This is a genomic window from Pseudomonas neuropathica (genome assembly GCF_015461835.1).
GTDB lineage: Bacteria > Pseudomonadota > Gammaproteobacteria > Pseudomonadales > Pseudomonadaceae > Aquipseudomonas > Aquipseudomonas neuropathica.
On the sequence record NZ_JACOPX010000004.1, the window covers coordinates 1 to 56,743 of the forward strand.

General features: G+C 59.2%; 55 protein-coding genes and 1 tRNA gene (1 of these 56 cut by a window edge). 22 read left to right on the forward strand and 34 right to left on the reverse strand.

Features of this window, described 5'->3' with window-relative positions; all coding sequences use genetic code 11:
- Positions 1-147: 147 nt before the first annotated feature.
- The 3 genes from H8F23_RS05765 to H8F23_RS05775 are packed head-to-tail and all read right to left on the reverse strand — an operon-like array spanning position 148 to position 1,992.
- Complete coding sequence (locus H8F23_RS05765) at positions 148-690, reverse strand: DUF2937 family protein (protein ID WP_007911321.1); 543 nt, start codon at positions 688-690, stop codon at positions 148-150.
- A gap of 12 nt (positions 691-702) precedes the next feature.
- Positions 703-1,479 (reverse strand): class II glutamine amidotransferase, encoded by a 777-nt coding sequence (locus tag H8F23_RS05770; RefSeq protein ID WP_008085906.1) that lies wholly within the window; start codon positions 1,477-1,479, stop codon positions 703-705.
- A 15-nt stretch (positions 1,480-1,494) separates the two neighbouring features.
- On the reverse strand, positions 1,495-1,992 hold the full coding sequence (locus H8F23_RS05775) for a hypothetical protein (protein ID WP_034153176.1): 498 nt from the start codon (positions 1,990-1,992) through the stop codon (positions 1,495-1,497).
- A gap of 226 nt (positions 1,993-2,218) precedes the next feature.
- On the opposite strand from H8F23_RS05775, the gene H8F23_RS05780 reads away from it, so the two are divergent.
- Positions 2,219-4,273: a S9 family peptidase gene (locus H8F23_RS05780; RefSeq protein WP_194933706.1), complete on the forward strand. Its 2,055-nt coding sequence runs from the start codon at positions 2,219-2,221 to the stop codon at positions 4,271-4,273.
- A 201-nt stretch (positions 4,274-4,474) separates the two neighbouring features.
- Positions 4,475-4,948, forward strand: a complete 474-nt coding sequence (locus H8F23_RS05785; RefSeq protein WP_034153174.1) for a cyclic nucleotide-binding domain-containing protein — start codon at positions 4,475-4,477, stop codon at positions 4,946-4,948.
- Here the strand turns inward: H8F23_RS05785 and H8F23_RS05790 are convergent.
- Complete coding sequence (locus tag H8F23_RS05790; RefSeq protein WP_099758270.1) at positions 4,945-5,229, reverse strand: hypothetical protein; 285 nt, start codon at positions 5,227-5,229, stop codon at positions 4,945-4,947. The two genes, H8F23_RS05785 and H8F23_RS05790, sit on opposite strands and share 4 nt — an antisense overlap.
- Before the next feature lie 79 nt (positions 5,230-5,308).
- On the opposite strand from H8F23_RS05790, the gene H8F23_RS05795 reads away from it, so the two are divergent.
- From H8F23_RS05795 to H8F23_RS05810, 4 genes are all read left to right on the forward strand, one after another.
- Positions 5,309-5,995 (forward strand): spermidine synthase, encoded by a 687-nt coding sequence (locus H8F23_RS05795; RefSeq protein WP_194933707.1) that lies wholly within the window; start codon positions 5,309-5,311, stop codon positions 5,993-5,995.
- Between the two features lie 48 nt (positions 5,996-6,043).
- On the forward strand, positions 6,044-6,415 hold the full coding sequence (locus tag H8F23_RS05800) for a YajD family HNH nuclease (protein WP_194933708.1): 372 nt from the start codon (positions 6,044-6,046) through the stop codon (positions 6,413-6,415).
- A gap of 132 nt (positions 6,416-6,547) precedes the next feature.
- Positions 6,548-7,018 carry an RNA methyltransferase gene (locus H8F23_RS05805; protein WP_007911337.1) on the forward strand — a complete coding sequence of 157 codons (471 nt, stop codon included), beginning with the start codon at positions 6,548-6,550 and terminating at the stop codon, positions 7,016-7,018.
- Between the two features lie 81 nt (positions 7,019-7,099).
- Entirely contained in the window at positions 7,100-7,477 is a 378-nt protein-coding gene (locus H8F23_RS05810; RefSeq protein ID WP_194933709.1) for a YgaP family membrane protein, read from the forward strand.
- Positions 7,478-7,572: 95 nt separating this feature from the next.
- On the opposite strand, the gene H8F23_RS05815 is transcribed toward H8F23_RS05810, so the two are convergent.
- Complete coding sequence (locus tag H8F23_RS05815) at positions 7,573-8,802, reverse strand: hypothetical protein (protein ID WP_194933710.1); 1,230 nt, start codon at positions 8,800-8,802, stop codon at positions 7,573-7,575.
- 35 nt (positions 8,803-8,837) lie between these two features.
- Positions 8,838-9,287, reverse strand: coding sequence for a YcgN family cysteine cluster protein (locus H8F23_RS05820; protein WP_093438229.1), 450 nt, complete (start codon positions 9,285-9,287; stop codon positions 8,838-8,840).
- Positions 9,288-9,566: 279 nt separating this feature from the next.
- On the opposite strand from H8F23_RS05820, the gene H8F23_RS05825 reads away from it, so the two are divergent.
- Positions 9,567-10,160: a nitroreductase family protein gene (locus H8F23_RS05825; protein WP_194933711.1), complete on the forward strand. Its 594-nt coding sequence runs from the start codon at positions 9,567-9,569 to the stop codon at positions 10,158-10,160.
- A 132-nt stretch (positions 10,161-10,292) separates the two neighbouring features.
- Here H8F23_RS05825 and H8F23_RS05830 read toward each other — a convergent pair whose 3' ends face one another.
- The 4 genes from H8F23_RS05830 to H8F23_RS05845 all read right to left on the reverse strand — a co-directional run bounded on the left by H8F23_RS05830 (position 10,293) and on the right by H8F23_RS05845 (position 14,566).
- A complete protein-coding gene (locus H8F23_RS05830; protein ID WP_194933712.1) occupies positions 10,293-11,225 on the reverse strand; it encodes a D-2-hydroxyacid dehydrogenase in 933 nt (310 codons plus the stop codon).
- Positions 11,226-11,329: 104 nt separating this feature from the next.
- Positions 11,330-11,623 carry a YcgL domain-containing protein gene (locus H8F23_RS05835; RefSeq protein WP_194933713.1) on the reverse strand — a complete coding sequence of 98 codons (294 nt, stop codon included), beginning with the start codon at positions 11,621-11,623 and terminating at the stop codon, positions 11,330-11,332.
- Positions 11,620-12,753: a ribonuclease D gene (gene rnd / locus H8F23_RS05840; protein WP_093438244.1), complete on the reverse strand. Its 1,134-nt coding sequence runs from the start codon at positions 12,751-12,753 to the stop codon at positions 11,620-11,622. The genes H8F23_RS05835 and rnd overlap by 4 nt, the downstream gene beginning before the upstream one ends.
- 163 nt (positions 12,754-12,916) lie before the next feature.
- On the reverse strand, positions 12,917-14,566 hold the full coding sequence (locus H8F23_RS05845; RefSeq protein ID WP_194933714.1) for a phosphoethanolamine transferase: 1,650 nt from the start codon (positions 14,564-14,566) through the stop codon (positions 12,917-12,919).
- A gap of 406 nt (positions 14,567-14,972) precedes the next feature.
- Between H8F23_RS05845 and H8F23_RS05850 the strand changes: the two genes are divergently transcribed.
- Positions 14,973-16,157 (forward strand): cyanate transporter, encoded by a 1,185-nt coding sequence (locus H8F23_RS05850; protein WP_194933715.1) that lies wholly within the window; start codon positions 14,973-14,975, stop codon positions 16,155-16,157.
- Between the two features lie 185 nt (positions 16,158-16,342).
- On the forward strand, positions 16,343-17,269 hold the full coding sequence (locus H8F23_RS05855) for a LysR family transcriptional regulator (RefSeq protein ID WP_194933716.1): 927 nt from the start codon (positions 16,343-16,345) through the stop codon (positions 17,267-17,269).
- A gap of 12 nt (positions 17,270-17,281) precedes the next feature.
- Here the strand turns inward: H8F23_RS05855 and H8F23_RS05860 are convergent, their stop codons facing one another.
- From H8F23_RS05860 to H8F23_RS05885, 6 genes are all read right to left on the reverse strand, one after another.
- Positions 17,282-17,647 carry a 5-carboxymethyl-2-hydroxymuconate Delta-isomerase gene (locus H8F23_RS05860; RefSeq protein ID WP_194933717.1) on the reverse strand — a complete coding sequence of 122 codons (366 nt, stop codon included), beginning with the start codon at positions 17,645-17,647 and terminating at the stop codon, positions 17,282-17,284.
- A gap of 180 nt (positions 17,648-17,827) precedes the next feature.
- Complete coding sequence (locus H8F23_RS05865) at positions 17,828-18,748, reverse strand: LysR substrate-binding domain-containing protein (protein WP_194933718.1); 921 nt, start codon at positions 18,746-18,748, stop codon at positions 17,828-17,830.
- A gap of 74 nt (positions 18,749-18,822) precedes the next feature.
- Positions 18,823-20,919, reverse strand: coding sequence for a DUF6311 domain-containing protein (locus tag H8F23_RS05870; protein WP_194933719.1), 2,097 nt, complete (start codon positions 20,917-20,919; stop codon positions 18,823-18,825).
- Entirely contained in the window at positions 20,916-21,302 is a 387-nt protein-coding gene (locus H8F23_RS05875) for a GtrA family protein (RefSeq protein ID WP_194933720.1), read from the reverse strand. The genes H8F23_RS05870 and H8F23_RS05875 overlap by 4 nt, the downstream gene beginning before the upstream one ends.
- On the reverse strand, positions 21,299-22,009 hold the full coding sequence (locus tag H8F23_RS05880) for a class I SAM-dependent methyltransferase (protein WP_194933721.1): 711 nt from the start codon (positions 22,007-22,009) through the stop codon (positions 21,299-21,301). The genes H8F23_RS05875 and H8F23_RS05880 overlap by 4 nt, the downstream gene beginning before the upstream one ends.
- 3 nt (positions 22,010-22,012) lie before the next feature.
- On the reverse strand, positions 22,013-22,978 hold the full coding sequence (locus H8F23_RS05885; RefSeq protein ID WP_194933722.1) for a glycosyltransferase family 2 protein: 966 nt from the start codon (positions 22,976-22,978) through the stop codon (positions 22,013-22,015).
- Positions 22,979-23,254: 276 nt separating this feature from the next.
- Between H8F23_RS05885 and H8F23_RS05890 the strand changes: the two genes are divergently transcribed.
- The gene (locus tag H8F23_RS05890) at positions 23,255-23,446 is read left to right on the forward strand and encodes a YegP family protein (protein WP_194933723.1); all 192 of its coding nucleotides are present in this window, start codon (positions 23,255-23,257) and stop codon (positions 23,444-23,446) included.
- Positions 23,447-23,563: 117 nt separating this feature from the next.
- Here H8F23_RS05890 and H8F23_RS05895 read toward each other — a convergent pair whose 3' ends face one another.
- The 6 genes from H8F23_RS05895 to dapA all read right to left on the reverse strand — a co-directional run bounded on the left by H8F23_RS05895 (position 23,564) and on the right by dapA (position 31,141).
- Positions 23,564-27,064: a glycosyltransferase gene (locus H8F23_RS05895; protein ID WP_194933724.1), complete on the reverse strand. Its 3,501-nt coding sequence runs from the start codon at positions 27,062-27,064 to the stop codon at positions 23,564-23,566.
- 382 nt (positions 27,065-27,446) lie between these two features.
- Positions 27,447-27,536 (reverse strand) — tRNA-Ser (locus H8F23_RS05900).
- Between the two features lie 83 nt (positions 27,537-27,619).
- Positions 27,620-28,333 (reverse strand): phosphoribosylaminoimidazolesuccinocarboxamide synthase, encoded by a 714-nt coding sequence (gene purC / locus H8F23_RS05905; protein WP_093438296.1) that lies wholly within the window; start codon positions 28,331-28,333, stop codon positions 27,620-27,622.
- 28 nt (positions 28,334-28,361) lie between these two features.
- Positions 28,362-29,123 carry an MBL fold metallo-hydrolase gene (locus H8F23_RS05910; protein ID WP_194933725.1) on the reverse strand — a complete coding sequence of 254 codons (762 nt, stop codon included), beginning with the start codon at positions 29,121-29,123 and terminating at the stop codon, positions 28,362-28,364.
- A gap of 6 nt (positions 29,124-29,129) precedes the next feature.
- A complete protein-coding gene (gene bamC / locus H8F23_RS05915; RefSeq protein WP_093438304.1) occupies positions 29,130-30,245 on the reverse strand; it encodes an outer membrane protein assembly factor BamC in 1,116 nt (371 codons plus the stop codon).
- A 17-nt stretch (positions 30,246-30,262) separates the two neighbouring features.
- Positions 30,263-31,141, reverse strand: a complete 879-nt coding sequence (gene dapA / locus H8F23_RS05920) for a 4-hydroxy-tetrahydrodipicolinate synthase (protein WP_093438308.1) — start codon at positions 31,139-31,141, stop codon at positions 30,263-30,265.
- 330 nt (positions 31,142-31,471) lie between these two features.
- Here dapA and H8F23_RS05925 point away from each other — a divergent pair, with 330 nt between their 5' ends.
- Both H8F23_RS05925 and H8F23_RS05930 read left to right on the forward strand, forming a co-directional pair.
- Positions 31,472-32,032 carry a glycine cleavage system protein R gene (locus H8F23_RS05925; protein WP_034153153.1) on the forward strand — a complete coding sequence of 187 codons (561 nt, stop codon included), beginning with the start codon at positions 31,472-31,474 and terminating at the stop codon, positions 32,030-32,032.
- 10 nt (positions 32,033-32,042) lie between these two features.
- Complete coding sequence (locus tag H8F23_RS05930) at positions 32,043-32,516, forward strand: peroxiredoxin (RefSeq protein ID WP_194933726.1); 474 nt, start codon at positions 32,043-32,045, stop codon at positions 32,514-32,516.
- A 138-nt stretch (positions 32,517-32,654) separates the two neighbouring features.
- Here the strand turns inward: H8F23_RS05930 and H8F23_RS05935 are convergent, their stop codons facing one another.
- Entirely contained in the window at positions 32,655-33,725 is a 1,071-nt protein-coding gene (locus H8F23_RS05935; RefSeq protein WP_186622683.1) for an AI-2E family transporter, read from the reverse strand.
- 31 nt (positions 33,726-33,756) lie between these two features.
- Entirely contained in the window at positions 33,757-33,996 is a 240-nt protein-coding gene (locus H8F23_RS05940; protein WP_007911399.1) for a sulfurtransferase TusA family protein, read from the reverse strand.
- 98 nt (positions 33,997-34,094) lie between these two features.
- Here H8F23_RS05940 and H8F23_RS05945 point away from each other — a divergent pair, with 98 nt between their 5' ends.
- Positions 34,095-35,528 carry a M48 family metalloprotease gene (locus H8F23_RS05945; protein WP_034153149.1) on the forward strand — a complete coding sequence of 478 codons (1,434 nt, stop codon included), beginning with the start codon at positions 34,095-34,097 and terminating at the stop codon, positions 35,526-35,528.
- Between the two features lie 79 nt (positions 35,529-35,607).
- Here the strand turns inward: H8F23_RS05945 and H8F23_RS05950 are convergent, their stop codons facing one another.
- The 4 genes from H8F23_RS05950 to rpoE form a co-directional block, all read right to left on the reverse strand.
- A complete protein-coding gene (locus tag H8F23_RS05950) occupies positions 35,608-37,041 on the reverse strand; it encodes a DegQ family serine endoprotease (protein WP_194933727.1) in 1,434 nt (477 codons plus the stop codon).
- A 210-nt stretch (positions 37,042-37,251) separates the two neighbouring features.
- Positions 37,252-38,217, reverse strand: a complete 966-nt coding sequence (locus tag H8F23_RS05955) for a MucB/RseB C-terminal domain-containing protein (RefSeq protein WP_194933728.1) — start codon at positions 38,215-38,217, stop codon at positions 37,252-37,254.
- An 8-nt stretch (positions 38,218-38,225) separates the two neighbouring features.
- Positions 38,226-38,813, reverse strand: coding sequence for a sigma-E factor negative regulatory protein (locus H8F23_RS05960; RefSeq protein WP_034153146.1), 588 nt, complete (start codon positions 38,811-38,813; stop codon positions 38,226-38,228).
- 30 nt (positions 38,814-38,843) lie between these two features.
- Positions 38,844-39,425 (reverse strand): RNA polymerase sigma factor RpoE, encoded by a 582-nt coding sequence (gene rpoE, locus H8F23_RS05965; RefSeq protein WP_003172477.1) that lies wholly within the window; start codon positions 39,423-39,425, stop codon positions 38,844-38,846.
- A 557-nt stretch (positions 39,426-39,982) separates the two neighbouring features.
- Between rpoE and nadB the strand changes: the two genes are divergently transcribed.
- Positions 39,983-41,599, forward strand: coding sequence for an L-aspartate oxidase (nadB, locus tag H8F23_RS05970; RefSeq protein ID WP_194933729.1), 1,617 nt, complete (start codon positions 39,983-39,985; stop codon positions 41,597-41,599).
- Here nadB and H8F23_RS05975 read toward each other — a convergent pair.
- The gene (locus H8F23_RS05975) at positions 41,568-42,020 is read right to left on the reverse strand and encodes a protein YgfX (RefSeq protein WP_194933730.1); all 453 of its coding nucleotides are present in this window, start codon (positions 42,018-42,020) and stop codon (positions 41,568-41,570) included. The genes nadB and H8F23_RS05975 overlap by 32 nt on opposite strands.
- Positions 42,004-42,258, reverse strand: a complete 255-nt coding sequence (locus tag H8F23_RS05980) for an FAD assembly factor SdhE (protein WP_007911418.1) — start codon at positions 42,256-42,258, stop codon at positions 42,004-42,006. Before H8F23_RS05980 ends, H8F23_RS05975 begins: the two co-directional genes overlap by 17 nt.
- A 150-nt stretch (positions 42,259-42,408) precedes the next feature.
- Here H8F23_RS05980 and ygfZ point away from each other — a divergent pair, with 150 nt between their 5' ends.
- Positions 42,409-43,350 (forward strand): CAF17-like 4Fe-4S cluster assembly/insertion protein YgfZ, encoded by a 942-nt coding sequence (gene ygfZ / locus H8F23_RS05985; RefSeq protein ID WP_194933731.1) that lies wholly within the window; start codon positions 42,409-42,411, stop codon positions 43,348-43,350.
- A gap of 35 nt (positions 43,351-43,385) precedes the next feature.
- A complete protein-coding gene (locus H8F23_RS05990) occupies positions 43,386-44,207 on the forward strand; it encodes an HDOD domain-containing protein (protein WP_194933732.1) in 822 nt (273 codons plus the stop codon).
- Between the two features lie 106 nt (positions 44,208-44,313).
- Here the strand turns inward: H8F23_RS05990 and H8F23_RS05995 are convergent, their stop codons facing one another.
- Together H8F23_RS05995 and H8F23_RS06000 are read right to left on the reverse strand one after the other, a co-directional pair.
- A complete protein-coding gene (locus H8F23_RS05995) occupies positions 44,314-45,699 on the reverse strand; it encodes a sensor histidine kinase (RefSeq protein WP_095119116.1) in 1,386 nt (461 codons plus the stop codon).
- The gene (locus tag H8F23_RS06000; RefSeq protein WP_007911422.1) at positions 45,692-46,363 is read right to left on the reverse strand and encodes a response regulator; all 672 of its coding nucleotides are present in this window, start codon (positions 46,361-46,363) and stop codon (positions 45,692-45,694) included. Before H8F23_RS06000 ends, H8F23_RS05995 begins: the two co-directional genes overlap by 8 nt.
- 236 nt (positions 46,364-46,599) lie before the next feature.
- On the opposite strand from H8F23_RS06000, the gene H8F23_RS06005 reads away from it, so the two are divergent.
- Genes H8F23_RS06005 through H8F23_RS06025 form a run of 5 tightly spaced genes read left to right on the forward strand, consistent with a single transcriptional unit; the run spans position 46,600 to position 51,981 of the window.
- A complete protein-coding gene (locus H8F23_RS06005; protein ID WP_093438390.1) occupies positions 46,600-47,892 on the forward strand; it encodes an OprD family porin in 1,293 nt (430 codons plus the stop codon).
- Between the two features lie 53 nt (positions 47,893-47,945).
- Complete coding sequence (locus tag H8F23_RS06010; RefSeq protein WP_194933733.1) at positions 47,946-48,923, forward strand: Bug family tripartite tricarboxylate transporter substrate binding protein; 978 nt, start codon at positions 47,946-47,948, stop codon at positions 48,921-48,923.
- Positions 48,924-48,979: 56 nt separating this feature from the next.
- Positions 48,980-49,438: a tripartite tricarboxylate transporter TctB family protein gene (locus H8F23_RS06015; protein WP_095119119.1), complete on the forward strand. Its 459-nt coding sequence runs from the start codon at positions 48,980-48,982 to the stop codon at positions 49,436-49,438.
- A gap of 1 nt (position 49,439) precedes the next feature.
- Complete coding sequence (locus tag H8F23_RS06020; RefSeq protein WP_134178113.1) at positions 49,440-50,954, forward strand: tripartite tricarboxylate transporter permease; 1,515 nt, start codon at positions 49,440-49,442, stop codon at positions 50,952-50,954.
- Positions 50,947-51,981 (forward strand): AbrB family transcriptional regulator, encoded by a 1,035-nt coding sequence (locus H8F23_RS06025; RefSeq protein WP_077571521.1) that lies wholly within the window; start codon positions 50,947-50,949, stop codon positions 51,979-51,981. The genes H8F23_RS06020 and H8F23_RS06025 overlap by 8 nt, the downstream gene beginning before the upstream one ends.
- Before the next feature lie 85 nt (positions 51,982-52,066).
- On the opposite strand, the gene ung is transcribed toward H8F23_RS06025, so the two are convergent.
- Entirely contained in the window at positions 52,067-52,759 is a 693-nt protein-coding gene (gene ung / locus H8F23_RS06030; RefSeq protein WP_194933734.1) for a uracil-DNA glycosylase, read from the reverse strand.
- A 132-nt stretch (positions 52,760-52,891) separates the two neighbouring features.
- Here ung and H8F23_RS06035 point away from each other — a divergent pair, with 132 nt between their 5' ends.
- The gene (locus tag H8F23_RS06035; RefSeq protein WP_194933735.1) at positions 52,892-54,004 is read left to right on the forward strand and encodes an enoyl-CoA hydratase/isomerase family protein; all 1,113 of its coding nucleotides are present in this window, start codon (positions 52,892-52,894) and stop codon (positions 54,002-54,004) included.
- Positions 54,005-54,072: 68 nt separating this feature from the next.
- Here the strand turns inward: H8F23_RS06035 and H8F23_RS29030 are convergent, their stop codons facing one another.
- On the reverse strand, positions 54,073-56,743 hold the 3' end of the coding sequence (locus H8F23_RS29030) for a calcium-binding protein (RefSeq protein ID WP_194933736.1). The gene runs 2,873 nt beyond the window's last position; the window shows 2,671 of its 5,544 coding nt (coding positions 2,874-5,544); the start codon falls outside the window, past its right edge; its stop codon occupies positions 54,073-54,075.

The following is a 56,743-nucleotide window of genomic DNA, read 5'->3' on the forward strand; positions in this document are numbered from 1 at the left end:
CGCAAATCGGGTGCTACTGAACATAGGCGAAAATCGAGTCTGAAAAACCTGATTATTGCTCAGGAAGCAGGCACAGCAAGGGGGAGCAAGCTCCCCCTTCAGTTTTTACCGGACACTAGTGACGCTCCGCGTGGGAACGATCATCTGTTACAACCCGCGCACGTCGCGGTCTTCGATCGGCCGGCTCTGGCGCAGACGGCGGCCACCGAGCACGACCCAATCGATCAAGCGGAACAGGCACTCGATGCCGAACGACAGCAACAGCGCGCCGCTCATGCCCCAGATCATTGCTTCCGGGGTCAGCAGGATCTGGTAGCTGTAGCCATTCCAGGTTTCCTTGCGAATGTCCGGGTCGGCGGCCAGCACCACTTGCAGGAAGCGGATGTACCACGGCCCTTGCATCGCCTGGAACTGCTTGTCCAGCGCGATCTGGCGGCTGAGCAAGGTGCTCAGGCTGTCAGCATCGCTGCGAAATACCGGGTCTTCACTGGCGCGATAATGCGCGACCAGCGCCTGCATATCACCCTTGAAGAACTGCTCGGCGGTGCCCTGAAAACCGCGCAAGCCAGTCTGCGCTTCGATCAGATGCGCCTCGACACGTTTCGCGTAATCGTTGATGAAGCCTGGCACCTGGACACCGATCAACAGGCCCGCCGCAAACAACACCAGCCGTACATAACTGAGCAACATGGGGTGCAATCCTTATTCGGTCTTGCCCTGACTGACGCATTCGCCGCGTCGCCACAGGCTCCATTGGCCCGGTTCGTAGCGGGTCCAGGTTTCGTTTTCGGTCAAAGGCTCGGTGGCGATCACGGTAACCACGTCGTTGGGCGTGGTTTCCGCCTGGAAATCGACGATCACGTCGACATCCTTCAAGCGTGCCGGGCCGAACGGGGCGCGGCGAGTGATCTGTGCGAGTTTGGTCGAGCAATAGCAGAACAGCCAGTCGCCATCGCTGAGCAGGCAGTTGAACACGCCTTTGCTGCGGTATTCGGCGCACGCGGCGACCAGATCCGGCAACAGCGCTTCTATATCGACCGGTTCCGGGAATGCTGCACGCACGCGGTTAAGCAAATCGCAGAACGCCGCTTCGCTGTCGGTATCGCCGACCGGGCGGTAGAAGCTTTTGATCGGGGTGAAATCGGCGAGCTGGCCGTTGTGCGCAAAGCACCAATTGCGCCCCCACAGTTCACGGACGAACGGGTGGGTGTTGGACAGGCAGACCTTGCCGACATTGGCCTGGCGGATGTGGCCGATGACCACTTCACTCTTGATCGGATAGCGCTGCACCAGATTGGCGACTTCGGACTCACAACTTGCCGCCGGATCCTGAAACAGACGCAAGCCACGGCCTTCATAAAAGGCGATACCCCAGCCGTCGCGGTGCGGACCGGTGCGACCGCCGCGCTGCATCAGGCCAGTGAAGCTGAACACGATATCGGTCGGCACGTTGGCACTCATGCCCAGTAATTCACACATGTGCGGACTCTCGGGTTACAGGCGCGGCTCGACCCGCATACGCTGCGGATTGTTTGGCAGAGGTGGACGGCCATAGCGGTCATCGCCGGCGCCGCCAAACGGCTGATCGTCGTCGCGGTCATCAGCGCGGGCAGCTGCTTTGGCGGCCTCTGCCTGTTCACGACGCGCACGGGAAGCGCGTTCGATCGGAAAGCGGATCAGCACAAAGATCAGGTAGATGCCGAAAGCGATCATGCTGTACATGAACAGATCGGAGATCGCCCGCCAGGCGTTGTTGCCGACCTTGAAGGCCAGATCCAGCGCAGTAATGGCGATGGACGGTGCAACCTTGGCTTTCACCGGATCAATGATGGTCGGGCTGAACAACAACACGGCCATCAAGACGCGCAGCGGTTCGCGCAACCAGCGCCACATCCAGGTGGTCAGGCGCATCCATACCAACAGGCAGCCCACAGCAGCAAAGGCGTAGAGGCCCCAGGCGATCAGATAGTCGTTCTCGGTCATGGTGTCCATGGCAAGGCAGGCAAAGAGGCGCTTATAGTAACGACTTTTCGCCCGTGCGGCTTGTCCCAATAGACACACGACCTGTAGGAGCGAGCCTGCTCGCGATGACGGACAGCCTGACAACATTGATGTTGAATGTGCCGACCTTATCGCGAGCAGGCTCACTCCTACAGGGTCTGCGACGGTTTCTAGCGCTGCGAAAACCCTTATTCCGTACATTTTCCGAGAGCCTTCCATGCCCCAATCCGCCAACGTCATCAGCGCCCCGATCGCCCACAAGGCCGCCGGTGCCGACCCGTATGCCTGGCTGCAGGAGCGCGACACCGACGCGGTGCTTGATTACCTCAAGGCCGAAAACGCCTGGCAGGAAGCGCAAACCGCCGATCAGGCCGAGCTGCGTGAAAGCCTGTTCGAAGAGATCAAGGGCCGGATTCTGGAAACCGACCTGTCCCTGCCCTCGCCTTGGGGTCCGTACCTGTATTACACGCGCACCACGGCGGGCGACGAATACGCCCGACACTACCGCTGCCCGCGTCCGGCGGACGACAGCCTGAGCCTCGACGAAAGTCGCGAACAACTGCTGCTCGACCCGAATGTCCTGGCCAACGGCGGTTTCTTCTCGCTGGGTGCATTCAGTATCAGCCCGGATCACCAGCGTCTGGCCTACAGCGTCGATGCCTCGGGCGACGAGATCTACACGCTGTTCGTCAAGGAACTGGCCAACGACAAAGTCAGCGAACTGGAATTCGAAGACTGCGACGGCAGCATGACCTGGGCCAATGACAGCCTGACCCTGTTCTTCGGCGTACTCGACGACACGCACCGCCCGCACAAACTCTTCCGCTACCGCCTCGACGGCACCGCTGCCGAAGAAGTTTTCCATGAACCCGACGGGCGCTTCTTCCTGCATTGCTACCGCTCCAGCTCCGAACAGCAGTTGCTCCTGTCGCTGGGCAGCAAGACCACCAGCGAAGTCTGGGCGCTGGACGCCCACCAGCCGCACCTGCCGTTCACCTGCCTGGCGCCGCGGGTCGAGGATCATGAATATGATGTCGATCACGGCCTGTTCAATGGCGTGTGGACATGGTTTATCCGCACCAACCGTGACGGCATCAACTACGCGCTGTATCAGGCGGCGGACACCGGCACCGCGCCGACCGAAGCCGACTGGCAGAACCTGATCCCCCACAGCGATACGGTGATGCTTGATGGCGTCAGCCTCAACACCGAGGCCATGACCCTGAGCCTGCGCGAGGGCGGCCTGCCGATCATAGAAGTTCACCCACACGGTCTGGCGCCGTATCGCGTGCAATTGCCGGACGCGGCCTACAGTCTCTATGTGCAAAACAGCCTGGAGTTCGAGAGCGACCGCATTCGCCTGCGCTACGAGGCGTTGAACCGTCCGGCGCAAGTTCGCCAACTGATCCTCGCCAGCGGCGAACAAGCGGTGTTGAAAGAAACCCCGGTGCTCGGCCCGTTCGACGCCGATGCCTACGTCAGCCAGCGCCTGTGGGCGACTGCGCCGGACGGTACGCAAGTGCCGATCAGTCTGGTGATGAAGCGCGAAATGGTTGGCAAAGCCGTGCCGCTGTACCTGTACGGTTATGGCGCCTACGGTTCGAGCCTTGATCCGTGGTTTTCTCACGCGCGCCTGAGCCTTCTGGATCGTGGCATGGCCTTCGCCATTGCGCATGTGCGCGGCGGCGGTGAATTGGGCGAGGCCTGGTATCGCGCCGGCAAGCAGGAACACAAACACAACACCTTCAGCGACTTCATTGCCTGCGCCGAATTTCTGATCCTCAACGGCATTACCACGGCCGATAAACTGGCGATCAGCGGCGGCAGCGCGGGTGGTTTGCTGATTGGCGCGGTGCTCAACCAGCGTCCGGATCTGTTCGGCGTGGCAATTGCTGAAGTGCCGTTCGTCGATGTGCTCAATACCATGCTCGACCCGGAACTGCCGCTGACCGTTACAGAGTACGACGAGTGGGGCAATCCCGAAGAGCCGCAGGTTTACGAGCGGATCAAGGCTTACGCGCCGTACGAAAACGTCAGTGCGCAGGATTATCCAGCGACGCTGGTGATCGCCGGTTACAACGACAGCCGCGTGCAGTACTGGGAAGCGGCCAAGTGGGTGGCGAAACTGCGCGCATCCAAAACCGACGACAACGTGCTGCTGCTCAAGACTGAATTGGGCGCCGGGCATGGCGGGATGAGCGGGCGTTATCAGGGATTACGTGACGTAGCACTCGAATACGCATTTGTTTTCAAGGTTCTGGGTCTGGCCTGAGGAACTCCGTCGGTCACTTGGGTCTTAATTGCAGACCCAAGAGGCCGATACCCCACAGATCCCTGTAGGAGCTGCCGAAGGCTGCGATCTTTTGATTTTGATTTTTTCAAAGGCAAGATCAACAGATCGCAGCCTTCGGCAGCTCCTACATGGGAAGCGTGTGTAGCCTGAAATCCGAGACAATAAAAAGACCGTGACGACATGTCAGAACCGACCTTCCTGAACAACGAAATCCGCGACTGGCTGATGGACTGTGGCCTGTTCGATCAATTGCAGCTGGCCGACTTTGCGGCCGCTTCCGGCTACTTCAGCATCAGTACCGTGGCCGAAGGCGAAGCGATATTCCGCGAGGGTGATGCCGGCAGTTTCATGTGCATCCTCCACACCGGCCAGGTGGCCGTGCAGAAAACCGGGCCCGATGGCCAGGTGATCACCATGGCCACCCTGCGTAGCGGTCGGGCCTTCGGCGAAATGGCCGTGCTCGATGGCGAACGACGCTCGGCAACGTGCGTGGCGGCGACAAACTGTCAGCTATTGAACCTCGGCAAAGACTCGCTGGAAAAAATGCTCAACGACGCGCCAAAGATCGCCGCGAAAATCATCCGCGCCCTCGCCGTCTCTCTGTCGAAACGCCTGCGCATGGCCGACGGCCAACTGGCGGCGCAACAGGTTTAACCGCCGGGGGGCTTCGCCTTGGTGCCACTCGGCTCGATGCCCGGCACCGGTTGATCCTTGCTCGGCGGACTGGGCATTTCAATCGGCACCAGTGGCGGGCTGCCACTGCCAGCGCCAGACTTTGGAATGTTGATCGGCGTGATCTGCGGATACGGTGTCGGTGTAGCGGTGCCAGGCGAGCCGGGTTGCGGCGCCGGGCTGACTGGAACGACCTGCTGCGCCTGCACTGCAGTAATCGAGAGCGCGGCCAGGGCAATGACCGTTAGAATGGTGCGCTTCATCAAGGGCTCCGTTTGGCCTTAGTCTGCGCTCAGGCTACTCCCAACGGGGCTGCTTGCCTTCCCCCTTGTAGAGATTTCCATGAAACGTTTCGTTCTGCTCGACACTACCCCGATCCCTGAAAGCGGCGGTGCCCTGTGCCTGTTCGAGTATGGCGAGGATTTTGTCATCAAGATCCAGGGCGGCGACGGCGGACAATTGATGAACACGCGCATGCACGGTTCCGAAGATGCGCTGGCCGAAATTCCGTGCCGCAAGGTCGCTGGCCGGCCGAATTCGCGGGTGCTGATCGGCGGTCTGGGCATGGGTTTCACCCTCGCCTCCGCGCTCAAACATCTGGGCAAGACTGCCGAAGTGGTGGTCGCGGAGCTGGTCCCCGGCGTGGTCGAGTGGAACCGTGGCCCGCTCGGCGAAAAGTCCGGTCGTCCGCTGCTGGACCCGCGCACGGTGATCCGTCAGGAAGACGTGGCCAAGGTCCTGCAAAATGAGCCGAACGGTTTCGACGCAATCATGCTCGACGTCGACAACGGCCCTGAAGGCCTGACCCAGAAAGCCAACAGCTGGCTGTATTCCGCCGCTGGTCTGAATGCCTGCGCCAAAGCCCTGCGCCCGAAAGGCGTGCTAGCGGTGTGGTCGGCCAGCGCCGACCGGCTGTTTTCCGAAAAATTGAAGAAGGCCGGTTTCAAGGCCGAAGAAGTCCAGGTCTTCGCCCACGGCAACAAGGGCACGCGCCACACGATCTGGATTGCCGAGAAGCTCAAGGGCTGAGCTAAACTCTGCGCATAACCGTCATCAGTCTTTTACAAAGGTGAACCCATGAGTTCGTCCACCCCACCCAACACCTCGAAGCTGGATCGCATCCTCGCCGACAACCAGCGCGACAAGGAAATGGGCTACCGCGACAAAGCCCTGAAGATGTACCCGCACGTCTGTGGCCGCTGCACCCGTGAGTTTTCCGGCAAGCGCCTGAGCGAACTGACCGTGCACCACCGCGACCACAACCACGACAACAACCCGCAGGACGGCTCGAACTGGGAGCTGTTGTGCCTGTATTGCCACGACAACGAACACTCGCGCTATACCGACCAGCAGTATTTCAGCGAAGGCTCGCTGAGCACGCCGAAGATCGCCAAGGCCACGCATAACCCGTTTGCCGCGCTGGCCGGGTTGATGAAGAAAGAAGATTAAAAAGCAAAAGATCGCAGCCTTCGGCAGCTCCTACAGGGTGTACGCCATTCAACTGTAGGAGCTGCCGAAGGCTGCGATCTTTTGATCTTATCCCCGTATAATCGCGCTCTTTTTCCCGAAGGCACCCCGCTCGTGGCAGACAAACGGTACAGCTGCATTGGTTTGTATAACCCCAAATCACCGGAAAACGTCGGTTCGGTGATGCGCGCCGCAGGCTGCTACGGCGTGGCGTCGGTGTTCTACACCGGCAAGCGTTATGAACGCGCCGCCGACTTCGTCACCGACACCAAACGCGTGCACTACGACATCCCGCTGATTGGCATCGATGACCTGAAAAAGATCCTCCCGCTCAACTGCGTGCCCGTCGCCGTGGAACTGGTCGAAGGCGCCCGCCCACTGCCGGAATACACCCACCCGGATCGCGCCCTGTACATCTTCGGCCCCGAAGACGGCTCGCTGGATAAAGAGATCCGCGACTGGTGCGAAGACGTCGTGTACATCCCGACCACCGGCTGCATGAACCTCGCCGCCACAGTCAACGTCGTGCTCTACGACCGCATGGCCAAAGGCTTGAACACCCGCTCCGGGCCAAAATTCCGCTAAAGCGTCGCACATCCGATGGAACGAGCTGACCGCTCTGGCAGTCAGCTAATTTATCCATTACTCATTGCCTGGAGAAAGATCATGACCGAGCTCAAACGCGTCGAGCGTATCGAATCCACCCCGTTCCAGAGCCATTCCGAGCAGAACGTCGAAGGCTGGGAGCGCATTGGCTCATTGGCCGGTGGCGTGATCATGGTCGGCAAGGGCCTGCGCCGTGGCGGTGTGTTCGGTTTGATTCAGGTGGCGATTGGCGGCGTGGCCATGGCGCGCGGGATTACCGGGCATAGTTCGATGAAAAGCCTGATCGAGAAGAGTCGTCAGGACATGAATAATGTGCGGGCGAAGATCGAGCGGGCCGGGGAAGAGTTGAGCAAGCTCAAGGCCAATGCCGAGGCGGCGACCAGCACCGCCACCGTGACCGGCAATGATTCGGTGAAATCGCCGAAAGCCGGGGGTTGATAGCTTAAAAGCAAAAGATCGCAGCCTGCGGCAGCTCCTACAGGGAAAACGCATTCCACAGGTAGGAGCTGCCGAAGGCTGCGATCTTTTGATCTTTACTGTAGCAACGCGGTATCAAGGACTTTCGAGGACTCGCCAAGCACGCTCTCGGCCAATTGCACAAATTCCTTCGTGCTCACCGTCCCCAAATGCATTGCTCCACGCAACACATCATCCAGCGAGCGCTTGTTGCGCGTCTTCAAGCGAATCTCGCCATCCAGTTCCTGCAACACCACCACCGCTTTCGCCACTTGCGCCGGGCTGATCTGTTCGCCGCGCAACGTGGTGACTTTCTGGCCGTCCCTGGCCAGTTTCGTCTGTAGCGCCTGATAACGCTCATCGCTCATGCCGCCGGCACGGCGCACCAGTTCAATGGCGTAATACTCGGCAAAACTCTCGCTGATCCAGTCGCTGCGCTGCTCGTCGTTAATCCGCCCGAACACCTGGGCCAGCTCGCGCACCAGCGCACTGCTGCCGCTTTCGCTGACCAGCGGCAATCGCGTGTTCACGTAGATGGATTCATGTGCGCCGAGGCTGCCGCGCCACATCGGGTCATTGGCGCCGACGATCAACAGTTTCGCCGGATGGCGTGGATAAACCGCCTGCACCTGCGGCCAGACGAACGTAAGCAGGGTCAGCACGTCCATCCGGCGCATGCCCTGCCCTTGCGGCGAGGCCACGGTGACTTCGGTTTCGCCCAGGCGCGTGCGGCGGGTACCGAGATGGCCGGCGAGCATCCAGCCCGTCGGACGATCAAACAGGCGTGACGGGTTGTCGATGCGGAATTTGTTCTTGCCGATACGCGGCCAGGCGGTTTCGATACTTTTCCAGCCATCGGGCAATTCGAATTGCAGGCGCGCGACCAGTTCGGTGCCGTCCTGCTGATCGAGTTTGGCTGGCGGCACCAGTTCATCGCCACGCATCAATGCCCAGCTGGGGGTCATACGGGTGTCGAAACTGCCGTTCTTGCGTCCGTGGCTGATGCGCACGCGGTAAGTCAGGCTGGCCTTGTCACTGGTCGGGCGCCAGACGCCCCGGGCGTTTTTGCCCGGGGTCAGCAGCCATTGGCCGTCTGCCTTGAAGTCGCTGTAATGGCTGCCGTCGCCCAGGTCGAAATCGAGACTGCGCACCACCTCGCCTTTGCCCAGGGTCAGGCGCACCTCGGCCTGATCGCTTTGCGGCAACAGGCGCACGTGATAATCCAGATCGACTTTCTTCGCCGCCCACACCGGGGCGCTCAGCGCCAGCAGCGCCATCATCAACGCTCGCTGCAATCCGACAGCCATACACACTCCTTGGTAAAGCTTGAATCAGCAGGTAGTCAGCCCGCGCGGAAAATCAGGTGATCTTCCCAGTCATCCTCCGGCACGCTGCCTTCGGCGAGCATGCGCCCGGACTGGGAAATCCGCTCGTGGTGCACCGCGTCGCGATCGCCGCAGACCAGGTGGTGCCACAACGGTAGATCCTTGCCCTCGCTGACCAGTCGATAACCGCAGGTCGGCGGCAGCCATTTGAACTCTTCGGCCTGGCCCGGGGTGAGCTGGATGCAGTCCGGGACAAACTTGATGCGGTTCGGATAATCGCTGCACTGGCAGGTTTTCAGGTCCAGCAGTTTGCAGGCGATGCGCGTGTAATAAACGCTGTTGTCTTCCTCATCCTCAAGCTTTTGCAGGCAGCACAGACCACAGCCGTCGCACAGCGATTCCCATTCCTGGTGATCGAGTTGATCGAGGGTTTTGCGTTTCCAGAACGGTTCGACTTTGGCGGCCATGGCTCAAGCATCAACATCAGGTGGTGAAAAGGCCGCCAGTCTAGTGCCCAAGGCCTTGCGGGCCAAGCGCCGGCGACTGCCGGTTGCGCGGGGCTTGTCAGTTTTTGTGGCGGCGCGTAGCTTTGCCAGTCGCAAGGAGCCTTGCCCGCAAGCCATTAACGCTCGACCGCGTTGCATTGTGGTGAACCCTCAGGCTCGGAAAACCCCATCGCTCAGCGCAACTGATCCCGCCGGGTTTTCATTCAAATCCCTGACTCAAACGTAGCAAGGAATCTCTTGATGAGTGCCAACCCACGCGTTGCCGATTACGCCATTCACCCGCAATTCACCGACCGCTGGTCGCCGCGCGCCTTCACTGGCGAAGCGATCCCGGAAGAAACCCTGCTGAGCTTCTTCGAAGCCGCACGCTGGGCGCCCTCGGCGTACAACTCGCAGCCTTGGCGTTTCCTCTATGCGCGTCGCGATACGCCAAACTGGGAGCGTTATCTGGGTCTGCTCAACGAATTCAACCGTAGCTGGGCGCAGCATGCCTCGGCATTGGTCATCGTGATTTCGAAAACCACCTTCACCGCACCGGGCGCCAGCGAAGAAACGCCGGCGCTGTGGCATACCTTCGACACCGGCTCGGCGTGGGGCCATCTGGCGCTGCAAGCAAGCATCAGTGGCTGGCACACCCACGGCATGGCCGGGTTCGATCAGGAACTGACGCGCAAAGAGCTGAACATTCCTGAAGGTTATGCGCTGCATGCGGCCGTTGCCGTCGGCAAGCTCGGTGACAAGGCAACGCTGGCTGAATACCTGCAGGCCCGTGAAGAGCCGAGCCCGCGCCGCCCGCTGAATGAACTGGCGGCGGAAGGCGACTTCACCCTCTAAGCCACACCGCAAATGATCGTTCCCACGCTCCGCGTGGGAATGACTCAAGGGACGCTCCGCGTTCCAATGGGACGCAGAGCGTCCCCGGCTGCATTCCCACGCGGAGCGTGGGAACGATCTGAAGCAAGGAGATCAATACCCGCGACTGAAATCCACTTCCCCGCGCAACGCTTCACCCGCTTGATACGCCTTCAGGTTCTCGACAAACAGCTGCACCATCAACGCCGGTGACGTCGGCGCCGAACTGTGGCCGGTCAGCAGCAAGCCCCAAGCGGTCCAGAATGGATGGCGTTGCGGCAGTGGCTCCTGACGGCAAACGTCGATCACCGCCCCCGCCAGATGGCCTTCCTTCAACGCTTCCACCAGGTCGGCATCGACCACCGCGACACCGCGCCCGGCGTTGATGAACAACCCGGTTGGCTTGAATTGCTTGAACAGCGCCGCGTCGTAGATATCGTGGGTGTGTTCGGTGTTCGGCAGCAGATTGACCACGTAATCCACTTCACCCACCAGTCGCGGCAAATCAGCCATCGAACCGACTTCGACAAACGGCGCCTGCTCACGGGCGCTGCTGGCAATCCCGTACAGCTCAATGCCGAACGGCAGCAGAAACTGCGCGACGCTCTGGCCGATATCGCCGGTGCCGACGATCAGCACTTTGCGCCCGACCAGGCTCTGGCCGCTGCGGTTGTCCCATTTACGCTCGACCTGACTGACCAGTCGCGCCAGCACTTCGCGCTCATGGCCAAGGATGTAGGTCAGCACGTACTCGGCCATCACCTGACCGAAAATCCCCACTGCACGGGTCAAACGGTAATCGCGGCGCAAGCCGTCAGCGAGCAAGGGTGTGATACCGGCCCAGGTCGATTGCAGCCATTGTGGCTGGTGCCCCTGGCGCAACAGAGTCGCGAGCAAATCCGGCTGCCCCAGCCACACCGGACAATCGGCGGCCTGACGGGCCAGCTCGGCGGAGTCGCCGCTGGTCAGTACTTCAAGCTCGGGTGCTGCCTGACGCAGCAGCCGGGCGTATATCGCGTGGTCGTGTTCGGCAATCAGAACGCGCATCTTCAAACCTTTCGCAAACCGTGCAGACGGCCGCCGGATTAAGCCGGCCATCGCGGTAAAAACAGTTCCAGGGTAAACCGAGACTCAGAACAGAGCCGCGCAGATCAGACCGGATCGTTGCGTCGCAGCAACTCTTCGGGCAAGTGCTCGATGTACTCGTCCTCGGCCGGCGGCATTTGCAGGTGGTAGCCCTGCTTGTCGAGGTTTTCCAGGACCACGACGATGTCCTCGCTGGCCAGTTTGCGCTCAGGCGACAGCACCAGGTCGAAGGAATGCTTCGCTTTGCCGAACGCCAGCATCAGCGCTTCCGGCACACGCTCCAGCGCATCACTTTTGAGCACATAAAGGTACATGCCGCTGCGCTTGGAGCTTTGGTAGATGGAACAAATACGTTTCAAGGCTGTTCTCCGGCGGTGGCCAGGCTGTCGAGCAGCTTCTGGCCCATGAGTTCGCGGCGCCAGCCACGCAACGACTCAGGCAATTGGTAAGGACCCTCGGGATAGCCGCTTTTGACCAGGGCTTCGAGGGTTTTCTTGCGCAGCATCAGTTCCGGGGCAATGCCCAGACGCTCGGCCTCAGCCTGGCCCAATGCGCGCAATTGTTTGATCAACGCGGCGGCTTCGATCGGCAATGGCTCCGCTACGGCGGGCGGCCATTGATCAGGCCCCACACTGCCAGAGCGCTTGATCAGATCAAGCAGAAATTGGCCGTCCTGACGCACGGTACGCGGGTGCATGTCTTCGATCTTGCCCAGCGCCGCGAGGTTGTCCGGTTGCGTGCGGGCCAGCGGCCACAGCGAATGCTCGCGGACGATGCGGTTGCGCGGCAGATCGCGGGCGCGGGCTTCCTTTTCCCGCCAGGCGCACAGTTCACGCAGAACCGCCAGTTGCGCACGCGAGAGTTTCCACGCCAGTTTGGCCTCGCGATAGACCTCGTACGGGTCGGTTTCACGGCGCAGGTTGGCGACCAGTTCAGCGCCGTCCTCCAGCACCCAGGCGAATTTGTCGTCAGACAGTTTCGGCCTCAGCTGTACGAAAACCTCCGCCAGATGCACCGCATCTTCGGCGGCGTAGCTGATTTGCGTCTCGGACAACGGACGCTGCAACCAGTCGGAACGGGTCTCGCCCTTCGGCAGTTCAATGCCGAGCACTTCCTGCACCAGTCGCGAATAACCCATCGAGAAACCGAGGTTCAGGTAAGCGGCGGCCAGTTGCGTGTCGAACATCGGGGCCGGCAGGCTGCCGGTCAGGCGCAACAGCACTTCGAGGTCTTCGCTGCAGGCGTGCAGGACTTTGAGTACCGCCGGGTTCTCCAGCAACGCAGCCAGCGGTTGCCAGGCATTGATGGTCAGCGGATCGATCAGGTAGGCGCGTTTGCCGTCGCCCACCTGCAACAGGCCGGCAATCGGGTAGAAGGTGTCGACCCGCATGAATTCGGTGTCGAGGGCAACGAACGGCAGCTGCTGCCACTCGGCGCAAAACTGCGCGAGGCTTTCGTTGTCGCGAATCCAGTGAATATCGATGGCCACACGGCTCTCCCTTGAAGAATGGCGCGCAGTATATATCGCCACTGGCGATTTACGCGCCTGTGAAGGGCAAGAGCTGTAACGAAATGTCCTGCCAGAGAGCAAGAATAGTCTGACAAAAGAAGCAGAAAGCCCCGTCGTATCAGAACGACGGAGCCGATTGGCCTCAGTCCTTGGCGAGTACGCCGTCGATCACCGCACCACGGCAACCGGCAAACATGTCCAGACCCGGCTGATAGACCTTGCTCCTGACCTCAAGCAGGCCAAGCATCGAGTGGAACAGGTTGTCCTGGCTCAGTGGTTTGTCGCGGCTCATTTGCAGGCAATGCGTGTCGACCGAATAAGCCTTCTGATAGTTATCGGAGAACCACGCCAGCATCGCTACATGCTTTTGTTGCTCTGGCGCCAACATGTAAGGCGTACCGTGCAGGAACAAGTTGTACTCGCCAAGCGACTCACCGTGGTCCGACAGGTACAACATCGCGGTATCAACTTTGTCCTGATTAATGCGCAATACATCGATCAGGCTCGACAGCACGTGATCGGTATACACCAGCGTGTTGTCATAACCGTTGACGATACTTTCGCGGCTGCAATTGTTCAGCGCGTTACTTTCACACACCGGGGTGAAGTGCTCGTATTCCTTGGGATAACGCTTGAAGTATTCCGGGCCGTGACTGCCCATCTGGTGCAAAACCAGCACGGTGTCCTTGTCCAGATGGTCGATAAAACTTTGCAGACCTTGCAGGAGGATTTCGTCGCGGCACTCGCTGTTGGCACACAGCACCGGATCTTTCAGATTGCTGACATCTTGCAGGGTGACCCGGTCGCAAGTGCCTTTGCAGCCGGACTGGTTGTCGCGCCAGATCACGTCGATACCGGCATGCTTGAGCACATCGAGCAGGCCTTCCTCATTCTTCGCCTTGCTGGCGTCATAATCCTTGCGGCCCATGTTGGAAAACATGCACGGCACCGATACCGCCGTTTCCGTCCCGCAGGAATGCACGTCAGTGAAAGCGATCAGACCGGCTTCCTTATCGAGTGTCGGCGTGGTGTCACGGTGGTAACCGAGGATGCCGAAGTTCTCCGCCCGGGCACTTTCACCCACCACCAGCACGGTCAGCGATTTACGCGGTTGAAGCTTCACATCCGGATTGCGCTCGGCGTCCTCGCCGATCTTGATGAATGGCTGCCGCGCCGAGACCACTTGCTCACGTAGATAACCCGCCGAAGCACCGATGTAATTACTGGGTACCAGCATCAGGCGAATTTCGTGGTGATTGCGAAACAGCGATGACAAGCCCTGATAGTTGGCCAGCGCCACCCCACCAATCACTGCCACAGAGGCAACACCGACAATAACTTTGCTGATTAACTCACGGTGCCATCGACGATAGTTGACTGGCACTTTCCACAACAACCAGGACGGTAATACACCGAGCAACAGAATATAAGCAAACAACTTCAACGAGAGCAGATCACGCACTTCCGTTGCATTGGTTTCGGCAAAGTTGCGAAACATGCCGGCATCGATCATGACGCCATATTGACTCATGAAATAAGCCACGCCGGCGCTGATCAGAAATATCAGGGTCAACAGCGGTTTGAGCAACGGACGGAATGCCAGAAGCGTCAGCACGACGTTGAATGCCGCAAGGATCATCACCCCGAACGCCACGCGCATGGCGATGCCCTTGCCATCGGCGGCGGTGATCTCGAACAGGTGCTGCCAAAGGACAAAATTGCAGCCAATTAAAAGAAAGGCGCTGGCAATCAACGTCACCCATTCCGGGCGCACGGCTTTTAACTTCAACATAGAAAGGGGCGATTCCTGAAAAGAAGAGCCTCGGTCAATGACGGAAATTTCGATTGTGAAAATTTCATTAACTAAGGCACGAGAAACTTTAAGCAGGCAACCATCAATTTTTTGTGAAAAAGACGCCAACGATTAGTTGGCTTTTGGTGAGACGATGGAACTTACGAAGTATTTGAGAATGGTTCAGCTTTTATTCAGCAGACAATGCGGTCCCTGTAGGAGCTGCCGCAGGCTGCGATCATTTGATCTTGATCTTAAAAGCCAGATCAAAAGATCGCAGCCTCGTTGCACTCGACAGCTCCTACAGGGATCGGTATTTGATTTTTAAAAAGGGCTGTGGATTTTCTGGTTTGCCCGACACAAGCGGTTCCGCGCTTAATCATCTGCCCCGCCCAAAGGTCTGATGATGGAAAACGTCCGCGCTACCGCTCGCCCCGCTGTCTGGTTGATGCTCGCGATCATGCTCGTCGCCCTCAATCTGCGTCCATCGATGGCGGCGCTCGGTCCGTTACTGTCGGCCATTCGCACTGACATCCCGCTGAGTTTCAGCGTCGCGTCACTGCTGACCATGCTGCCAGTGATGGCGATGGGTCTGGCGATGTTTTTCGGCATTGGCATCAGTCAGCGGCTGGGCGAACAACGGACGGTGTTGCTGTCCTTGCTGATCATTGGCCTGGCGACGCTGTCGCGGCTGTTTATCGAATCGGCAGCCGAAATGATCGTCAGCGCGGTGCTGGCTGGCGTCGGCATTGCGTTGATTCAGGCGTTGATGCCGACGCTGATCAAATCGCGCTTCGCCGACAACGTCGCGCTGTGCATGGGTTTATATGTCACGTCAATCATGGGCGGCGCAGCGATTGCGGCCTCGTTCGCACCGCTGGTGATGCTGCAAACCGGGAGCTGGCGCGGCGGTTTGGCGATCTGGGCGATCCTGGCATTCATCGCGCTGCTGTTCTGGTGGTCGCAACGCAACCAGCTGTCCTCCACGGTGACGGCGACAGCCGGCAAGGATTCGTTCTTCAAGTATTCCCGTGCCTGGTTGCTGGCCCTCTTCTTTGGTCTGGGGACAGCGTCCTATACCTGCGTGCTGGCCTGGCTCGCGCCGTACTACGTGGAAAACGGCTGGAACGAACAGAATGCCGGGCTGCTGTTGGGTTTGCTGACGGCCATGGAGGTGATTTCCGGTCTGGTGGTTCCGGCTATCGCCAATCGCAGCCGGGATCGGCGTGTGATTCTGATGACGCTACTGGCTCTGATCATCGGCGGATTTTGCGGCCTGATCCTCAGCCCGCAACAATTCAGCCTGCTGTGGCCATGCCTGTTGGGGCTGGGCATTGGCGGGTTGTTCCCGATGAGCCTGATTGTCTCGCTTGATCATCTCGACAACCCGCAACGTGCCGGGGGCCTGACTGCATTTGTGCAAGGCATTGGCTATCTGATTGCTGGCCTCTCGCCGCTGATGGCTGGAATGATCCGCGATCAACTGGGCAGCTTCGAGTGGGCGTGGTGGTCGTTGACCGCGGTAATGGTGGTGATGCTGTTGATGGTATGGCGCTTCGATCCCCGGCATTACGCGAGGCACTTTTCCTGATCAGGCTAAAGGCCTCTGGCCATCTTTCTGCGGTTTGCCCCGAGACGTCGTGTTACTAAAACTTTCTGTCCCACAACTGACTGTGAAACGTCCTACAGGGCTTTGTCCTGGCACCATCGTTCCGTTAGGATCATTCGCACACGTTTGCGCGGATTCAGCGCAAGGAGCACAGCGAGACGGAACGGATGCTGAACAGTAACTTGCTTAGAAAGCTCGACATGCAGGATCTCATGGTGTTTGTCGCTGTTTATGAGCAGAGCAGCGTCACCGATGTGTCAGAAACCCTGTTCGTCAGCCAGTCCACGGTCAGCTACTGTTTGAAAAAACTGCGCACCAGTTTCGAAGACGAACTGTTTATCAACACCCGCACCGGCATGCGTCCGACCTACAAGGCCAGCACCATGTACGGGCATGTGCAGAAGATCCTCGAAAGCATCAACCTGTGCCACGCCGGTGCACCCACGTTCGACCCGACCCGACAAGCCGTCACCTTCAACATCTGCGCCCCGGAATACTTCGAGCAACTGATCCTGCCGCGTCTGTTGAAGCGTTTCGACTTCGACGATTTGCCGGTGATGGTCAACATGCACAAGTTCGAGACCGATGTCCCGGCGGATGAGCTGCGCGACGGCAGCCTCGATCTGGTGATCAGCTTCGGCCCCAACTTCCACCGTCATCACGCTGACCTGAAATCACAAATGCTGCTGGAGGACGATCTGGTCTGCGTCTTCGACAAACGCGCCACGCCACTGGAGCCACGCCTGAGCCTGCAGGCTTTTACCGAACGCCGGCACGTGTTCCCGACGCCATGGACATCAACCACCAACATGGTCGATGGCTGGCTGGCGCGGCAGGCGCAGAAGCGTCAGATCGTCGCGCGCTCGAACAGCTACAGCGCGGCATTGAAAATGATCACGGGGACCGACTTCATCCTCACCCTACCGCGCCGTATCCAGCGTTTACTGACCAACGAGGCGGTGTTCAATCACTGCGAGGCGCCAAATGGCTTGCCGGGCTTTACCCTGGACATGCAATGGAGCCAGAGCGTTGATCAGGACAGCGCCAACCTGTGGTTGCGCGAGCAGGTGGTCAAGGTGTGCAGCGAACTCTAAGCGGCCTGAGTCCTACACACCAATCGCGGTTTTGCTATAGGACTCGCGATCCATGTCGTCCAGTTCGACACACAGCTGCACCTCGACACCGGCCGGCCATTCGCACAGGTCCTGCAAGACTGCCAACAGGCTCTCTGACAACTGCTTTTTGATCTGCGGCGAACGCCCGCTGAGCAGCGCCAGCTTCACATAGACGAAGGCGCGCTCGGCCATGGCAGTTCCGACCTTGAAGGTCTCGACTTTCACCGCACGACTTTTGATATCGAACTCCGCCGCGAACTGCCCGGAAGCCACCAAGGTGTTGTTCAGGCGGATCAACGCGACGTCAGCGTTCAACTGCGGCAGGTTGGCGGTGTATTCCATGTGCAGGTGTGGCATTGCAGGTCCCCAGTCAGTTGGCAGAAAGGTCGTACATATAGCACAGCTCTGTCCTACCCTCCCGGTGACTTTCCAATGTGGGAGCGAGCTTGCTCGCGAATGCGCTCGTTCAGCGACACTTAAGGTGCTGATACGCCGCTTTCGCGAGCAAGCTCGCTCCCACACGGTATGTGATGTTCGTCAGACTGGGGTCAGTGGCCGTTCGCTCATGAATTGCTCCAGCCTTGAGCGCAACCAGCGCTCGGCCGGATCGCTGTCGACGTGGCTGAGCCAGACCATCGACAGATCCAGCGTCGGCGTCTTGAACGGGAACGGCTCCTTAAATAGCAATCCGGAAGTGGCCATGGCTGCTGCCGTGTAGTCCGGCAGACTGGCAATCAGGTCAGTGCCCGCCAGCAGCGCCGGCAACGCGCTGTATTGCGGTACCGACAGCACCACTTGGCGAGTACGACCGAGTTCGGCCAGCCACTCATCGGCAAAACCACTGACGTTGGCCGTGTGCGAAACCAATACATGGGGGCGCGCGCAATATTCATCCAGCGTCAGCGGTGTATCACTGGCGTCGGCGCGCAGGATGCTCGGCTGAATGTGCCGCAGCAGTTTGCGCTTGGCATTGGCCGGCAAGCCTCGGGTCTGGCTGATGCCGACCGTGATGTCGCCCGCCGCGAGCAGATCGGGGATGCGCCAGTAATCAACGTGTTGCACCACGAACACCACGTTCGGCGCTTCCTGGCGCAGCGCACGCAACAGCGGCGGCAGCAGGCCGAATTCGACGTCATCGGACAGACCGATGCGAAACGTCATGGTGCTCACGGCCGGATCGAAATCGCGGGTCAGGCTCAGCGCGACCGACAGCGAATCCAGCGCCGGCTTGAGATGGCGGAAAATATCTTCGGCGCGGGCGGTCGGTTCCATGCGGTGACCGACGCGGATGAACAGCGGATCATTGAGCATGGTGCGCAAGCGATTGAGCGCCGAGCTGATGGTCGGCTGGCCGAGAAACAACTTCTCGGCCGCCCGGGTCACGTTGCGTTCGAGCATCAAGGTCTCGAACACCACCATCAGGTTGATGTCAGCCTTGCGTAGTTCATTGCGGTTCATCCATTGCCCCCTGCCCCCCCGGAATACCGGCAGTGTAGAAAGGCCGGGGCCCCGCCGTCCATCGCCACGCTGCGTCAGTTCACCGTCAGGCGTTTCAAGCCCAGCGCCATGACCCGTGAATCGTCATTGATGCCCAATTGTTCAGGGCTGATGGCGTCGGGCAATTGCAGCTCGATCGTCAGGCGATCATTGTCTGCCAGATACTGACGGATCGCAGGACTGATCAGGATCTCCAGATGATTATCCTGATGTTGCACCAGCCGCGTGCTCAGTACCTGCTCGCCATTCAAACTGACAATCACTCGCTGCGCCGGGTGTTGCGGCAAAACGAATGCCATGACCTCCAGCGCAATCGAGCGCGCCTCGGGTGACACCCGCAAGTCGACCTGCGCCTGCTGCCCCGCCGACCATGTGCCCCAGTTTTCCGGGGTCGACCAACCGCTGGTCAACTGCCGGGCGGAGTAGTTGAAGATCAGCGCCTGACCGGGACGCATCAGTGCCAGCGATGACATTCGGCGTCCTTCATCAGGCACGCTCAGGCACTGCGAACAACGCTTCCAGCCCGGCGCCAGTACCACCAGGCCATCCACTCGGGTCAGCAGATCCGTTTCACTGTTGACGCTTTTGGCGGCATCGGCCAGCACGGAGTCGTCGAGGATGTACAACGAGTCGGCATCGTATTGCCCTGATTCGAGCATGTGCTGCGTTTTCTGCCGAGCCTGATCCAGCGCTGTGGAACTCATGCGTCCCAGATAGACCGCGTCGGTTTTCAGACCATGGGTCGCAGCGAAATCGGCAATCATTTGCCAGCGTTCGGACTGATTCTGTGGCATCAGACTGCGCACGTTCGGGTAATGCGCCGCCGCACTCACCCAGAATGGATCACGCATCGGCGTTGGCCATTCTGCGGCGGGCGTCATCATTTTGCTGTTGCGCAAGCCCATCCAGCCGTTGCGCGTGTCGACAATCTGTATCGTCAATGCCAGTGCCAACAACGTGACGACGATACGTGGCCGGTAACCGCGCACCAGCAGGAACATCACCATCAGGATGAGCGCGTACAACACGGGCCAGAACATCCGCCCCGAGGCGCGAAAAACATTGGCCAGTTTGAGGACGATTTTCGGCAGCGGATAGCTGAACGTGTGCCCGCCGACACCGATCTGGTTCGATAGCGCAAACAACGATAAACCGATCAACGCCAGCAACAGCCAAGGGCGAACGCGAAGCTCATCCTTCAGCGGCTGGCGATTTCTCAGAAAGGCAATCAGCGCCAACGGCACCAGCAACAGCACACCCAGCCCCGGATAATTAAAGCCTTCGTAATCGCCGCTGGCTTTTGGCAGATCCGGCAAGATGAACGACCAGCCCGCTGGGTCGAGTGGCGACAACAGGTTCATCCGGTACAACCCGAAACCGCCGGATTGCCCGCCGTCGGCAATGGCGAAGTAACCGGCCTGCCAACAACACACACTCACCACGGCAAACAGCGAAATACCTTCAAGCAACCCCTGACGCCGAGTCAGTTGTTGACTGAAAGTTTTGCCGAGCAGATCTGCTACCCAGATCAGCGCCACCATCGCCAGCAGGTAAGCATGCACCATCGCCGTCACCGCCAGTAACGCGCCCCAGGCCAGGCGTCGTCGAGACAGGTTCGGCAACAACGCCAGGTACAGCGCCGCCAGAATAAGAAAATGCCCGGACAGGGAAAGGTGTCCGCCCATGCGTAGAAACATCGGCGGTGAAACCACCAGCAAACCGGTACCCAGCAAACGAATCAGCGGATTGCCGGTCATCAGCCCCAGCAGTTTCCAGGCGAACCAGGCTTGCAGCACGAAACACGCCAGCAGCCACAGACCGAAATACTGGAAGGTCGCCGGCAACCACGCATTGAACGGTTTGAACAGCAACGCCAGCAGCGGATTGGAGTCGGAAAAGATGATCGAACTGCCCAGCTCCAGACCATAGGAAGGGTTGAGTCCGAGCGGAAAGGTCCAGGGTGAATGGCGAAAATATTCCCAGCCCAGATAATGCGTCGCCGGATCGCCCTGCTCCAGCCAGGCAATGTTTTGCGGATCCAGCGCTTGCGGCCCGATCACACAGAAAAATGCCAGAACGCCGAGCAGTAAAGGCAACACGCCCAGCGCCGGATGGTTTGGTGAAGCCTTCATCGATACGTCCAGAAATTGTGCAAGACAAAGGTGAACGCTGGAATCGTCAGTGCCACCGCAACGATGCCCAGCAGATAGTGCAGCCCGGCAACCTGCGCGGCCCAGGCAACGAACATCGCGAGGAAAAAGCCGCCCACGGACACCAGCAGAAAACGCAGCAGCGTTCGTCCATGCAAGCGGGCAGAAAAGCTCCAGGTGGTGTTGATCACGTAGGAAACCACCGTCGCCACGGCAAACGCCACGCCGTTGGCCAGCGGCGGTTGCGCAGCAATGAAGTCGATGAACAGCACCGCCACCAGCGCGTGCAGCGCAGTGACAAACAGCCCGGTCACGGCAAAGCGCAAACCCCGCTGAATCAATGCTGTTTTTTGCGCCGAGGTCACGGTTTGCGCGCCAGCACGAACACACTCAACCCGGCCAGACGGTTCATGCTCATCAACGGCAGTTCAAGACTGCATAGCGTCTTGAGAACACCGTTGACCAGCGGATGATGACGCTTGAGCTGTGAACGCGGCGTTTGGGCTTGCGCGCCTTGCGGCAGCAAGCGCAACGCCGCAGCGATCGGAAACACCGCACCGAAATAATAGGCACCGCGCTGCACCGTCAAACCGGCATCACGCGCCAGGGTTTCGAACTGCGCCAGGGTGTAACGGCGCTTGTGCTCAAGAAAGTCATCGTGGCCACTCCACAAGAACTGGAATGCCGGTACCGTCATCAGAAACCGGCTGCCAGATGGCACTTTGTCGACGTACATCTTGAGCAGACCGAGGTCATCATCGACATGCTCCAGCACGTCCATCAGCAACACCAGATCGGCATCGATGGTCTCGATCCCGCGACGGTAGTGCACCGCTTTGCCGGCGGTGGTAGTGCTGGAGTCGGCGGTATAGCTGATATCCACGCACCACGCTTCGCGTGCATCGGTGTGCGTCAGCAAATGGTGGGAGAAAAATCCCGAGCCGGCACCGACATCAAGGATTCGGCTGATGGGTGCATCTCCCAGCAAACGCCGGGTGGCGGCGGCTTTCGAGCAGTAATACCAGTGCTCGTCGATGGCGTCGCCGAGGATGTCGGTTTCCTTGAGATCCATGTGTCAGTCCTTGGGGTCATAGACGCGACGCACCAGAAAAACCGGCCGGCGTTTGGATTCGATATACGTGCGGCCCAGGTACTCACCGAGCACACCGATGCCGATCAATTGCAGTCCACCGAGGAAGGTCACGGCCACCATCAGCGAGGCATAACCGGGCATGTCGATACCGTGAATCAGCGTGCGTAGGACGATGAATATGGCGAAGGCAAATGACACCAGCGACACCAGTGCGCCGACATACGTCCAGATCCGCAACGGTTCAGTGCTGAAACTGGTGATGCCTTCCAGCGCGAAATTCCACAGGCGCCAGCCATTGAACTTGCTCTGCCCCGCCACGCGCTCCGGGCGCTCGTAATCGACGTGAGTGGTGCGAAAGCCGACCCAGGCGAACAGGCCTTTCATGAAGCGCCGGGATTCCGGCAGGGTCAGCAAGGCATCGACCACGCAGCGATCCATCAGACGAAAATCGCCGACATTCTCGGGCAAAGGCTGTTCAGCGATCTTGTTGTGCAGGCGGTAGAACCAGTGCGCTGATGTCTGCTTGGCCCAGGTGTCGCTGCGACGGCTGATGCGGTGACCGAGCACCACTTCAAAGCCTTCTCGCCAACGCTCGATCATCTGCAGAATGACCTCGGGCGGGTCCTGCAGATCAGCGTCGATCGGCACCACGATTTGCCCGGTCGCGATCTGCAAACCGGCGGACAACGCTGCTTCTTTGCCGAAGTTGCGACTCAAATCGACGATACGCAGACGCGCATCGTGCCGCTGATGTTCGAGCAGGCGCTCAAGCGTGGCATCGGTACTGCCGTCGTTGACGAACACCAGTTCAAGGTCGATCAACGCCTGCGTCTGAAAGACTTCATTGATGCACCGCAGAAACGTGTCGAGGCTGTCCTCTTCGTTAAAAACGGGGACCACCAGCGATAACGTCACCCGCCCGGCCTGTTGCGTTCCGTGCTCAGTCAAAGGAGTGCTCTTCTTATAGTGTTAGGCGGTCGCCGAACGATATTCGACGCCATGAGCCGTCCCGTATTAAGCAGCAGCGTCGACGGTGTTGCAAGGATCAGACGGTGTCATTTTGGCCAATCCACAGGCCTATTGCTGCGCTCTAGCCCGCGCCCTTCAGAAACATCCGCGAACGATTGGAAACAAATGTCCGATAGCCAAAAAAACCGTCTGCGCTAGGCTTGCGACCATGCGCCACACCGGCTGTCGCACAATGAATCGCATGGAGCGAACTGAATGTATTTCGAGATTTACAGGCAATCCAGAGGCACCCCGAGCACCGGCAAAGGGCAATGGCGCTGGAGACTGAGAGCGGGTAACCACGAGACCATCGCCAGTGGCGAGTCGTATGTGAACAAGGCGGATTGCATGCACGTGATCGGGTTGATCAAGTCTGTGCAGGGGGAGACGCCGGTCAAGGAGATCTAGCCGCTCTGCACGGTCCTGCAGATATGAAAAAGCCCCACAGTTTTAAGGCTGTGAGGCTTTTTTTCGGGCCGGTATCGAAAGACATTGAAGAAGCAGCGCGCAACGCTGGCCTCTTGTTCAGTCCGCCAGCCAGGCATTTCGCCACGCCAACAGATGTTCGTCCTTGAGCATCCAGTGATCGAGTACAACGCTGCGCAGGGCGTCTCCAGCCTTGGCGCTGGCATCGGGTTCAGCCAGATGTTCGCGAATAGCGGCAATCCAGTCTTGCGAACGGTTCCTGACCCTCGTCACCGGGAAATCCCCCCGATAACAAGGGATGTCCGAGCAGATCACGGGGAAACCACAGGCGCCATATTCCAACAAGCGCAAATTGCTTTTGCAGGCGTTGAAAAAGTTGTCTTTCAGAGGTGCCAAAGCCAGGTCGAGGTTCAGGTCAGCCAGTCTTTGCGAGTATTTTTCGATACTCACCCCCCTATGGAACTCATGGACATAGGGACGCAGTGCTGGTGGGCACATCCCCATGAACACCCATTCAACTTCTCCTTCCAGCGCACGAACCACTTCGGCAAGGACTTGCAGGTCGGCGCTGTGACTCGAGCCGCCGGCCCAGCCAACCCGAGGCTTGCGGCCTTGTTGGCGCTGGCTGGTCAGGTCGCTCCACCAATGGCTCGGCAGACGGTTTTCCATCACCCGGATATCGGCGTTGAACCCCTTCAGCGCATTGGCCAGCGGCTCGGTAGACACCACCAACCGATCGCACAGCCCTACGGCTTTCTTCAAGCGTTTGGTGATGTCTTTGGGCAGCAATTCGTGGTTCAAGTTGCCAGCGGGCACGTCAAGAATATAGTCATCCAGCTCGTAAATCTTGAACGCCCTGGAGAATGCCTTGGTGTCCTGCATGTACTCAAGATGAGGCGTTGTGTGCTGTCCCTGGAAAATGATCGTGTCCGGCGCAATGCGCTCCAGTTCTGTCGGTTGCAGTCCCTCGTCGCTCACCGTGCCGCCGATCAGCTGCGCAGCTTTCAGGGCAGCGAAAGGCTGACGCACGCGGTAGTGTCCGCTGCCGAAAGAGTCGAGGGGGTGGCACAGCACATGAGGCAACTCACGACTGGCAAACGGGTGCCAATCAGTGTCGGTACGGTATTTGGAGGAGAAGCCACTGCCCTCCAGGGTCAGGTTGCGGTTGTAGGCCGGATCGTTGGCGATTTGCGCAAGCCAACGCTGGTACATCACCGACTGTTCGCCCTTGAATCGTTTGCGCTTGGCTTCTTCCTTGGTCGTGTCGACGTTGTTCTGGCTCACACTGGCTTCGTGAACGAGCAACGCATAAGGCGTCCAGACAATCAGCCGTCCAGCCTGGCCGACTTTAAGGCACAGATCCACATCGTTAAAGGAAACGGCCAGGCCGATCTCGTCCATCCCCCCCACTTGCTGGTACAGCTCAGTGCTGATCATCAGGCAGGCGGCGGTGACCGCGCTGTAGTTCTGATCAAGATGCAAGCGGTGAAGGTAGCCGTTGGACTGCATTGAATCGCCGATAAACGGGTGGTCTGCAACGCCACGCAACCCGAGTACCACACCTGCATGCTGAACAGTCCCGTCGAGGAATAACAGTTTAGCGCCCACTATCCCCACTTCCGGCCGCTGGGCGTGATGGAGCAGTGCACCAAGCCAGTCGCCATCAATGATCGCCGTGTCATTGTTGAGCAGCACCAGGTAATCGCCGCGGGCATGGCTGGCAGCAAAATTATTGATCGCCGAATAGTTGAACGGGTGCGGATAACGCAGGATGCGCACCTTGGGATTGTTCAACAGCTCCATACCGTTGAACCAGTCCCGGGCCTCGGCTGTTTCGCTGTTGTTGTCGACGATGATCAGTTCGTAATTCGTGTAGCTGGTTTTCTCCATGATGCTTTCGATGCAGCGCAGCAGCATCGGCAGGCAGTCCTTGGTGGGAATGAGGATCGACACCAGCGGCTGTTCCGCATGTTGGTAGACCACACGATTAGCCATTGGCAAAGGTCCGGCCAGCAGCTCATGCGCCACGCCCAGGCGCTGCAAGTGCGCCCCGACGATGGCTGCCGAGTTCGCGATGACTTGCGGTTCACCGAGCCACTGAGGGAAATTGATCGCCTGATGCACCAGCACATCCGCGAGGTGCCCGACAGTGCCCAGACCGTGAGTTTCAATCAGCCGAAAAAGCAAATCATGGGGCGCCAGTTCGCTGAAGGCGGGATCAAAGCCGTCGGCAGACAGCGCGGCGTCGCGACTGAAAGCCAGTGCGCGGCCGACATAGGGATAACTGCGCAACATATCCAGATTCAAATCCGGCTTGAATACCGGACTCTGGCAGCCTTCAGCGGTCAGTGAGTCTTCATCGCTGTAACAGGCGCTGACACCGGGATTGAGCGCGATGCCTTCGGCGAGCAAAAGCAGCGCGTGGGGATCCAGTTCGTCTCCGCCACGCAACAGGTACCACCAGTCAACGTCGATCTCCTGCAACAGTTCATTGAGCTGGCCCGGCCACGATTCGGCCAACGGCAGCCAGACCAGATTATCGGCCGGCGTCACGCCTACAGGTTCGGCATTGGAGAGCACCACGATGGCCGCCGCCCGATAAAGCTGGCGGTCAATGCTTTCCAGGCTGGAACGCAACAGTCCGATATCACCCGTAGTGTCGGTCAACACCAACAACACGTCCGGTTGCCGCGGCCAACTCGCCAGTCGCGCGGGTAAACCTTCGACCTCGACGGCGGCCAGTTGCCGACTCGCCAGCCAGCGCTGATAAAGGTCGATATTGCGCTGCTGCCGGCCAACATTCGCCAGAACGCCGAAAAAACGCTCTAACGTGTGTGCCAGGGTGCCGTCGAGCTGGCCACATTCAACTTCGAAATCGCTGCCCGTCAGTTGAATCCGCTCCAGAGGCGCAAACACTTCAATGCGCGCAAAGAACATGGTGCCGGCAAAATAATCCGCTTCGTTGATGCCCTGCGGCTCAATACCGCCACGCTCGGCCAAGGTGACAAGCAACGCGCGGTTGCTTTCGCTGAGGAATCGGGTGACTGGCACCAGGTATCGCTGAGGACCCAGCATCGGCACATGCACCGGGTCGGCCAAGTGTTCCAGCGCTCGACTGAATCGTACCGGGTCCAGCAGATCATCGAATAGTTCAACGCCCCAATCGATCGCCCCGCCCAAGTGCAGCGAACGCTTGGTGTGCAGCTTGACCAGCGTGCGGATATTGTCGGCATGCAAGAACGGCAGCACCCGCAGAAACGGCAAAACATCCCTGCCGTGATTCGGCACCCGGTATAGCGAAAAACTCAATGTGCTGGCCGTCAGCTGAGCACAGATCTCATCTTCACGACCGGCTACGCAGGTTACGTAGAGGTGCAGGCGTTCAGTCAGTTTAATCAAACGGCGCAGAATATCTTTCAGCACTTCGGGGTAATACGCATGGATAACCACGCCGACTGGCGGCTCGCCATCCTCGAACGCTGGCGGCTGCGCAACCAGCACTTCGCAGTCTTCGACGTGGGGTGCGGCGCTGCTGCCTGACTTGACGGACTGACGTTCAGAAACGCGGTGAGCACCTTGGGCTGATGGTGGAATTTTCATATTCAAACCAATTCAAATAGGGAGCGAGGCTGGAACTCGCTGGATGCGCCTTTCACGGCCGAGGTGAGCAAGTATCCACTTTAGTGAGAGCGCTGGCCTCATGACTGGACAGAGGATAAACGACGACAGGTGTGATTTGGCGGCCGATCGCTGGCCAATAATGACAGCCCCTACTCTGCGAGCGCGGCTTTAAATGGGTCGGTGAGTCCTGTGAACGTTGTGTCTCTAATGTCGGCAGAGGCTGTGTTTACTTAAATTGCCTCTCTGCCGACGACCTCACCCTGCACGACGCGCTTCAGCGCCTTCGCTATCGCCACGAAACTGGACTCGCAGAAACGAAAAAGCCCCGTAGATTTTCATCTACGGGGCTTTTTCTATGTAATGGCGGAGAGATAGGGATTCGAACCCTAGGTACCGGTGAAGGTACAACGGATTTCGAATCCGTCCCATTCGGCCACTCTGGCATCTCTCCAACGGCGCGCATCATAACAACACTTTTACCGAAAGCAAACCCTCTTTCGAAATTTTCTTCGTGCTATCAGATGCTTGCGTCGATTAAAGCGGTACACCCAGACGATTGGCGACTTCTTCGTAGGCTTCGATAACGTCACCGAGACCCTGACGGAAGCGGTCTTTGTCCATCTTCTTCTTGGTGTCCTTGTCCCACAGACGGCAGCCGTCCGGGCTGAACTCGTCACCGAGGACGATGGAGCCGTCGCTGAACACGCCGAATTCAAGCTTGAAGTCGACCAGCAGCAGGCCAGCGTCGTCGAACAGCTTGGTCAGGACTTCGTTGACCTTGAGCGACAGTTCTTTCATGCGCGCCAGTTGCTCGGCGGTGCCCCAACCGAATGCCACGACGTGGGATTCGTTGATGAACGGGTCGCCCTTGGCGTCGTCCTTCAGGAACAGTTCGAAGGTGTAAGGATTGAGCTTCAGGCCTTCTTCGACGCCCAGACGCTTGACCAGACTACCGGCAGCGTAGTTACGCACGACGCACTCGACCGGGATCATGTCCAGCTTCTTGACCAGCACTTCGTTGTCGGCCAGCAGTTTGTCGAATTGGGTCGGTACGCCGGCCGCTTCGAGTTTCTGCATGATAAAGGCGTTGAACTTGTTGTTGACCATGCCTTTGCGGTCGAGCTGCTCGATGCGCTTGCCGTCGAACGCCGAGGTGTCGTTGCGAAACAGCAGGATCAAGCGGTCAGCGTCGTCGGTCTTGTAAACCGATTTGGCTTTGCCGCGGTAGAGTTCTTCACGTTTTTCCATGATGGGCTCCGCTTGCTAAGTAGGTGGGCTAGGCGATGTGGCGCCAGTCGAGCCCTGAATCTTGATCGGCCAGTTGCAGCCAGTCCGGGTCGCACCCAAGGGTGTCGACAAAACATTGCCGGGCCAGCTGCGGCAGGTTGTTCTTGCTGCTCAGATGGGCCAGGACCAGGTGTTGCAAGCCCTGCCAGCCCAACTCGGACACCAGGAATGCCGCCTGATGGTTGTTCAAATGTCCCAGCTCGCCGCCCACCCGCTGCTTGAGAAAGTACGGGTAATGACCACGGGCCAGCATGTCGCGACAATGGTTGGACTCGATCATCAACGCATCGAGGTCCCGATAACCATCCAGCACCCGCTCGCAGTAGGAACCCAGGTCGGTCAGCAGGCCGAAGCGCCGCTGCTGCTGATCACTGAAGACGTACTGGGTCGGTTCCTGCGCATCATGGGCCACGGCAATGACCCCGATGCTCAGCGCACCGATCTGCAGTTGCTCGCCGCCGGCCAAAAAGCCTGCGGGTTCAATCGGTTTGCGCATCCCGCGCAGTGTGCCGCGACTGAGGTAGACCGGTAGATTGTAGCGCCGAGACAGTAAACCCACGCCATGCACGTGGTCGGCATGTTCGTGGGTTACGAGTATCGCGCTCAGTTGCGCCGGGTTCACACCCAGGCGCAACAGGCGTTTTTCGGTTTCCCGCAGGGAAAAACCACAATCCACCAGCACATACGTATCAGCACTGGCGATCAGCGTGCCGTTCCCTTGGCTACCGCTGCCGAGAACGGCAAAACGCATGGTTGATCAGCCCAGGTTGTCCTGAATCACGCTCAACACTTTGCGTGCCACTTCAGCCGGCGCGACGGTGTTGATGTTTTTCTCGACGGTCACCTGAATGTTCTCGCCAACCTTGCTCAGGCGAACCTGATAACGCTCGGCACGGGCTTCAACTTCTTCCTTGCTCGGCGCACTGCCGAACAGGCTGCTGAAGAAACCAGGCTTGTCGTCTTTCTTCTCGGCTTTTTCGGCCAGGTTGATGTAGTACAGGCCCAGGCTACGGTTGATGTCTTCAACGCGCCATTCGCCTTGTTCCAGTGCACGGCCAACGCTCGACCAGGCACGATCCAGATCGTTACCGACGTTCAACACCGGGTTGCCACTGCCGTCTTCGCTGAGGCTGACACGGCTTGGCGTATCAAAATCACGCGAGGCCAGCATCGACACCGAACCGCCCTTCTCGGAGATCCGGCTCATGCTCGCGAGCATGTCGTCGACCAGCGCTGCGTCCAGGCCAGTGTTGACCGAACGGTTGGTGAAGGCCACGTCGGCCGTGCTGCCGGCAGGACGCTCGGCGCTGACCACGTAGATTTCACTGGTGTTGCGCTGCACGCCCGGCTCGATCCGCACACGCACGCGGGTTTCGCTGTCGCTGGCGATGCCGGCTGCGCTCAGGCGCTTGGCCATGGCCGCGGACAGTTCGTCGGAATGCTGCCAGGTGGTAGTGAACTCACCAGTCTGCGGGCGCTGCTCATCAAGACGGAAACCGTTGTCCTGGAAGAATTGCACCGCCACTGGCCAGACTTCGGCCGGTGGGTGCTGGGCCACGACCCAGCGGGAGTCACCGCTCTTCTGCAGCGAGTAATCGCTGGCATCGGCAACGGCCGACAGCGGCTGAGGACGCGGCACAATGTATTCGCCCTTCTCGGTGTCATCAGCAACGTTACGCGGGATCGGCAACAGCGGATCCAGACGCTTGGAAGTGCTGACTTCCGGTGGCAGTTGCATTGGTGCAGTCTGTTGCGCTTGCAGGTAATCGCTACCACGGTCGCGGAAATAACCTTCCGGCCCCCAGACCCATCCGCAGCCGCTGGTGCTGGAGATAATCAAGGCAAGTGCGGAAAGTCCGGCCATTCGCTTCATGCGTTGTACTTCCTCAATTAAACCAGGACGCTGCACTGGCGCAGGGCCGAGCGGAGCGTTTCGTGACAAGGTGTGCTCAGCCAGGTCAGTGGCAAGCGGATGCCTTCGTGCATCAGGCCCATTTCCACCAAAGCCCACTTCACCGGAATCGGGTTGGCTTCGATGAACAGGTCTTTGTGCAGTGGCATCAGTTTTTCGTTGATCGCCCGTGCGGTGTCGGCGTCGCCTTTGAGCGCAGCCTCGCACAGATCGGCCATTTCGCGCGGCGCGACGTTCGCCGTCACCGAGATGTTGCCTTTGCCGCCCAGCAGGATCAGCTCAACGGCGGTCGGATCATCGCCGGACAGCACGATGAAATCCTTGCTCACACCATCGATGATTGCTTTGGCACGCTTCAGGTCGCCGGTGGCTTCCTTGATACCGATGATGTTCGGCACGGTGGACAGGCGGATCACGGTCTCGGCTTGCATGTCGCAAGAGGTGCGGCCAGGAACGTTGTAGAGAATCTGCGGAATGTCGACCGCTTCAGCGATGTGCTTGAAGTGCTGGTACAGACCTTCCTGAGTCGGCTTGTTGTAGTACGGAACCACCAGCAGGCAGGCGTCGGCACCGGCTTCCTTGGCGTTGCGGGTCAGCTCGACAGCTTCGCGGGTCGAGTTGGCGCCAGTGCCGGCGATGACCGGAATGCGCCCGGCAACCTGTTTGACTACGGCTTTGATGACGGCGATGTGTTCCTCTACATCAAGGGTTGCCGACTCGCCGGTAGTACCGACCGCGACAATGGCATGGGTGCCGTTCTTGAGATGGAAGTCCACGAGTTTGCTGAGGCTGTCCCAGTCAAGACGCCCTTGTGCATCCATGGGAGTGACCAGTGCCACCATACTGCCCGCAATCATGAAACCGCTCCTGCCGGAAAAAGAGAGCGGTAATGGTACTGGCGCCAAGATGCTTGCACAAGCGAAGTACTGCGCTGCCGCCATTCCCCTTGGCGCCGCTTTTCGCTACCCTTCAGACTTTGATCGGTACTGATCAGCTTGTACGCCGGGTTCCAGCCTCCCTTTACGGCCTCCCAGACCCCGTTCCTGCGTCGCATCGACGCGCTCCCGCTATAGTGGAGCGAGCCGCGAGCGCTTGCCGGGCCTCTTTGTACGGACAGCCAGAACAGGCACTCCCCGGTGGCCAACGCCCTTAAACCTACCGACCGCTCATCGCTTTAGGAATGCTGCATGTCCACCCCCACAGTTCGCGAACAATTCCTTGTCATCAGTGCCCTCGGCGCCAACCCCATGGAGCTGACTAACGTCCTGTGCCGCGCCAGCCATGAAAATCGCTGCGCCGTGGTTACTTCGCGCCTGACTCGCCACGGCGAGTGCAGCGCTTTGGTCCTCGAAGTCTCCGGTAGCTGGGATGCCCTCGCCCGCCTGGAAGGCAGTCTGCCGGGCTTGGCCAAGAAACACGCCTTTACCGCCAACGTGGTGCGCAGCGCGCCGCTGGAAAATCGTCCGCAGGCCCTGCCGTACGTGGCGTATGTCAGCTCGGCGTATCGCCCGGACATCATCAATGAGCTGTGCCAGTTCTTCATGGATCACAACGTCGAACTGGAAAACCTGACCTGCGACACGTACCAGGCGCCGCAGACCGGCGGCACCATGCTCAACGCCACATTTACCGTGACCCTGCCCGCCGGCACCCAGATCAGCTGGCTGCGCGACCAGTTCCTCGACTTCTCCGACGCGATGAACCTGGACGCACTGATCGAGCCTTGGCGCCCACAGAACCCAATGTAAGGAAACTTTCATGGCCGTTGTCATCGACCAACCGGTTGCCGATTTCGCAGCACCTGCCACCAGCGGGCAGACTGTCAGCCTGTCAGCCCTCAAGGGCAAGCAAGTGGTGATCTATTTCTACCCGAAGGACAGCACACCGGGTTGCACCACTGAAGGCCAGGGCTTTCGTGATCAATACGCCGCATTCAAGGCCGCCAATACCGAGATTTTCGGTATCTCCCGCGACAGCCTGAAGTCCCACGAGAACTTCAAGTGCAAGCAGGAATTTCCTTTCGAGCTGATCAGCGACAAGGACGAGGCTGTCTGCCAATTGTTCGACGTGATCAAGCTGAAAAAGCTGTACGGCAAGGAATACCTGGGCGTAGATCGCAGCACGTTCCTGATTGATAAGAACGGTGTGCTGCGTCAGGAATGGCGTGGTGTGAAAGTGCCGGGGCATGTGGATGCTGTTTTGGCAGCTGCGCAGGATCTGAACAAGGCCTGATGTTTTTCCGGCGTCTTTACTGACGCCTTCGCGAGCAGGCTCGCTCCCACATTGGATCTGTGGCGTTCACAAGTCCAGTGTGGGAGCGAGCTTGCTCGCGAATGGGCCCTGACTTCACCGAATAATCCGGATCAACCACTAGAGCAGTGGCGCCACCACCGGCTCCTTGCGCGGCCACGCATCCAGCACTGCCTTGAACAGGGTCGCCAGCGGGATCGCAAAGAACACACCCCAAAATCCCCACAACCCGCCAAACAACAGCACCGCACAGATGATTGCCACCGGATGCAAATTGACCGCCTCCGAGAACAACAGCGGCACCAGCACATTGCCATCCAGTGTCTGAATGATCCCGTAGACCGCCATCAGATAAATGAACTGATCGCTCCAGCCCCACTGGAACAGCGCAATCAGCAGCACCGGCACGGTCACCACCACGGCACCGACATACGGCACCACCACCGACACACCGACCAGCAACGCCAGCAGCGCCGCATAGTTGAGTCCAAGGGCAACAAATGCGATGTAGGTCACGCCGCCGCAGATCACGATTTCTATGACCTTGCCGCGAATGTAGTTGGCGATCTGCCGGTTCATCTCCTGCGCAACCCGAGTGATCAGCGCGCGCTCACGCGGCAAGTAGCCACGCACCCACTCGCCGATCATGACCCGGTCCTTGAGGAAGAAGAACACCAGAATCGGCACCAGCACCAGGTAGATCATGATGTTCACCAGCAGCGGCAGACTCGACAGCGAGAAGGTCAGCGCCCACTGGCCGAACTTGCCGATCTCGCCACGCGCCGCCTCGATCGCCTGCAACACTTGCTCATCGGACACCAGGTGCGGATAGCGTTCCGGCAACAGCAACAGCAGCGACTGCCATTTGGCGAGCATGCCCGGCAATTCATTGAACAGCGTGATCAACTGATGCCAGAGCAGCGGCAACACCACGAGGATAAACAGCATCAGCACGCCCATGAACAGCGCAAACACCAACCCTACCGCCACACCACCCGGCACGCGCAGACGCTCGAGCGTGACCACCAGGCCCTGCATGAGATACGCCAGCACCATCCCCGCCAACACCGGCGCAAGCATGCCGCCGAGGGTGAGCACGGCCGTGAAAGCGAGAAACAGCAGCACCGCCAGCACCACCGCTTCCTCATCGGAGAAATAGCGCTGAATCCAGTCGCGTAACACTTTGAACATCAATAATCCTTAGATTGTAACGCTGTCGATTTCAGGCCTTTTTCAACCAGTAACGGTAAACACCTGCTTCGTCTTCTTCGCGCAGCAGCGTATGACCGGCCAATTTGGCAAAGGTGCGAAAGTCGCGTTGCGAGCCCGCATCAGTGGCGATCACCTTGAGGACGGCGCCACTCTGAAGCTTGTTCAGCTCCATTTTCGCCTTGAGCAACGGCAACGGACAATTCAGGCCACTGGCGTCCAGTTCCACGTCATGGGCTACAGCGTCAGTCATTGCGTCACTCCGGTTCAGGTCTTCAAGCTGCCTAGAATATCTGGTCGCAGCTTCGGTGTCCGGCTACAGTAAGGTCTTTGTCTTCTAAGGCTTTGTGCATGACTTTTCTGCGCCCTACCCTGCTGACGCTCGCTTGCCTGCTCGCCTCACCAGGCTTTGCCGACGATCTGCCGTCACTCGGCGACGCCAGTTCTGCCATTGTCTCGCCGCAACAGGAATACCAACTTGGCCGCGCTTGGCTGGCGATGTTGCGCAGCCAGGTTTCACAGCTCAACGATCCGCAGCTCAAGGACTACGTCGAGTCCAGCGTCTATAAGCTGGTGGAGACCAGTCAAGTCACTGACCGACGCCTTGAATTCATTCTGATCAACAGCCCGCAGCTCAACGCCTTCGCGGCGCCGGGCGGCGTGGTCGGGGTCAACGGCGGTTTGTTCCTCAATGCGCAGACCGAGGGTGAATACGCTTCGGTACTGGCGCACGAACTGGCGCACTTGTCGCAACGCCACTTTGCGCGCGGCGTCGAGGCATCGCAACGAATGCAGGTGCCGATGATGGCCGCGCTGCTGGCCGGGATCGTCATTGCCGCAGCCGGTGGCGGTGACGCTGGTATTGCGACCATCGCCGGTACGCAGGCAGCGGCGATTCAGTCGCAGCGCACGTTCTCCCGGCAGAACGAACAGGAAGCCGACCGCATCGGCATCCTCAATCTGGAAAAGGCCGGTTACGACCCGCGCTCGATGCCGACCATGTTCGAACGCCTGATGCGTCAATACCGTTTCGACGCCAAGCCGCCGGAATTCCTGCTGACTCACCCGGTGACCGAATCGCGTATTGCCGACACCCGCAACCGCGCCGAACAAGCCAAACCGGGCGGCATTGAAGACTCCAAGCGCTATCAATTGATCCGCGCGCGCGTGCAGTTGATCTACGAAGAAACCCCGGGTCTGGGCGCCAAGCGTTTCCGTGCGCAGCTGGATGAAAACCCGAAGAACGATGTGGCGCGCTACGGTCTGGCGATTGCCCAAATCAAGGGTGGCCAGTTGAATGAGGCGCGCGAGAATCTCAAGCAATTGCTGGCGACGTCGCCGAACGAAATCATCTATAACCTTGCCCAGGTCGATCTGGACATCACCAATAATCGCTTGCCGGATGCACAGTCCCGTGTGGATCGCATGCTTACGCAATATCCGGGCAACTATCCGCTGAATCAGGTTCGTGTGGATCTGCTGCTGAAACAGAATCGCGCGCCGGATGCCGAGAAGGCGCTGGAAGCGTTACTCAAATCCCGCCCGGATGATCCGGATGTCTGGTATCAGGTCGCCGAAACCCGTGGCTTGTCGGGGAACATCATTGGCCTGCACCAGGCGCGGGCCGAGTATTTCGCGCTGGTTGGCGATTATCGCCAGGCGATCCAGCAACTCGATTTTGCCAAACGCAAGGCGGGCAGCAACTTCCCGCTGTCCTCACGCATCGATGCCCGCCAGCGTGAGCTGATGGAACAGGAGCGGATGGTCAAGGACATGATGGGCTAAGCCTCCTGCCATCCAGACAAAAGCTTCAGGCATAAAAAAACCGCCTCTTTCGAGGCGGTTTTTTTACCTTAGCGCTGGATTATTCAGCCAGTTTGAAGGTGATGAAGCTGGCACGACCTTGACGCAGAACGCGCATCGACACCGAACGGTTCTTCGGCAGTGCCTTGGCGATCTCGCCGAACTCCTTGGTGGAGCCGATGGCCTGGTTGTTCAGGTGAGTGATCACGTCACCTGGTTGCAGGCCGATCAACGCGGCAGGACCGTCCTGCACTTCCTTGATCACCACACCACCTTTGAGGTCGTAGGTTTTCTTCTGCTCGGCGGTCAGTTCGCCCACCGATACACCGAGGCGGTTGCTGGTGCTTTCAGTGCCGGACTTCGGCAGTGCATCCAGCTCTTTGTCTTCGTCAGGGATCGCGCCAACGGTCAGTTCGACATTCTTGCGCTTGCCTTCACGAATCACTTCCAGATTGGCTTTGGCACCAGCTTTCAGTGCGCCGACCAGATGTGGCAGATCAGCAGACATGACGATCGGCTGACCGTTCATGCTCAGGATCACGTCACCGACTTGCAGGCCGCCCTTGGCTGCCGGGCCGTCATCCTGAATCTGCGCAACCAGCGCGCCGGCAGGCTTCTCCAGACCGAACGACTCGGCCAGATCCTTGTTCACTTCCTGAATGACCACGCCCAGCCAGCCACGGCTGACCTTGCCACCGCTCTTCAGTTGATTGGACACATCCATTGCCACGTCGATCGGGATCGCGAACGACACGCCCATGAAACCGCCCGAACGGGTGTAGATCTGCGAGTTGATGCCGACCACCTCACCGTTCAGGTTGAACAGCGGACCACCGGAGTTGCCCGGGTTGATCGGCACGTCAGTCTGAATGAACGGCACGTAGTTTTCGTTCGGCAGACTACGGCCGACGGCGCTGACGATGCCCTGGGTCACGGTGTGGTCGAAGCCGAACGGCGAGCCGATCGCGACGACCCACTGGCCGGCTTTCAGGTCCTGGGATTTGCCAAGCTTCAACACCGGCAGATCCTTGCCTTCGATTTTCAGCAACGCCACGTCGGAACGCGGGTCGGTGCCGATCAGCTTGGCTTTCATTTCGCTGCGATCAGCCAGGCGCACGAGGATCTCGTCAGCATCAGCGATCACATGGTTGTTGGTCAGGATGTAGCCATCCGGAGAGATGATGAAGCCCGAGCCCAGCGACTGCGCTTCACGCTGACGACCACCACCGCCCGGCGAACGCTGTTGAGGCGGCATGCCACGCTCGAAGAACTCGCGCAGCATCGGCGGTAGCCCTTCCAGGTCAGGCATCTGCTGGTTCACTTTGCGATCCGGCAGTTTCTGCGTGGTACTGATGTTCACCACGGCTGGCGAAGCCTGTTCGACCAATTGGGTGAAGTCAGGCAGATCGGCCGCTTGCGCCGCAGGCACCGCCTGACCGAGCAACAGCACAGTGGCGAAAATGGAGAGATAGGATTTCAAACTTGGTATCGACATACAGCTCCCGTTACGACGAGCAGGGTTAAGCGATATGGAGCAAGGAACGCCGGAAACCACCGACCGGCATTTTTGTTCCGGGAACAACAAACAAGGCCAGAGCCGTGAGGCTCTGACCTATAAAAAATTTTCGGGGTATTTGCAAATGAAAATGCTCAGCAAACATTTCATCTACGTCTCGATGAAGACGTGGTAATGACTGAAATCAGCTCACTGCTTACTGGTTGCAGTGCCATCGGTATTTCGCATCGACAGAGCAATTCGTTCGGCAGTGCCAATTGGAATCTCGCCAACCACAGTGACCATCATCTCGCCTTCAGGCGTTGTCAGGCGACGGGAAACGGCAACGGTTGGACCCAGTTGCGTGCGGGTGTCAGTGACGGTTGCGCCGTTCAAAGGCTCAAGGAAGACCGAAAAACGTGCCAAGCCGTCGTCGTACAGCAAACTGTTGACCTGAGTCTTGGTTTCCGGGTCCTTGTGCGAGGTACTGCTGGTCAGTTCAAAACCCGGCGGCAGCCAGTCGGAATGCCAGACCTGAGCGGCCTTGACGGCCGAAGCCTTGTCGCTGTCGAGCGTTATCGCTTTACAGTCGGCATCAGCCTGCAAATCTTTGTCCGACGGGACTTCGTCAGTATCAAGACTGGTGAACTGGAAGCGTTCGAGCAACTGCCCCTTGTCGTTCAGCAGCAACGACTTCAGCGGCAAACCCGTTTTCTTGTCCAGATGCAATTCAAAACCGTAACGATGCTGATCGCGAGGCGTCAGCGATACAATCACTGCGTCTCGCCCAGCCACGCGCGATTTGCCGATGACGGCAAGGTCATACCAGTTTTTCAGCTTTTGCGGATCGAGAGGACGAGCGGCTGAGTTGGGGGAATCCCCCAGACCGGCAATCAGGGTGCCGCTGACGCATTGAGTATGTCCATCAATGCGCACGACTTCCTGCGCCGAACCGTCGAGCTGGAGTAAACGCTCGCGAACCTGGCCATTCTGGACGCGATGCCAGATGTTATGGGTAGAAAAGCTACCGTTACGCTCGTATACGAAAGTGCCGTGAAAGCTTTGCTGCTGCTCGGCCTGGCCCAGACGGGTTAGCCAGTCCTGGGCCTCATCAGCGTGGGCTGGAACTATGAACCAGCCACTGAGCAGAAGCGAAAGTAGAGGTATGGCGCGCATGATCCTCCTTAACGGTTTTCCAGACTTGCTGCACGTGCGTATGGCAACGCGCTTTCAGTGCCTTTCAATGCAGCCTGTTGGGCGTGCTGGCGCAAGTACCCTGGCAGACGCTGATCGTGCCAGCCTGGCTGACCTTGCAGAACGCCATTAGCCATAGGGCCAGTCGCTTCCGAACTCTCACTGTAGCCTGCCAGAACAGCCGGACCTTTGACCTGTGGGGTGGCCAGGGTTGGCTGATTGGATTGCTGAGCCAGCTCAACACCGGCGATTTCGTCCTGGTTGTACAGGCGAACACCGGCCAGAACGGCAACAGTTACCGAGGCTGCAACAGCCAGACGGCCAAGATTGCGCCATGGGCTGCGAGATACTTTGGCCGGAGCCGTTTCGTCTTCCAGTGCAGCAGACACTGCCGCAGCGATATCCAGACGTGGAAGCAGCAGATCCTTGTGCATGGCTGCCCGAGCGATCTGGTAACGAGCCCAGGTCTCACGGGTATCAACATCATCCAGTGCATTGAGCACTCGACGCAATTCCAGTTCGTCCGCTTCGTTATCCATCACTGCGGACAGCGATTCCTGCAGGGCTTCACGACTCATGGCGTTCCTCTCTTGGCTGTCGCCGCTGTCTCAGTTTTCCTGCAACAACGGCTGCAGGGCTTTATCGATGGCCTCCCGGGCGCGGAAAATCCGGGAGCGCACGGTACCCACCGGACATTGCATGACGCTCGCAATGTCCTCGTAACTCAGACCATCGAATTCACGTAAAGTTAACGCCGTACGCAAATCCTCTGGCAGTTGCTGAATGGTTCGATGGACAGTGCCTTCGATCTCATCCCGCAGCAGTGCACGTTCTGGTGACTCGAGATCCTTGAGGCCATGATCGCCATCGTAGAACTCTGCATCTTCGGAACTTACATCGCTATCCGGCGGCCGGCGGCCGCGTGAAACCAGGTAATTCTTTGCCGTGTTAATGGCAATACGGTACAGCCACGTATAAAACGCACTGTCGCCGCGAAAGTTTCCAAGCGCTCGATATGCCTTGATAAAGGCTTCCTGAGCCACGTCCTGGGCTTCATGGGTGTCGTGCACAAAACGCACGATCAACCCGAGAATCTTGTGCTGATACTTCAGCACCAACAGATCGAAAGCTCGCTTGTCGCCGCGTTGAACGCGCTCGACCAGCTGCTGATCCTCTTCCTGGGTTAGCATGAACACTCCTCGATAAGCCCGAAGGAGACTTGCATAACTAAACGACCAGACTTGCAAACATAGACTCGGGCTTTTCGCAAAAGTTCTCCCCCTCCAGGCAAGTTTCCTGCGGGCTCTGATTTGGCACGCACGAAAAGCGCAGCTCGGGATAAACCGGCTGCGCGAATAATCTTGTCATCGGTTCGCCGGCAGGAATCCAACCGCAGATTCCGCACTGAAGCCGACACTGTCCCTTATCTCTGGCACCGACTATTGATCTTGGGCCTTTGGCAAAAGTTCCAATTATTTATAGCCTTCACCACCTGACATTGGGCGACCCTGTGCAGAAAAAGGCTGTTTCAGCACCGATACAGTCGTCTTTTCCCCAAACGGGTGAGAAAAACTTCCGACGAAGCACACGGTTTTTTCGGTCACAGTAGTTTCACAATGCCATATCGGCCCGGCTATTGTGCCGCTCCCCCCCTCTATATACTAGTGGGCTGTGTGGCTGTCTTGACTCGCCGATCCGGCAGTCCTGCACCACCCCCGACCCGGGTCGCTTTGAGCGGAATCCTGTAATGAGCCAACAATTCCAACATGATGTTCTGGTCATTGGCAGCGGTGCTGCCGGTTTGAGTCTCGCGCTGACCCTGCCGGGTCATTTGCGCATTGCTGTATTGAGCAAAGGTGATCTCGCCAACGGATCCACCTATTGGGCCCAGGGCGGGGTTGCTGCCGTGCTGGATGACACCGACACTGTCGAATCCCACGTCGATGACACCCTGAACGCCGGCGGCGGTCTGTGCCACGAAGACGCAGTACGTTTCACCGTCGAGCATAGCCGCGAGGCCATCCAGTGGTTGATCGACCAAGGCGTACCCTTCACCCGCGACGATCAGTCCGGCACGGAAGACGGCGGATTCGAATTCCACCTGACCCGCGAAGGCGGCCACAGCCATCGGCGCATCATCCACGCCGCTGATGCTACCGGTGCGGCCATTTTCAAAACCCTGCTGGCCCAGGCCAAAGAGCGTTCGAATATCGAACTGCTGGAGCAGCGAGTCGCCGTCGACCTGATCACCGAACGACGCCTGGGCATGGAAGGCGAACGTTGCCTCGGCGCCTACGTACTCAACCGCAAGACTGGCGAAGTCGACACCTACGGCGCACGCTTCGTGATTCTGGCCTCGGGCGGTGCCGCCAAGGTCTATCTCTATACCAGTAACCCCGATGGCGCCTGCGGTGATGGCATCGCCATGGCCTGGCGTTCAGGTTGCCGGGTGGCGAACCTGGAATTCAATCAGTTCCACCCGACTTGCCTGTATCACCCGCAGGCCAAGAGTTTTCTGATCACCGAAGCCCTGCGCGGCGAAGGCGCCCATTTGAAGCTGCCCAACGGCGAACGCTTCATGTCCCGCTTCGACAAGCGCGCCGAGCTGGCACCGCGCGACATCGTCGCTCGGGCCATCGACCATGAAATGAAGCGCTTGGGCGTTGACTGCGTGTATCTCGACATCAGCCACAAACCCGAAGCGTTCATCAAAAGCCACTTCCCGACTGTTTATGAGCGCTGCCTGGGCTTCGGCATCGACATCACCAAGCAGCCGATTCCGGTCGTCCCGGCGGCGCATTACACCTGTGGCGGCGTGATGGTTGATCAGAGCGGCCGCACCGATGTGCCAGGTCTTTACGCCATCGGCGAAACCAGCTTCACCGGTCTGCACGGCGCCAACCGCATGGCCAGTAATTCGCTGCTGGAATGTTTCGTCTATGCCCGTTCGGCTGCAGCCGACATCCTCGCGCAACTGGACGATGTCGTCGCGCCAAGTGCCCTGCCCGCCTGGGACGCCAGCCAGGTCACCGACTCCGACGAGGACGTGATCATCGCGCACAACTGGGATGAACTGCGGCGGTTCATGTGGGACTACGTCGGCATCGTGCGCACCAACAAGCGCCTGCAACGAGCGCAGCACCGTGTGCGCCTGCTGCTGGACGAAATCGACGAGTTCTACAGCAACTATAAGGTCAGTCGCGATCTGATCGAACTGCGCAACCTGGCACAAGTCGCCGAACTGATGATTTGCTCAGCCATGGAGCGCAAGGAAAGTCGCGGCCTGCATTACACCCTCGACTATCCCGACCTGTTGCCCGAGGCGCTCGACACTATTCTGGTGCCGCCCACCTACGCCGGCTGAACTTGAGTCTTACTCGCAGGCGTCGGTGCAGATCCGCCGCCTGCGAGTCCCGTGGTACACAGATTGATCTGACCCGCCATTCCCCGCGCAGACGAAAACGCAACACCACGATCAACGGCAGCGCCAGGCTGTCCGGCCTCAACTGCACGGCTTGCCAGCCATCCGCCTGATTCCATAACTGCCAGCCATCGGCGTCCCGGCGCAATCCGCGAAACGCCCTAGGGTGATTCAGCAGAATCTGCCGAGGCAACACCCAAAATCCGTGAAGCAGACAGCCAAAAGCCGCGAGCAAACTTGCCCAGAGTGGAATAGAAAGCAGGAACAACGCACCCAGTGCGAACGCCTGGGCCAACAGATACGCCGCCAGCAACTGCCGTGAGGCATGCCAGCGGCATTCGAACGTGTTACTTGGGCTGGACACGGTCCAGGATCATGCGAACCATGCGCTGCAGCTCCGGATCTTCAGACTCGCTGCGCTCCATGAACCAACCGAACATGTCCTGATCCTCACACGTCAACAGACGGACATACAGATCGCGATCCACCTGGTTCAACGTCGCGTAAACCTCCTGCACGAACGGCACCAGCAACACGTCAAGCTCAAGCATGCCGCGACGGCTGTGCCAAAAGAGGCGATTCAGTTCAACTTGTTCGACCATGGAGCCCTCCTCAAATTTGGCGGCAAGTATACAGCGCCGAGGCGGGTCGCACAGTCGGCTTTGGTCGGGCACCACCGATCCTTTATCAACTACCCATTTCACCAACGCGCCCTTATGATGTGCCCCAGTCTATTTACCCTGCGAAGACCCATGGCCGATTCTGCTTTTTTCTGCACCCTGTCTCATGAAGGCGTTCTCGCGGTTCGCGGCGCGGATGCCGGAAAATTCCTGCAAGGCCAGTTGACCTGCAATCTCAATTACCTGAGCGACAGCCGCGCCAGCCTCGGTGCTCGCTGCACACAGAAAGGCCGGATGCAGTCGAGCTTTCGCATTCTGCTCGAAGGTGACGGCGTGGTCCTGGCGATGGCCAGCGAGCTGCTGGAGCCGCAACTGGCGGACCTGAAAAAGTACGCGGTGTTCTCCAAATCGAAACTGACCGACGAAAGTGCCGCTTGGGTACGTTTTGGCCTGGAACATGGCGATAACGCCCTGACCAGCCTCGGTCTGGACCTGCCGGCAGAAACCGACAGCCTTGTGCGTAATGAGGGTCTGATCGCGATCCGCGTCTCGCCGGATCGCGCCGAACTCTGGGCACCGGCCGATCAGGCGGATGCCATCAAAGCCAAATTGTCCGAAGCCCTGCCTGAAGCCGAGCTGAATCAATGGCTGCTGGGCCAGATCCGCGCCGGTATCGGCCAGGTCATGCCAAGCACCCGCGAGCTGTTCATCCCGCAGATGCTCAACCTGCAGGCCGTCGGCGGCGTGAGCTTCAAGAAAGGCTGCTACACCGGCCAGGAAATCGTTGCGCGCATGCAGTACCTGGGCAAACTCAAGCGTCGTCTGTATCGCTTGAGCCTGGACGCTGCTGATTTGCCGGAGCCTGGCACACAATTATTCGCGCCAAGCCACAACAGCTCCATTGGTGAAGTGGTGCTGGCCGCCAAGGCCGGGCAAAACATTGAACTCCTGGCGGTGCTGCAGGCCGAAGCTGCCGAAGCCGGTGATTTGCATCTGGGCACCCTCGAAGGTCCCGCGCTGCATCTGCTCGACCTGCCTTACGAACTGGATCGCGACCGCGAAATCCAGCGCTGATCGCAGCATTTGTTGCAACACCCTAGAGAGTTTAAATGAGCGAACTGGCGGAAAAAGTCCAACAGGATTTGGTTGCGGCCATCGATAACGATGACCTGGTTCTGCCCACGTTGCCGGAAGTGGCCCTGCAGATTCGCAAGGCCGCTGAAGACCCGGAAATCAGCGTCAGCGACCTGAGCAAAGTCATCGGCCGCGACACGGCGCTGTCGGCGCGCCTGATCAAAGTGGTCAACAGCCCGCTACTGCGCGCCGCGCAGGAAGTCACCGACCTGCACACCGCCATCACCCGGCTGGGCATCAACTACAGCAGCAACCTGGCCATCGGCCTGGTGATGGAGCAGATCTTCCACGCCCGCTCCGAAGTGGTCGAACAGAAGATGCGCGAAGTCTGGCGCAAGAGCCTGGAAATTGCCGGGGTCAGTTACGCGTTGTGCCGCCGCTACACGCAACTCAAGCCCGATCAGGCAGCCCTTGGCGGGCTGGTGCATCAGATCGGGGTACTGCCGATTCTGACTTACGCCGAAGATCACTATGAGCTGCTGTCGGATCCGGTCAGCCTCAACCATGTGATCGACCATATTCACCCGTTGCTGGGCGACAAGTTGCTGCGCGTCTGGGAGTTCCCGGAACGATTGGTGGAGTTGCCGGGGCGCTATCAGGACTTCAAGCGCGACTCGACGGCCATTGATTACGTCGATCTGGTGCAGGTGGCGAGCTTGTATTGCCACAAGGGCACTGACCACCCGTTTGCGCGGATTGATCCAATGACAGTTCCGGCGTTCCGCAAGCTTGGGATCGATCAGGAAAACAAAGCGCTGTGTGACGATCTGGAAGAATCGCGGACGATGTTTTACTGATCCGAGACCGAGGCGCGACCTTCGCGAGCAGGCTCGCTCCCACTCTGGAATGCATTTTCCTGTGGGAGCGAGCTTGTTCGCGAAGGGGCCAGCAAAACCACCACAATCAGCCGGCGATAAAACTGACCCGCACCTTCAACCCCGCCTGCTCACCGTCATGCAAGGTGATCTGCGCCAGATGCGCCCGGCAGATCTCACCGACAATCGCCAGTCCCAGCCCAGAACCCGCCACCTGCTGATTACGCCGGTAGAACCGCTCGAACACCCGATCGCGCTCCTCCAGCGGAATGCCCGGGCCGTCATCTTCGACCTCAAGCACAGCCGGCGCTGTCACGCGCAAAATCACATTGCCGCCCGGTGGCGTGTGCGCCAACGCGTTGTCCACCAGATTGCTCAGCAACTCGTTCAGCAACGTCGGCTCACCGCGCAGCCACACCGGTTCGTCCGCCTCCAGCGCCAGCGCCACCCCGCGCTTGTGCGCCAACGGCGCCATGGCCATGCCCAATTCCCGGGCCAACTGGCTCAGATCGAGCAACTGCGCACCGCCCTCGGCAATCGCCCGGGCACCGTTTTCGACGCGCGCCAGCGACAACAACTGGTTGGCCAGATGGGTCAGGCGATCAGTGCTTTGCGCCGAGGATTCCAATGTCGTACGCCACGTCTCGGGTTCGTTCGAACGCAGGCCCAGTTCAAGCCGCGCCTTCAGCGCCGCCAATGGTGTACGCAACTCATGGGCGGCATCGGCAATGAACTGCGCTTGCCGTTCAAACTGCCCGCGCAAGCGCTCGGTGAAGTGATTGAGCCCGCGCACCAGCGGCCACAGCTCATGCTGCACTTCAACCAATGGCAGCGGGCGCAAGTCGTCGGGCTGACGTTCTTCCACCGCCGTGCGCAACCGCTCCAGCGGTCGTAATGCGGCACTGACCGCAAACCACACCAGCAACAACGCGCCAATCGCCAACATGCCCAGGCGCAGTAAGGTATCTGCCGCCAGGCTACGCGCCATGCTCACCCGTGCCTCGTCGGTTTCGGCCACGCGGATTTCCGCCATGCCATTCATGTTCGGCTCCGTCACCGCCTTGAGCAGACTGACCACGCGCACGTTCTGACCTTTGTACGTGGCGTTGTAGAAGCGCGCCAACGCGGGGTAACTGTCCGTTCGCGGCGTCCCCGGTGGCGGGCCGGGGAGGTTTTCGTAGCCGGAAATCAGCTTCTGATGGATATCGTTGACCTGATAGTAAATCCGCCCGGCGCTGTCGTAAGCGAAGGTATCGAGTGCGACGTAGGGCACATCGGCGCTCAGTGTGCCGTCACGCTGCGACAGGCCCGCCGCGATGGTCCGCGCCGAGGCCAGCAACGTGCGGTCGTATGCCGTGTCAGCGGCTTCGCGACCGTTCCAGTACGCGCTCAATCCGCTGGCGAGCATCAACACCACCAGCAACAACGCGAGGTTCCACAACAAGCGCCAGCGCAGGCTGCTGGGCTTATGCATCGCGGCTTTCCAGCAAATAACCCAGACCACGGAACGTCACGATCGCCACCGGTTGGCCGTCGAGTTTCTTGCGCAAACGGTGCACGTAGATTTCGATGGCATCGGGGCTGGCCTCTTCGTCGAGGCCGAACACCTGGGACGCCAGTTGCTCCTTGCTCATCACCCGTCCCGGCCGGGCGATCAGCGCTTCCAGCACCGCTTGTTCGCGGGACGTCAGGGTCAGCAACTCTTCGCCGAGAGTGAAGCGCCGGGTGTCGAGGTCGTAGGCCAGCACCCCGCAGCGCTGCTGCCGTTCACCACCGAGCACACTGCGGCGCAGCAAGGCTTTGACCCGTGCTTCCAGTTCAGTCAGTTCGAACGGTTTGGCGAGGTAATCATCGGCACCTAGATTGAGGCCGTGGACACGATCCTTCACATCGCTGCGCGCCGTCAGCATCAGCACCGGCAGGTTTTTTCCACGTGCGCGCAAACGCGCCAGCACCTCGAAACCGTCCATGCGCGGCAGGCCGACATCAAGGATCGCCACGGCGTATTCCTCACTGCCCAGAGCCAGATCGGCGGCCACGCCATCGTGCAAGACATCCACGGTCAGACCGGTGCTCTTGAGCGCCTGAGCGACACTTTCGGCCAGTTGCAGATGGTCTTCGACGAGCAGAACACGCATGGATTTTTACCTCGTTCAGGGATGGCCGACGCCACGCTTTGCCGCGGAGTTTACAGCCGCAACCGCCGCTGTGAAGCCCGAAAACCTTGAAAGTCTGCTGAAAGGTTAGCGAAAGGTTAGCTGGTTAGAGTCGGCCCACGGACAGTTCCGACTGCCGTCGCTGATGCCACACAGCGCAAAGAAAAACGCCTCGAAGCGTTTTCGACCAATAAGAACAATAAACGGAGTACACCCGCATGCCGTCCATGCAGCCTCAGGCCTCCACGCCTGTTCGCCCTTCCCGTTTCAGCCACACCGCCCTCGCCAGTGCTGCCGCCCTTGCCGGCTTTTCGCCGTTGAGTTTTGCCGACTTCATTGACGACAGCAGCGCCACGTTCGAAACCCGCAACATGTATTTCAATCGCGACTTTCGCGATGGCACCAGCGCCCAGCAATCCAAGCGTGACGAATGGGCTCAAGGGTTCATGCTCAATCTGCAGTCGGGTTACACCGACGGCACCGTAGGGTTCGGTGTCGATGCTTTAGGCATGCTCGGCGTCAAACTCGATTCAAGCCCGGACCGCACCGGTACCGGCCTGCTGCCGACCCACGATGACGGACGCGCGGCGGATGAATACTCCAAAGTCGGCCTGACCGGCAAAGTGAAAATTTCCGCCACCGAGCTGAAAATCGGCAGCCTGATTCCTGAACTGCCGATCCTCAAACCGAACGACGGGCGCATCCTGCCGCAGACCTTTGAAGGCGGTTTGCTGACCTCCAAAGAGATCAAGAACCTGACCTTCACTGGTGGTCGACTGGAGAAGGCCAAGGATCGTGACAGCACCGATTTCGAGGACATCGCCCTCAACAACAAGAACAGCCGTTTTGCCGGCACCGCCGCTGGCAAGCACTTCGATTTTGGCGGCGTGGACTACAAGTTCACCGACAAGATCACCGGCAGTTACCACTTCGCCCAACTCGACGAAGTCTACAACCAGCACTTCTTCGGCCTCGTTGCCTCGCGACCTATGGGACCCGGCACGTTTGCCACCGACCTGCGTTTCGCCGTCAGTGATGATCAGGGCGCAGCCCGCGGCGGCGAGATCGACAACCGCTCGCTCAACGGTCTGGTCAGCTATGCGCTGAGCGGCCACAAGTTCAGCGCCGGTTACCAGCACATGTCTGGCGACAGTGCCTTCCCTTATGTCGATGGCAGCGACCCGTACCTGGTCAACTTCGTGCAGATCAACGACTTCGCCGGTGCTGAAGAACGCTCCTGGCAGGCACGCTACGACTTTGACTTCGCCAAGCTCGGCATTCCTGGCCTGAGCTTCATGAGTCGTTACCTGAGCGGTGACAACATCAAGCTCAAGAACGGTGAAGAAGGCAAAGAGTGGGAACGCAACACCGAGATCAAATATGTAGTACAAAGCGGCGCCTTGAAGGATGTCGCCGTGCGTTTGCGTAATGCCACTTACCGCTCCAACTACTCGGCTCGCGATGCAGATGAAGTGCGTTTGCTGGTGAGCTACAGCGTTGCCCTTTGGTAAATGCCCGTAAGTGAAAAACACGTCGAATAACAACAATGCCCGTGGAGAATCGAATGAACCTGTCACTGCGTAAAGTTGCAATGGCCGCCAGTTGCATCCTGTTTGCCGGCCAACTGATGGCCGAACCGAAACGTCCGGAATGTATCGCCCCGGCCTCCCCCGGCGGTGGTTTCGACCTGACCTGCAAACTGGTGCAGAGCGCACTGGTCAACCAGAAACTGCTGAGCAAACCGATGCGTGTGACCTACATGCCCGGCGGTGTCGGCGCAGTGGCCTACAACGCCGTGGTTGCGCAACGTCCGGCCGATGCCGGTACGCTGGTGGCGTGGTCGAGCGGTTCGCTGCTGAACCTGGCCCAGGGCAAGTTCGGTCGTTTCGATGAGACCAACGTGCGTTGGCTGGCAGCGGTCGGCACCAGCTACGGCGCCATCGCGGTGAAAAGCGATTCGCCCTACAAGACCCTCGACGATCTCGTTCAGGCTCTGAAGAAAGATCCAAGCTCCGTGGTGATCGGTTCCGGCGGTACTGTCGGCAGCCAGGACTGGATGCAAACTGCACTGATCGCCAAGGCTGCCGGGATCAACCCGCGCGACCTGCGTTACGTGGCGCTCGAAGGTGGCGGCGAAATCGCCACAGCCCTGCTCGGCGGCCACATTCAGGTCGGCAGCACCGACATCTCCGACTCCATGCCGCACATCCAGAGCGGCGACATGCGCCTGCTCGCGGTGTTCGCCGACAAGCGTCTCGACGAGCCGGAAATGAAAGACATCCCGACTGCTCGCGAGCAAGGCTACGACATCGTCTGGCCAGTGGTGCGCGGTTTCTACCTGGGGCCAAAAGTCAGCGATGAAGACTACGCCTGGTGGAAAGACTCGTTCGACAAACTGCTGGCCTCCGATGAGTTCGCCAAACTGCGCGATCAGCGTGAATTGTTCCCGTTCGCCATGACCGGCCCGGAACTCGACACCTACGTGAAGAAGCAGGTGGCGGACTACAAAGTGCTGGCCAAAGAGTTCGGCCTGATCCAGTGATCGCCTCTGTCTAGCCGCTGCGTTCCCGGGGACGGGGACGCGGCACAGGAGTTCCCATGCTTATTCAACGCATTTTCGCCTCAGTGCTGTTGCTGGTCTGTGCCGGCCTGGCACTGATGGCGTGGCCGTACCAAGCGGCTTTTTCCTACGAACCGGTGGGGCCGCGCGCCTTCCCTCTGCTGATGCTCGGCCTGATGGGCGCGGCGCTGCTGTACATGGTGTTTCGCCCGGCGCCGATCAAACACAGCGATGACGAGCCGCCACTGGATCGCGAAACCCTGACCAAGATTGCTATCTGCGTCGCACTGCTGCTGGTGTTCGCCGGCCTCTTCGAACCGCTGGGTTTCATCCTCAGCAGCATCCTCATCGGCATTCCGATGGCGCGCCTGTATGGCGGGCGCTGGATGCCGAGCATCGTGGTGACCACGCTGATGGCCATCGGTCTGTACCTGCTGTTCGACCGTGTGATGGACGTTCCGCTGCCCCTTGGCCTGCTCGACGTGCTGGAGAACTGATATGGATACCCTCGGTTATTTGGGTCAAGGCTTTGGCGTCGCGCTGAGCCCTTACAATTTGGTCACGGCGCTGACCGGCACGCTGATCGGCACCGTCGTTGGCTTGCTCCCGGGCCTGGGCCCGATCAATGGCGTGGCACTGCTGATTCCGATTGCTTTCGCCCTCGGCCTGCCGCCGGAGTCGGCGTTGATTCTGTTGGCAGCGGTGTATCTGGGCTGTGAATACGGCGGGCGGATCAGCTCGATTCTGCTGAACATTCCCGGCGAAGCATCGACCGTGATGACCACCCTCGATGGTTACCCGATGGCCCGCAAAGGTCTGGCCGGTGTGGCGCTGTCGCTGTCGGCGTGGAGTTCGTTTATCGGTGCATTCATCGCCACCTGCGGCATGGTCCTGTTCGCGCCGCTGCTGGCGAAATGGGCGATTGCCTTTGGCCCGGCGGAATACTTCGTGTTGATGGTGTTTGCGATTGTCTGTCTCGGCGGTATGGCCGGTGATCGACCATTGAAGACCTTCATCGCGGCATTGATCGGTCTGTTCCTGTCGAGCGTCGGCATTGACGCCAACAGCGGCGTATACCGCTTTACCGGCGACAACATCCACCTGACTGACGGCATTCAATTCGTCGTGCTGGTACTGGGTCTGTTCTCGGTCAGCGAGATTCTGTTGCTGCTGGAGAAAACCCATCGCGGTCAGGAAGCAGTGAAAGCCACCGGCCGCATGATGTTCAACTTCAAGGAAGCCTCGTCGGTGTTCGTGGTGAACATCCGTTGCGGCCTGCTCGGGTTCATCATGGGCGTGTTGCCGGGTGCCGGCGCGACGCTGGCCAGCGCCGTGGCCTACATGACCGAAAAACGCATCGCCGGTGCCAGCGGCAAATTCGGTGAAGGTGATGCCCGTGGCCTCGCCGCACCGGAAACCGCTATCGGTGCTTCGGCCTGCGGCGCACTGGTACCGATGCTGACGCTGGGCGTGCCAGGTTCGGGCACCACGGCAGTGATGATCGGCGCCCTGTCGCTGTACAACATCACCCCGGGCCCGCTGCTGTTCCAGCAGCAACCGGACATTGTCTGGGGCCTGATTGCCTCGTTGTTCATCGCCAACATCATGCTGGTGATCCTCAACATCCCGATGATCCGCATCTTCACCCGCATCCTCGCGGTGCCGAACTGGGCACTGGTGCCGGTGATCGCGATCATCACCGGGATCGGCGTCTACGCGGTGCACGCCACCACGTTCGACCTGTTCCTGATGGTCGGCATCGGCATCTTCGGCTACATCCTGCGCAAGCTCGACTTCCCGTTGTCGCCGGTACTGCTGGGCTTCATCCTCGGTGGTCTGATGGAGCAGAACCTGCGTCGGGCACTGTCGATTTCCAACGGTGCGCTGGAGATCCTCTGGTCGAGCCCGATCACCTTCGGTGTCTGGGTGCTGACCGCGATCATGCTGCTGATGCCGCTGCTGCGCATCTGGCGCAAACGCTCGGTCGCGCGCCGCGCCATTGCCGATGTTTGATCGTGCTTCATTGAAATCCTGGTGGGGAACCCCGCTGGTCGGTCTGCTTGGCGGTTACCTCGCCAGCCAGATCGGCTGGCCACTGCCGTGGATGGTCGGCTCGTTGCTGGCGATCATCCTCGTGCGCTGCCTGACCCCGTGGCAACTCACGGAAATCCCTGGCGGCCGCAAGTGCGGTCAGTGGATCGTCGGCATCGGGATTGGCCTGCACTTCACCCCGGTGGTGATGGAGCAGGTGCTCAGTCATTTCGGTTTGATCTTCTTCGGTGCGCTGGTCACCAGTTTGTCGGCAGTGGTCGGCGTGTGGCTGATGCGCCGCACCGGCGAGGACCGCGCCACGGCGTTTTTCTCCAGCATGCCCGGCGGTTCCGGGGAGATGGTCAACCTCGGCGCCCGCAACGGCGCGATGCTCAGTCATGTTGCGGCAGGGCAGAGTTTGCGGGTGCTGGTGGTGGTGCTGTGTGTGCCGGCAGCGTTCAAGTACCTGCTCGGTGATGGCAACCCGATTTCTCACGCAGGCAGCGTCGATTGGCGCTGGCTGGCGATTCTGTTTCCGGCGGGCGGTTTGCTTGCGTGGCTCTGGCAGCGTTTGCGCCAACCCAATCCGTGGCTGTTCGGGCCGTTGCTGGTGAGTGCGGCGGTGAGCATTGGCTGGGATTTGCACATTGGTTTGCCCAATGGCGGCAGTCAGATTGGCCAGTGGCTGATTGGCAGCGGTCTGGGTTGTCACTTCAATCGGCAGTTCTTCCGCCGCGCGCCTTCGTTTATGGGGCGGACATTGATCGGCACGGCGTTGACCATGTTGATCGCGACGTTGGCGGCGTTAGGGTTGAGCGCTTTGACCCATCTGGATCTGCGTTCACTGACACTGGGCATGATGCCCGGCGGGATTGCCGAGATGAGTCTGACGGCAGAGACGCTGCAATTGTCGGTGCCGTTGGTGACGGCGATGCAGGTGATGCGGTTGTTGTTTGTGCTGTTTCTGGCGGAGCCGTTGTTCAAGTACTGGAATCGTAATCCGGAGTAAGACCGAGTTGCCCCCATCGCGAGCAGGCTCACTCCTACAGGGGAGCGCATTTCAACTGTAGGAGTGAGCCTGCTCGCGATGCTTTTTAGATCGACGGCAAACGCCACTCGATCGGCGTCTCGCCATTCTGCTCGAGAAACTTGTTGGTCCGGCTGAAGTGTCCACAACCCAAAAACCCGCGATATGCCGACAATGGTGACGGATGCACCGACGTCAGCACCAGATGCTTGGTCGCATCGATCAGCTTCTGCTTGCTCTGCGCATGGGCGCCCCAAAGCATGAACACCAGATGCGGCTGGCGCTCGCTGACCAGCTCAATGATCCGATCAGTGAAGAACTGCCAGCCCTTGTCCTTGTGCGCATTGGCATTGGCGCGCTCGACGGTCATGGTGGTGTTGATCATCAGCACGCCCTGATCGGCCCAGCTCTGCAGGTAACCGTGATTGGGAATATCGATGTTCAGGTCGCGCTTCAATTCTTTATAGATGTTGACCAGCGACGGCGGCGCCGGCACGCCCGGTTGCACCGAAAAGCACAAGCCGTGGGCCTGGCCCGGGCCGTGATACGGGTCCTGACCGAGGATCACCACCTTCACTTTATCCAGCGGCGTCGAGTTCAACGCGCTGAAAATCATCGGTCCCGGCGGATAGATTTCCTTGCCGGCCGCCCGCTCCTGCTGCAGAAACTGGCGCAACTCTGCCATGTAAGGCTGGTCGAACTCAGCACGCAGTGCCTCCTTCCAGCTCGGTTCGAGTTTGATACGGTCGTCAGCAGTCATGGTCATACCCGGCAAAAACAATGGGGCGAACCCTAGGAAAGCCGACCACGCTTGTCAATTGATCTGATGCAGATCCGGCACTTTCCCACACAACGATCATACTGATCGTTCAAATTCCCGATCGAGGTCACGATGAATCTGCACTTCGAAGAACTCACCGGCACCGACGGCGCCCGCATCGGTATCGCCAGCCTGGATGCTGAAAAATCGCTGAATGCGCTGTCCCTGCCGATGATCAACGCCCTCAGCGACAAGTTGAACGCATGGGCCAAGGATCCACAAATCGTCTGTGTGCTGCTGCGCGGTAACGGCGCCAAGGCCTTCTGCGCCGGCGGCGAGGTGCGCAGCCTGGTCGAGGCCTGTCGCGCCCATCCCGGCGAAGTCCCGCCGTTGGCTGCGCAGTTTTTCAGCGCGGAATACCGTCTGGACTACAGCCTGCACACCTATCCAAAACCGCTGATCTGCTGGGGCCATGGTTACGTGCTCGGCGGCGGTATGGGTTTGCTGCAAGGCGCCAGTACGCGGATCGTCACACCGAGCAGCCGCTTGGCGATGCCGGAAATCACCATTGGTCTGTATCCGGATGTCGGCGCCAGTTGGTTTCTCGCACGGCTGCCGGGCAAACTCGGTTTGTTTCTGGGCCTGACCGGTACGCACATGAACAGTCGTGATGCGATCGATCTGGATCTGGCTGATCGCTTCCTGCTTGACGAACAACAGCCGCAACTGATCGAAGGCCTGCTGCAACTGAATTGGCAGGAACAGACCGACATGCAACTCAACAGTCTGCTCAAGGCTCTGCAGCAGGAAGCCGTGGCGCAGATGCCCGAGGCACAATGGTTGCCACGGCGGCAGCAAATTGATGAATGGCTGGATGTCAGTGATGTCACCTGTGCGTGGAAAGCCATCAGCCTGCAACGCGACAGCAGCGACCCGTTGATCGCCCGCGCGGCGAAAACCATGAGCGAAGGCTCACCCCTGACCGCGCATCTGGTCTGGGAACAGATCATCCGCGCCCGACACCTGTCGTTGGCGGAAGTCTTTCAGATGGAATACACCCTGAGCCTCAATTGCTGCCGGCATCCGGAGTTCAGCGAAGGGGTTCGCGCGCGCTTGATCGACAAGGATCAGAAGCCGCACTGGCATTGGCCGGACGTCAGCAACGTGCCGGATGCGGTGGTCGAGGCGCACTTTCACAAGGTCTGGGAGGGGCGGCATCCGTTGGCGGATCTGACGCAGTATTGAACTGACGCGATGCTCGCGATGACGACTGGATTCCCATCGCGAGCTGGCTCAATCGGTCGCCATACGACTCAGACATTCAGCTCGTAAAACTGAATGATCTCCGTCATCGCCCGCTGCGCTTCTTCGTCGCCCTTTATCAAAATGTCTTCGACATCCCTCAATGGCGGAAGAGGATGCAGACGTTCAGCAATCTGCATCGCGCTGTAGTCTTGAGTCGCTGTTCCTTCGCTGACTCTTATGAAGCCGATAGCGCTTTCGCCTGCGGCAAAATGATTGGAAACCCGGATTTTCGGTGCCATGCCGTAATCCACCACGATCACCAGATCATCGCGCTCACGGTGAAACTTCAAGTTGTCGATCGTCAGCCTGCGTTCGGAAAAGTCGATCCCGTCAAGGCCGTCTCCCCGATTGATGATCACATCCCTGCCGAGGCCATCGTATCGGTAGATATCATTTCCGGCGCCGCCGGTTAGCGTGTCATTGCCCGGCCCACCCAACAGCAGATCATCACCGGGGCTGCCCGTGAGCACGTCATCCCCTTCCATGCCTCGGATTTCCCCCGCGCCGCTTATCGTGTCGTTGCCTTGACCACCGACTAACGGCAGCGCCCGTCCGTCTCGCAGAGACGTAAAACGCGTTGAATTGTTAACGGTTACACCCGTATGAAAAGTCTCGGGCGCAGGGCCCAGCTGACTTGACTCCAAGAGTTGTTTCAAACTCACGACCGACCCATCGGCGAAATTCAAGAGCTCAATCCCGGCCCCCTCAAGGTCACCGTTGAGGGGCAAGACGATACGAACTTTCTGTATCCCACCCCAATTGATATCGAGTGTCGGATGGAGCATTTTCGCTCTTGGCGGATTGCGGTGTGCCCCGCGACCTGGGTTGGGTTCCAGCTCGACATGTGTGGTTTCTATCAGCGCAGCACCCCAGCTCAATTGCAGTGCATCGCGCTGCGCGTCTGCTGGAAGGACGACCGTGTCCTGATCGATCAACCCGTACTCGTCTTTCCACCCCGCTGCGCCAACTTCTGCTCGGTGGAAAACAGGGTTCGGCACATCCGCAATCGTGGTAGTTGCTCCGGCGTGCGCTTGCACGATGTAGGTGTCGGCACCGTCTTCACCATAAAGCCAATCATCCCCTGCCCCGCTGACCAGATAGTCGGCGCCCTCGGAGCCCAGCAAGGTATCGTCACCTGCACCTGCGGATAAAAACGCGCCCGGTGTTCTGTCGCCGACAGTGCCGTAGTCAAGTGCGGAGCCTGCATAAGCGACAATCAGATCGTCTCCCGCGCCGCCGTGGAAAACGTTTTCCACTTCAACGTTGACTCGCCCGCCGACATCGTCGCCAGAGACGATTTTGCGTTTGATCGTTTCAGTTGTGACATCCCAGCGAAATGCCTTGGGCACCGTTTCCCCCGAACCGAAGCTTGCTGCCGGATAGATGTACCAGCCCTCAAGCGCGCCGGATTCCTTACGGTTTTCAACCAATACATCTCCCGTATTGAATGAAAAGCCGGTGGCCGAGCCGGATCGATAATAGCGAGGCGCCTGACTTGAAGAGGCTATCGCCCCACCGGCTTTCACCTGTTTATGTTCGACACGGGTTGTGGTTTTCGACTGCCTTTCACTGACCACGGCATGCCCCGCATCAACCTTCATCCATGGCGGCGTTTCAGACAGTGTTCCCGCTTCGACGCTGTCATCGCTCAGCTCGGTGTGAGTGATGTAACCGGTGTCGCTAGTCGTGATATGACTGCGAACCCAGACGCCTTGATCACTCAAGGTGAAACCTGTGGCATGTTTGCGGGCGTAGCGCCTGGATTTGATTTGCGCGAGGAATTTTTCAGTCCAGTCAACGGGGTGATCAGATGCCACAGGACGTTGCGCCGCGGTGGTTACATCGTCTGGCTGAACCGGATCTTCAACTTTGCTTTGCTGGATTCCTGAGGCGGTTACAACTTCCGGTACAGGTGACTCGGGCACCTTTATCGGCGGCAATGTTTTGCGCAGGACATCCTCATAACCAAGTACAACGCCATCGCTGAAGCTGAACGTTGAATTCTTCCACTCTTCATGATTCCTGATAAGGATGGCGTCCCCTTCACCATTGAACAGCCGCAATACCCGGCCTACAGAAACATCAATGATGTCGGCCTTCAGACTTTCCGCAGAAAACCCGGCGCCGAACTTGATGACATTGCTGCCACCTGAATCGGTGATAACGTCAAGCCCATCACCCACCCCGAAATAGTAAACATCAGCGCCGTCATGGCCCTCCATCACGTCGTTACCGGCCCCGCCATCAAAAACGTTATTCCCGGAATCGCCACGAAGGTGGTCTACGCCCTCCCCGCCCAATAACGTGTCATTCCCACCACCGCCGAGCAAGGTATCGTTGCCTGAACCACCGTCCAGATAATCTGCGCCGTGTTCAACCTCGGCTGTCTGCTCGTAGTCGCCGGATAAAATGTCATCATCAGCGCCGCCATAAAGCGTGTCGGCGCCCAAGCCGCCTAAAAGGGTATCGTTTCCTTCATCGCCTTGAAGGTAATCATTGTTGATTCCACCTGACTGCAGGTTGGAGACATCGCCATCCAGCGCGTCAGCTCCTGCCCCACCGATCAAAGTATCGGAGCCACCCATTCCCTGAAGTGTGTCATCGCCCGCTCCACCATCAAGTAAATCATTACCGTGATAACGAACCGGATGCTCAGCATAATCCCCGGCCAGCGCGTCG

Coding starts and splice junctions, on each gene's coding strand:
- nadB (WP_194933729.1), top strand. CDS start 39,983: ATGAGCCAACAATTCCAACATGATGTTCTGGTCATTGGCAGCGGTGCT.
- H8F23_RS05925 (WP_034153153.1), top strand. CDS start 31,472: ATGTCCACCCCCACAGTTCGCGAACAATTCCTTGTCATCAGTGCCCTC.
- H8F23_RS05765 (WP_007911321.1), bottom strand. CDS start 690: ATGTTGCTCAGTTATGTACGGCTGGTGTTGTTTGCGGCGGGCCTGTTG.
- dapA (WP_093438308.1), bottom strand. CDS start 31,141: ATGATTGCGGGCAGTATGGTGGCACTGGTCACTCCCATGGATGCACAA.
- H8F23_RS05980 (WP_007911418.1), bottom strand. CDS start 42,258: ATGGTCGAACAAGTTGAACTGAATCGCCTCTTTTGGCACAGCCGTCGC.
- H8F23_RS05955 (WP_194933728.1), bottom strand. CDS start 38,217: ATGCGCGCCATACCTCTACTTTCGCTTCTGCTCAGTGGCTGGTTCATA.
- H8F23_RS05995 (WP_095119116.1), bottom strand. CDS start 45,699: ATGCATAAGCCCAGCAGCCTGCGCTGGCGCTTGTTGTGGAACCTCGCG.
- H8F23_RS05940 (WP_007911399.1), bottom strand. CDS start 33,996: ATGACTGACGCTGTAGCCCATGACGTGGAACTGGACGCCAGTGGCCTG.
- H8F23_RS05770 (WP_008085906.1), bottom strand. CDS start 1,479: ATGTGTGAATTACTGGGCATGAGTGCCAACGTGCCGACCGATATCGTG.
- H8F23_RS06015 (WP_095119119.1), top strand. CDS start 48,980: ATGCTTATTCAACGCATTTTCGCCTCAGTGCTGTTGCTGGTCTGTGCC.
- H8F23_RS05945 (WP_034153149.1), top strand. CDS start 34,095: ATGACTTTTCTGCGCCCTACCCTGCTGACGCTCGCTTGCCTGCTCGCC.
- H8F23_RS05820 (WP_093438229.1), bottom strand. CDS start 9,287: ATGGCCGCCAAAGTCGAACCGTTCTGGAAACGCAAAACCCTCGATCAA.
- H8F23_RS05855 (WP_194933716.1), top strand. CDS start 16,343: ATGCTGAACAGTAACTTGCTTAGAAAGCTCGACATGCAGGATCTCATG.
- H8F23_RS05850 (WP_194933715.1), top strand. CDS start 14,973: ATGGAAAACGTCCGCGCTACCGCTCGCCCCGCTGTCTGGTTGATGCTC.
- H8F23_RS06025 (WP_077571521.1), top strand. CDS start 50,947: ATGTTTGATCGTGCTTCATTGAAATCCTGGTGGGGAACCCCGCTGGTC.
- H8F23_RS05845 (WP_194933714.1), bottom strand. CDS start 14,566: ATGTTGAAGTTAAAAGCCGTGCGCCCGGAATGGGTGACGTTGATTGCC.
- H8F23_RS05895 (WP_194933724.1), bottom strand. CDS start 27,064: ATGAAAATTCCACCATCAGCCCAAGGTGCTCACCGCGTTTCTGAACGT.
- H8F23_RS05830 (WP_194933712.1), bottom strand. CDS start 11,225: ATGCGCGTTCTGATTGCCGAACACGACCACGCGATATACGCCCGGCTG.
- rpoE (WP_003172477.1), bottom strand. CDS start 39,425: ATGCTAACCCAGGAAGAGGATCAGCAGCTGGTCGAGCGCGTTCAACGC.
- H8F23_RS05775 (WP_034153176.1), bottom strand. CDS start 1,992: ATGGACACCATGACCGAGAACGACTATCTGATCGCCTGGGGCCTCTAC.
- H8F23_RS05950 (WP_194933727.1), bottom strand. CDS start 37,041: ATGTCGATACCAAGTTTGAAATCCTATCTCTCCATTTTCGCCACTGTG.
- H8F23_RS06010 (WP_194933733.1), top strand. CDS start 47,946: ATGAACCTGTCACTGCGTAAAGTTGCAATGGCCGCCAGTTGCATCCTG.
- H8F23_RS05910 (WP_194933725.1), bottom strand. CDS start 29,123: ATGCGTTTTGCCGTTCTCGGCAGCGGTAGCCAAGGGAACGGCACGCTG.
- H8F23_RS05780 (WP_194933706.1), top strand. CDS start 2,219: ATGCCCCAATCCGCCAACGTCATCAGCGCCCCGATCGCCCACAAGGCC.
- H8F23_RS05865 (WP_194933718.1), bottom strand. CDS start 18,748: ATGAACCGCAATGAACTACGCAAGGCTGACATCAACCTGATGGTGGTG.
- purC (WP_093438296.1), bottom strand. CDS start 28,333: ATGGAAAAACGTGAAGAACTCTACCGCGGCAAAGCCAAATCGGTTTAC.
- H8F23_RS05790 (WP_099758270.1), bottom strand. CDS start 5,229: ATGAAGCGCACCATTCTAACGGTCATTGCCCTGGCCGCGCTCTCGATT.
- H8F23_RS05870 (WP_194933719.1), bottom strand. CDS start 20,919: ATGAAGGCTTCACCAAACCATCCGGCGCTGGGCGTGTTGCCTTTACTG.
- H8F23_RS05890 (WP_194933723.1), top strand. CDS start 23,255: ATGTATTTCGAGATTTACAGGCAATCCAGAGGCACCCCGAGCACCGGC.
- H8F23_RS05800 (WP_194933708.1), top strand. CDS start 6,044: ATGAGTTCGTCCACCCCACCCAACACCTCGAAGCTGGATCGCATCCTC.
- H8F23_RS05860 (WP_194933717.1), bottom strand. CDS start 17,647: ATGCCACACCTGCACATGGAATACACCGCCAACCTGCCGCAGTTGAAC.
- H8F23_RS06005 (WP_093438390.1), top strand. CDS start 46,600: ATGCCGTCCATGCAGCCTCAGGCCTCCACGCCTGTTCGCCCTTCCCGT.
- H8F23_RS05785 (WP_034153174.1), top strand. CDS start 4,475: ATGTCAGAACCGACCTTCCTGAACAACGAAATCCGCGACTGGCTGATG.
- H8F23_RS05810 (WP_194933709.1), top strand. CDS start 7,100: ATGACCGAGCTCAAACGCGTCGAGCGTATCGAATCCACCCCGTTCCAG.
- H8F23_RS06035 (WP_194933735.1), top strand. CDS start 52,892: ATGAATCTGCACTTCGAAGAACTCACCGGCACCGACGGCGCCCGCATC.
- H8F23_RS05795 (WP_194933707.1), top strand. CDS start 5,309: ATGAAACGTTTCGTTCTGCTCGACACTACCCCGATCCCTGAAAGCGGC.
- ung (WP_194933734.1), bottom strand. CDS start 52,759: ATGACTGCTGACGACCGTATCAAACTCGAACCGAGCTGGAAGGAGGCA.
- H8F23_RS05815 (WP_194933710.1), bottom strand. CDS start 8,802: ATGGCTGTCGGATTGCAGCGAGCGTTGATGATGGCGCTGCTGGCGCTG.
- H8F23_RS05880 (WP_194933721.1), bottom strand. CDS start 22,009: ATGGATCTCAAGGAAACCGACATCCTCGGCGACGCCATCGACGAGCAC.
- H8F23_RS06020 (WP_134178113.1), top strand. CDS start 49,440: ATGGATACCCTCGGTTATTTGGGTCAAGGCTTTGGCGTCGCGCTGAGC.
- H8F23_RS05935 (WP_186622683.1), bottom strand. CDS start 33,725: ATGTTCAAAGTGTTACGCGACTGGATTCAGCGCTATTTCTCCGATGAG.
- bamC (WP_093438304.1), bottom strand. CDS start 30,245: ATGAAGCGAATGGCCGGACTTTCCGCACTTGCCTTGATTATCTCCAGC.
- H8F23_RS05930 (WP_194933726.1), top strand. CDS start 32,043: ATGGCCGTTGTCATCGACCAACCGGTTGCCGATTTCGCAGCACCTGCC.
- H8F23_RS05960 (WP_034153146.1), bottom strand. CDS start 38,813: ATGAGTCGTGAAGCCCTGCAGGAATCGCTGTCCGCAGTGATGGATAAC.
- H8F23_RS05990 (WP_194933732.1), top strand. CDS start 43,386: ATGAGCGAACTGGCGGAAAAAGTCCAACAGGATTTGGTTGCGGCCATC.
- ygfZ (WP_194933731.1), top strand. CDS start 42,409: ATGGCCGATTCTGCTTTTTTCTGCACCCTGTCTCATGAAGGCGTTCTC.
- H8F23_RS06000 (WP_007911422.1), bottom strand. CDS start 46,363: ATGCGTGTTCTGCTCGTCGAAGACCATCTGCAACTGGCCGAAAGTGTC.
- H8F23_RS05825 (WP_194933711.1), top strand. CDS start 9,567: ATGAGTGCCAACCCACGCGTTGCCGATTACGCCATTCACCCGCAATTC.